The following is a 56510-nucleotide window of genomic DNA, read 5'->3' as shown; positions in this document are numbered from 1 at the left end:
ATGCCGAAGAAAACGCACAAGAGCACCGCCAATACACTGTCGCGACCTCGCTTACCGAAGAGCGCATTCGCGATAGCTTTGCCGAGCCGTCAGCGATTTCGATTTGGGACATGAATACCTACATCACCGAATTGGAAGATGCTGGATTTTCCGCGCGGCGGCACAAAGTTTGGCGGCAAATGGAATTTGCCCGCCCCTTGTTTTTGATGGCTATGGTGCTTGTCGGGGCCGGATTTACAATGCGGCACAGCCGATTTGGAAAAACCGGCGTTTCGGTCCTTGCGGCGGTAATGCTTGGCTTCGGCCTCTACTATGTGCGGAATTTCGCTCAAATTCTGGGGGAAAACGGGCAATTACCAACCGTGATCGCTGCGTGGACGCCGCCAGTGGCTTCGATTATGCTTGCACTCGGATTACTGCTGCATATGGAGGACGGATGATCCGTACTCTCAACATCTTGCGCTTTTTAAGCACCGCCGTCGCACTACTAACAGTGTGTACGCTGCCTTTGCGTGCGCAAGACGTTGATGCTGCATTGCTGGTAGCGGACAGCGTGTTGATCACCGATGATGAACGCCTCGTCGCGACGGGCAATGTTGAAGCCTACTACGATGGTACGCGCGTTTTCACCGATGAAATCATCTATGATCAAAGCCGCGACGAGCTCATCATTAAAGGCCCTGTGCGCATCTCGCAGGAGAACGGCGATATTTTGATTGCTGATAGCGCAGATCTGGACAGCAAACTCGAAAACGGCATTCTGCGCGGCGCGCGTTATGTGTTGAACCAAGAGTTGCAGATTCTATCGGCCCAAACCGATCGCGTTGAAGGGCGCTATACAGTCCTTCGCAAAGTGGTCGCGACCTCCTGCCAAGTTTGCGACAATGGCACCCCGATTTGGCAAGTCAGGGCGGATCGCGCGATCCATGATCGAGACGAAAAGCAGATTTACTTCCGCCGCGCGCATTTCAGAATGTTTGGCGTGCCCGTGTTATACCTACCGCGCATGCGCATCCCCGACCCTACGCTTGAGCGCTCCAACGGCTTTCTGGTCCCAAAATTTGTCTCCAGCACCCAGCTCGGCTTCGGGATCAAAGTCCCCTATTTCATTACACTTGGTGATCATGCTGACCTGACCATCACGCCTTTCGTGACCAATGTAACCAAAACCGTTGAACTTCGGTTTCGCAAAATGTTCAGACGCGGCTATGTCGAACTAAACGGTGCCTTATCAGAAGATACCCTGCTCGTAGGTCAAAACCGCCATTACTTGACAGGTTATGGCACGTTTAACCTGCGCAACGATTTTATTCTGACCTTTGATATCGAAACAGCTTCGGACAGCGGCTATCGCTCAAACTATGGGTATTCCGGTGTTGATCGCCTTGGTTCAGGAATTGCACTAACCCGCGTAAAACGTGACGTATTTTTTCAAGCCGAGCTGCTGAACTACGAAACATTGCGCGACAATGAAAAGAATGACACCCAGCCAACGCTAATCGGCAATGTCGTTTATGAACGGCGCTACCAGCCGAAAAAGATTGGCGGCGAGCTACGTGCGCGCCTTGAGCTACATGCCCACAAACGGGTCTCACTCACCGATATTATCGGACGGGATATGTCGCGGGTTAACGTTGATTTATCATGGCGCGATGAATGGACCTTGGCAGGCGGTCTGCGCTTTGGGCTAACGGGGCAACTTGGGTTAGACAGCTACGCGGTCAGCCATGATAGCACGACCCTAGGTCGCACAAGCTCTGCGACACCCGCGATTGCGGCGACGCTGCGATACCCCTTGCAACGCCAAGGCGCGAGCGGCGCACGTCACTTGATTGAGCCAATTGCACAAATCGGCTGGGCTGGCGGCACGCCGTCGACACTGCCAAATGACGAAAGCGTCAGCTCTGAGTTTGATCAAAGCAATCTACTGTCCCTGTCACGCTTTCCGGTCAAAGATCGCCGCGAAACAGGCGTTGTCGGCGCGCTTGGTCTACGCTGGGAGCGCCTTCACCCAGATAGCTGGTCCGCAGGCGTCACAATCGGACAAGTCTTTCGGGACAGGTCTGATCCGTCATTCTCCTCGCTCTCTGGTCTGTCTGGCCTTACGTCAGACACATTGCTCGCGCTCCACTATACGGCGGCTTGGGGTGGCACCATTCAAGCGCGCGGCATATTTGACAACGCGTTAGAGCCGATCAAAACCGAAGCCCGTTTGATCTATTCGCGAAACAAGCTCAGGCTGACGGGCAGCTATGTTCAGCTCAAGGCAAACGCGGCGGAAAACCGCACAAGTTCGGTCGCTGAGTGGTCCCTAAGCGGCAGCTATCGGATCAATAAGCACTGGACGGCAAGCGCCAATTCCCAATATGATTTGCTCACCGATCGCTTTTCGGAAAACGGGGCCAACCTTGTCTATGAAAACGAATGCATTTCGGTTGGCATAGGCGCTACTCGCAGTTTCGCGAAATCGACAACATTGATACCAGCGACCACCTACGAGTTGGCGGTATCCCTTCGAGGCTTTAGTACAGGCGGCAGCGGAAAAGCAGCTCGCCGCACATGCAGGAACTAAGTGATATGGATAATTCGCACTTCTCTCTTCGAACTTTCACACGCCAATGGATGCGGACGTGCACGGCGGCCTTGGCTTGCAGTGCGTTCCTGCTCTCAGCCACCCCTGAGCAAGCCCATGCGCAAAATCTGTTTGCGACGGCGATCAAGGTAGATGGCAGCTCGATAACCCATTTCGAAATCGAAGAACGTATCCGCTTTCTGCGGTTACTGCGCGCGCCGGGCAATCACAAAACCCTCGCCCGTGAGCAACTTATCGAAGACCGCCTGAAAACAAATGCCGCGCGGAATGTTGGCCTTGTTCCAAGCCTTGAAGAAGTTCAAAGCGGCATGGATGAATTTGCTGGACGCGCAAACCTGAAGCGCGAAGAGTTCGTAAAAGCGCTCAACGCGGGCGGCGTTTCTGAGCAAGCGTTTCGCGATTTTGTAACCGCAGGCATCGCATGGCGCCAATTGGTGCAAGCGAAATTTGCAGGCCGCGTGAGTGTGACAGACGACGAAGTCGATCGCGCGCTTGCATCAACCAAGGCAATCGGCGGTGTGCAAGTCCTTTTGTCTGAGATCATCATGCCAGCCCCGCCCCCCAAAGCGGCCGCAGTCCAAGAGCGTGCCGAGCGCCTCTCCAACATCACTTCAATCGCTGCGTTTTCCTCAGAAGCGCGCCGCTATTCGGCCTCCCCATCGCGCGGTCGCGGCGGCAAACTCGACTGGCTCCCGATTTCGCAATTGCCTGCGCAGCTGCGTCCAATTCTACTTGGCTTGGCACCGGGGGAAGTGACGGTGCCCATCCCACTGCCAAACGCAATCGCCGTTTTTCAATTGCGCGACATAAGGGAAACCAAGGCTCCGGCTGAAACATATTCGTCGATTGAGTATGCGGCGTATTACATCGCAGGCGGGCACACCGAAGCGGCACTTGCAGAAGCGCGCAAAGTCGCCAGCCGCGTTGATCGGTGCGACGACCTATATGGAATCGCCAAAGGCCAAGATCCAAGCGTTCTGGATCGCGGCTCTAAAAAGCCGAGCGAAATTCCTACTGACATCGCTCTTGAATTGTCCAAACTCGATCCGGGCGAGACATCAACAACGCTAACCCGCGCGAATGGGCAGACCTTGGTCTTGCTTATGCTTTGCGGGCGTACGCCAGAAGTTGCCAAAGATGTGGATCGCAACGAGCTTTCATTAGGCCTGCGCAATCAACGTCTTGAAGCGCGCTCTGAAAGCTATCTTGAGCAGCTGCGCGCAGATGCGCGGATCACTGAGAACTAGGATGCCTGCGCCCATAGCCCTGAGCTGCGGCGAACCTTCTGGGATCGGCGCAGAAATCGCGCTTAAAGCATGGGAAACACTGCGTCAAAGCCAACCTTTCTTTTGGATCGGCGATCCCGCGCATTTGCCCGATGATGCGATCTTCGAGGTCATTTCCGCCCCCGCAGATGCTCTCCGCGTCAGCGCAAAAGCCATGCCCGTTCTGCCAATCAGGTTTGACGCGCCTACGCGCTTTGGTGAACCTGATCCCGCGAACGCCCAAGGCGTGATTGACGCCATTGCCTATGGGGTTGAGTTGGTGAAATCTGGAGAAGCCGCTGCCATCTGCACCGCGCCAATTCACAAGCAAGCCCTGCAAGACGGCGCAGGATTCGCCCATCCCGGCCATACCGAATATCTCGCGGCCTTGGACGGGGGGCGCGATGTTGTGATGATGCTCGCCTCTGATCAACTGCGCGTCGTGCCCGCCACGATCCATATTCCCCTAAAAGATGTGCCAGACCGGCTCACTGCGGATAGCCTTGAAAGCACAATCCGCATCACCCATACGGCCCTCAAGACCCAATTTGGCATCGAGCATCCGCGCATAGCAGTCTCAGGGCTCAACCCGCATGCGGGCGAAGGCGGGAAAATGGGCCATGAAGACAGTGCGCTTATTGCGCCAGTGCTCGACAAGCTGCGCGCACAAGGCCTGTCTATTAGCGGCCCCTTGCCGGCTGATACGATGTTTCACACGGCGGCGCGAACACGCTACGACGCCGCCGTTTGCATGTACCATGATCAAGCGCTTATCCCGATCAAAACGCTTGATTTCGACAGGGGCGTGAACGTCACACTTGGCCTTAGCTTCATCCGCACCTCGCCAGATCATGGCACCGCATTTGATATTGCAGGTAAGGGCATTGCAAACCCTACGAGCCTGATAGAAGCGTTGAAGATGGCCGCAAGGATGAGTGCACAATGACCTCGATTGATAGCCTGCCTCCACTGCGCGACGTAATCGATCGCCACGATCTGCAAGCGCGCAAGTCTTTGGGCCAGAATTTTCTGCTCGATCTCAACCTCACGTCCAAAATCGCGCGCCAAGCGGGCGATCTGACAGAATGCGATGTGCTTGAAATTGGCCCCGGCCCTGGCGGTCTGACGCGTGGCTTGCTCGCGGAAGGGGCGCGCAAAGTGCTGGCAATTGAAAAAGACGCGCGCTGCCTGCCTGCCCTTGCTGAAATCGCGCAGGCCTATCCCAATCGCCTGGAAGTCATTGAGGGCGATGCCTTGGCAATTAATCCGCTAGAGCATCTCACAGCGCCGATCCGCGTCGCATCGAACCTGCCCTATAACGTGGGCACAGAACTTCTGATCCGCTGGCTCACCCCGAAACAATGGCCACCGTTCTGGCAAAGCCTCACGCTCATGTTTCAACGGGAAGTGGCGCAGCGCATCACAGCAGAGCCGGGCAGCAAAGCCTACGGACGCCTCGCAATCCTCGCGCAATGGCGCTGCGATGCACGTATTGTTATCAATTTGCCCCCAGAAGCCTTCAGCCCACCGCCAAAAGTCTCCAGCGCCGTTGTGCATTTAACCGCCCTGCCCGAACCGCGCTTTCCCGCCGATTTCAAAACGCTCGAACGCGTGGTCGCGACCGCCTTTAATCAGCGCCGCAAAATGCTGCGATCGTCCTTAAAATCCGTCGCCCCTGACATTGAAGATCGCCTTGTCGCGGCCGGTTTGAAACCAACAGAGCGCGCCGAACAAGTCTCGCTCGAAGGGTTCTGCGCGCTCGCACGAGAACTCCAAAAGCCCTAAACGGCTTCCTCTCTGCGAAAATATCCCGGGGAGTCCACCAAAGGTGGACGGGGCAGCGCCCCTCAAACAAAAAAAGCCGGACGCATAGCGTCCGACCTTTTAACAACGTAAAAAACGCGTATCTTATTCAGCCGCATCCGGTGCAGGTGCAGGTTGCTCGGCAGGCGCTGCGGCCTCACTTGCAACAGGCTCGGAGGCAGGTTTGCGCGGTGCACGGGGTTTGCGCGGCGCGCGCGGTTTGCGCGGTTTGCTTTCCGGCGTCTCCACAAGTCCTGAATCCGCTTCAGATGCTGGCTCGATCACGTCAGGTTGCTCACCAGATCCGTTTTGCGTATCTGCCACAACTGGCTGGTTTTGCGCCTGTTGCGCCTCTCGCTCGGCGCGCTGAGCATCGCGCTCTGCGCGCTCGCGATCACGCTCGGCCTGACGCTCACGATTTTCGCGTTCCTGAACTTCACGGCGTTCGTCAATTTCTTTTTGCGCAGCACTTAGCATCCGCAAATAATGCTCGGCGTGCTGCGAGAAGTTTTCTGTCGCAACGCGATCGCCGGACAACTGGGAATCTCGTGCCAACTGCTGGTATTTATCAATGATCTGTTGCGGCGTGCCGCGCACTTTGCCTTCTGGACCAGAGCTGTCGAAGACCCGATTGGGAATATTACCGCCACCTTGTTGTTGGCGATTGCGGTTATTTTTCCGCGAACGTGGTTTTGATGATCTCATCTTGCCTTCAATCCAGCATATCAATGTCACTGTGATCTTTCACTGCGCTTTGTGTACTGCGCCCATGTTCAAGATCACTATTTGTGGCTTGGTGCCAAGGGGAACAAAAGCAATGTGTTCGCCCCTTAAGCACCTGCCATAAAGCACTTCATTCCTCTTGCTGCAAGCAGATTCCCGTTAAACAACAAAAAACCTAAGAAAATATGCATCGGGGTTGCCAAACTATCGCGTTATTTGAGATGCGCGCCCGTTATCACGCGGTCCCGCCCGGCCAAATCTTGCAAACATGTGACCTCGGAAAATCCCGCCTGTTGAAAAAGCGCCTGAACAGCGTCGCCTTGCATCCATCCGATTTCAACCATCAAATGCCCCCCGACGTTCAGATGCGCACCAGCGCCTTGCGTGATCGCCTTGTAGGCGGTTAAGCCATCTGCCTCGTCGGTCAACGCCATGCGCGGATCAAAGTCGCGCACCTCTGGATCAAGGCCACGCCATTCTTCCAGCGAAATATAAGGCGGGTTTGAAACGATAAGGTCAAACTGCCCCGTTACGTTTTCAAACCAATCCGAACGGACAAGCGAAACCCGCTCCGTCAGCCCCAGTGCGGCGCAGTTTTGGCGCGCTGTTTTCAAAGCAGCGGTTGAATAGTCAGTGCAGGTTACTTGCGCACCTGGCCATTCCGCAGCCAGCGTCAAGCCGATCGCCCCGCTTCCCGTGCCCAGATCAAGCACATGATCCTGCGCGCCAAGCTCAAGACAGGCCGCAATCAAGGTCTCGGTATCTCCGCGCGGGTCAAGCACATCCGTATCAACCCCAAAGGCGCGCCCCCAAAACAATCTATGCCCGACGATCTTTGAGACGGGCATGCTCTGTGCGCGTTGCTCGATCATCGCATCAAAATGCGCGCGCTGATCCTCGTTTACCGCGTCATGCAGATGCAGCGTTAAACGGCTCGGCTCGACCTTTATTGCATGCGCCGCCAACACACGTAACTCGCGCATAGCATCATCTGTGGTCACATGCGCAATCCGCGTACGTGCGGCGCGCATCAGCTCTTGCAGCGTCACCCGTTCATCTCGGCCAATTTTGTCGCTTGATCATCCGCCGTAAGCGCATCGATGATTTCATCCAATTCGCCCTGCATGATCTGATCCAGTTTATAGAGCGTTAGGTTAATGCGATGATCACTCATCCGCCCTTGCGGAAAGTTATAGGTCCGAATGCGCTCTGAGCGATCGCCGGAGCCAACCTGACTTTTCCGATCTGCCGAGCGTTCATCGTCGATGCGTTGACGCTCTGCATCATAAAGCCGTGTGCGTAGAACCTGCATCGCAATCTCGCGGTTGCGGTGCTGCGATTTTTCGGCGCTGACCACAATAATGCCCGTGGGCAAATGGGTAATTCGCACGGCAGAATCGGTCGTATTGACGTGCTGGCCGCCTGCTCCAGAGGCCCGCATCGTATCAATGCGAATGTCGCTCGGGGCGATCACCAGATCCACCTCTTGCGCCTCTGGCAAAACCGCCACTGTCGCAGCAGAGGTGTGAATGCGCCCGCCGCTCTCGGTTGTTGGAACACGCTGAACGCGGTGCACACCGCTTTCGTATTTCAGCCGCGCAAAAACGTTTTCACCTTTGATATGGCCCGTGACTTCCTTAATGCCGCCAAGCTCGGTCAATTGCTCTTCAATGATCTCAAACTTCCAGCCGCGCGCCTCTGCATAGCGCTGGTACATGCGCAGCAGATCCGCCGCGAACAAAGCCGCTTCATCGCCGCCCGTGCCCGGGCGAATTTCGATCATCGCAGGGCGCGCATCGGCTTCATCTTTGGGCAAAAGCGCGAGCTGCAATGCCTTTTCAGCATCAGGAAGCGCTTCTTTCAGGCTTGGCAACTCTTCCTCTGCCAATTCCTTCATATCAGGATCATCCAGCATCAATGTCGCGTCTTCGATATCCGCAAGCAGCTGCTTATAGGCCTCGACCTGCTCGACGACAGGCTTCAGCTCGGAGTATTCTCGCGCAAGCTCTGCGATTTCGCCGCCATCGGCGCCACCAGCCATCTTTGCTTCGAGAAACTCGAAGCGTTGGGTTATCTGCATGAGGCGGTCCATTGGAACCATGGTGCTGTCTCCTGACGTCGGTGCGAACTTGGCGCAGAGCCTTGCTTATGGTACACTTATCCCCATGAGAAAAGTCCTGACAGCGATTGCGGTGACGCTTCCTTTCATCGCACATGCAGATGTAACCAGCCCGAGCGGCAAAACGGTCGATTGTTATTGCACCGACAAATCTGGCGCGCGTGTAGAACTGGGCGAAATGATTTGCCTGCAAGTGGACGGGCGCATGTTCATGGCGCAATGCCAGATGAGCCTGAACAACCCCATGTGGCGCGAAGTGGCCCCAGCCTGCCTGTCCTCAAAGCTGCGCCAGCCAGCCCTCTATTCGCCGCTTGTTGACCCCAAGGTCTGATCTGCCAAAGCGCAAACGCCCGTAGATCGCCAGCTTTCCATCCAGCTGTTGCACCGTTGTGTAATCGGGAAAACGGATGAAGCGTGTGCGTGTGATATAGGTGACGAGCCCCTCCTCCACGCTACCCGCGAGAACCTTGGTGCCGCTCGCGCGAATGATCTTATCGAGCGCTGTTAGCTCCGCGTCCACAACCCGCACGGCGCCAGCCTTGAAGTCAAAGTTCTCCGCGCGCTTGATCCGCGCATGCCACCGCGTCGCATCGCTGGGCGCAAGTTGAACATAGGCAACGCCTGCAATGACCAGCGCCAAAATGATCCAAAATAACATGTGGGGTTCCTTCTTCTTGCCCTTAAGCTCTATCCGCTCTCTCAATCAGCGATACGCAACATTTGGCAGCACACACAGCAGCTCATACACAAGGTTCGCCCCCGTGAGCGCGGTGTTGCCAGAGGTGTCATATGGTGGGCTCACCTCGACCAGATCGCAGCCCACGATATTAAGCCCGCGCAAGCCACGGATCAACTCCATCGCTTGCATGCTCGTCAACCCACCGATTTCCGGCGTGCCCGTACCAGGCGCATATGCAGGATCAAGGCTATCGATGTCATAGCTGACATAGACAGGCGTATCGCCAATTTTCTCTTTTATATCAGCAACCAATGGCGCAAGGCTCTTGTGCCATAAATCAGGAGCCAAGAACTGGTTAAAGCCCCAATCAGCCGCCTCCGTGAAGTCATCTGCACCATAACCCGTGCCGCGCAGGCCGATCTGGAACACCTTGTCCGCTTGCAAGCAGCCGTCCTCGTAAGCACGCCTAAACACCGTTCCATGGGTCTCGCGCTCGCCAAACATATGCTCGTTCACATCCGCATGGGCATCCACATGGATGAGCGCAACGGGGCCATGTTTCTTGGCCATACTACGCAAGATCGGCAGTGTCAGAGAATGATCACCGCCAAGCGCTACGGGAATCGCATTCGACTTTAACAACTCGTCGTAATACTCTGTAATAATAAGCAAACTATCACTGAGCGAGAAGGTGTTTATCGGCACATCACCGATATCACCGACGTTCAAACTGTCAAAAGGCGCAGCGCCTGTTTGCAGATTATATGGACGGATCATCGCGCTTTGTTCGCGGATTTGTTTAGGTCCAAACCGCGTGCCTGACCGCCAACTGGTGCCAATATCCATCGGAATGCCAAGGATCGCAACGTCCAGCCCTTCGGGCCCATCTTGCGCAGGCAAGCGCATAAAGGTTTGCGGACCAGAAAACCGCGCGAGTTCATTGCCGCCGAGGGGTTGGTTTGTCATTTGCCTTTTCCCAAATGATTCCAGCCCCATAGGGATAGAAGCTCAACCGCGACATGTGCACCTGCAATGGCTGTCGCGCCTGTTGTGTCAAAGGGTGGTGAGACTTCTACGATGTCGCCGCCAACCATGTTGATCCCCGCCAGATCGCGCAGAATTGCCGCCGCCTGCCAAGACGCCAGACCACCCCAAACAGGTGTGCCTGTGCCGGGGGCAAAAGCTGGATCAAGGCAGTCGATGTCAAAGGTCACATAGGTTTTGTGATCGCCTACGATCTCTTTTACGCGCGCCGCAACGGCGGCTGCGCCATTCTCATGCACCCAGCGTGCATCTAGGATATTTACACCCATCGTATCAGGATTATCTGTGCGAATTCCGATAGATACAGATCGTTCTGGATCGATTAACCCAAGCTTAATCGCCTTATAGAACATGGTTCCATGATCGATCCGATCCATATTATCGTCTTCCCACGTATCCGTGTGAGCATCGAACTGGATCAGGCTCAAGGGTCCATATTTCTCCGCATAGGCTTTGAGGATTGGAAAGCTGATATAGTGATCGCCACCAAGGCAAATGCTTGCCGCGTCTGCGTCCAGAATGCCCTTGATATGCTGGGTCAAAGCATCTGGAAAATCACTGACCATCGCGTAATCAAAGGCCAAGTCGCCATAATCAACGATGCTCAACTCCGAAAGCGGATCATAGCCCCATCCGTAAGGCGCATCAGGCGATTGCAAGCTAGAGGCCTCGCGGATTGCGCGCGGGCCAAGGCGCGTGCCTGTGCGGTTTGTCACCGCCTGATCAAAGGGAACCCCCGTGATCGCGATATCAACGCCGCTTAGGTCTTTCGAGTAACGCCGACGCAGAAAAGACGTGGCACCGCCAAAGGTATTTTCATTGCTCAATCCACGCAAACTATCGCGTGTAAAGGCATGATCTACCTGCGTTTTTGCATCTTCCAACCCCATAAATCAAACCCCTTCCATTGGTTGCAGGCGTTCAACCAAACGCGCAAAAAAGCTCGCGCCGACAGGCGAGATCGCATCGTTGAAATTATACTCGGGGTGATGAAGGCCAGCACTTTCCCCCTGACCTAGAAATAGGTAGGCACCCGGCCGCTTCTGCAACATATAGGCAAAGTCTTCTGCACCCATTTCGCGGCCAGAATCCGCGACAACCTTGTCGTCACCCGAAATTTCGCGCGCAACTTCGGTCGCACGCGCGGCTTCTTTTGCGTTATTCACGGTCGCGGGATACCCACGCTCATAGCGCAGCTCTGCACTGACGCCATAGGACGCCGCTTGCCCTGCGACGATCTCATTCAAGCGCCGCTCAACCATGTCCTGAACAACAGGATCAAAGGTGCGCACTGTTCCGTTCATATAGGCCGTATCAGGGATCACATTATCCACTGTGCCTGTATGAATTTGAGTGACGGAGACCACCAGATCATCCAGCGCATAGTGATTGCGCGAAACAATCGTTTGGATGGCCTGCGCAATACCGCAGGCTGCAATGACTGGATCGCAGGTTTCATGCGGCATCGCGCCGTGACCACCGACGCCTTTGATATCAATGTGGAACGTGTCCACCGCCGCCATAATCGGACCGGGCGTCGTGTAAAACCCGCCTTCGACAAAGCCGGGCGCGTTGTGAATGCCGTAAACCTGAGAGATGTCGAACGTATCCATGATCCCTTCGTTCACCATGACCTCTGCGCCGCCACCATTCTCTTCGGCAGGCTGAAAAATCAACGCAACGCGGCCAGAGAAATTGCGTGTCTCAGCCAAATAGCGCGCCGCGCCGAGCAGCATCACTGTATGTCCGTCATGCCCGCAGGCATGCATCTTGCCGTCGTGGGTTGAGGCATACTCAAGCCCTGTCGCTTCGATAATCGGCAAGCCGTCAAAGTCTGCGCGCAGACCAATTGTTGGTCCCTCGCTCTTGCCGTTAATAATCGCAACGATACCTGTCTGCGCAATCCCTTCATGCATTTCATCAACGCCGATCTCTTTCAGACGCTCTGCAATAAAGGCCGCTGTTTTAGGGCAATCAAAAGACAGCTCTGGAATTGTATGAAGGTGGCGGCGCCATTCTGTCATATCAGCGGCAAATTCCGCGATGCGGTTCACTATCGGCATAGGATGGACTCCAGATGGGCTATCGTTAGAAATGCATCTGACAGAAAACACGGTGAGAGAGCAATGGTTGACGACACGTTGATACAGGATCCCAAAGGCGGAATGCCACGATTGTTGGCCATTATGCGCGCCCTACGTGATCCTGTGAGTGGTTGCCCTTGGGACGTCGAGCAGGATTTCGCGAGTATTGCCCCTTATACGATTGAAGAAGCTTACGAAGTCGCGGACGCAATTGGGCGCCAAGACTGGGATGAGCTGCGCGGTGAACTCGGTGATTTGCTGTTTCAATCGGTGTTTCATGCGCAGATGGCCTCTGAGCGCGGCTTGTTCGATTTTAACGATGTGGCCGATACGATGTCCGATAAGATGGTCGCACGTCACCCCCATGTGTTTGGTGATCAAAGCAACGCCAAATCGGCTGAGCAGCAAACCGTCGATTGGGAAGTGATCAAAGCCAGCGAGCGCGCGGGCAAAGCACAAAAAGGCGCGCTTGACGGGGTGGCGGTCGGTCTTCCAGCGCTATTGCGCGCGAAAAAGCTGCAAAAACGCGCGGCGCGAGTCGGGTTTGACTGGCCCTCAACAGACGAGGTTCTGGACAAAATCGTCGAAGAAGCGGGCGAATTGGTCGAGGCGCGCGAGGAGCTCAGCCAAGCAGAAATCGAAGAAGAATTTGGCGATCTGCTCTTTGTGATGGTCAATCTGGGGCGTCACCTTGGCATTGAATCCGAGACGGCTCTGCGCGCTGCAAATGCCAAATTTACAAGGCGTTTTGAACAGGTTGAGGCTGCTTTGGCCGCGCAAGGGAAAACACCAGAGCAATCTGATCTTCAAGAAATGGATGCCCTCTGGGATGCTGCCAAACAGGATGAAAAACAGCGCAAAAAATAATCCTGATTATTTTATTCAAGTATTGACCTGACTATTTTAGTCGGATTAAAAGACCCTCAATGAAACCAACCATTGAGGATCGCAAAATGCGTCTCGCACTGACTAGCCTGCTTGCAGCTACTGCCCTAACAGCCCCCGCCTTTGCGGATGAGGTGAACATCTATTCTTACCGCCAGCCTGAGTTGATCAAGCCGCTTACAGACGCTTTCACGGCAGAAACAGGTATTGCAGTGAACGTCGCTTATCTCGCCAAGGGCATGATCGAGCGCCTCAAGGCCGAGGGCGATCGCTCTCCTGCAGATATGGTTCTGACAGTAGATATTTCGCGCCTTGCTGGCATCGTCGATGCAGGCTTCACGGAAGGGGTTCAGTCCGACGTGATGGAAGGCAATGTACCTGCCGATTACCGCGACCCGAACGATCACTGGTTCGGTGTCACCACCCGTGCGCGCATCGTTTATGCATCCAAAGAGCGTGTCGCAGAGGGTGAGATCACGACCTACGAAGATCTTGCTGATCCTAAATGGGCTGGGCGCATTTGCACGCGCTCTGGCACCCATGCTTATAACATTGCGCTGACATCTGCGGTTATTCATCACCACGGCGAAGCTGGCGCAAAAACCTGGCTTGAAGGTATCAAATCCAACCTAGCCCGCAAACCACAGGGTAACGATCGCGCGCAGGTCAAAGCAATTTGGGCAGGCGAATGTGACGTTGCCATTGGCAACACCTATTACATGGGCAAAATGCTGGCCGACGAAGAGCAAAAGGCATGGGCCGATAGCGTGAACGTCGTTTTCCCGACATTTGAAAACGCTGGAACGCACGTGAATATCTCAGGTGTGGCTTTGGTGAAATCCGCACCAAATCGCGACAACGCGATTAAGATGATGGAGTTTCTGACATCGCCAAAAGCACAGGAAATCTATGCCAAAGCGAATTACGAATATCCCATCGCAGAGGGCACTTCAGCAGATCCGTTGGTCGAAAGCTGGGGCACCTTCGCGCCTGATGACGTGAATTTGATGACGCTTGCAGGAAACCGTCCTGCCGCGCTGAAAATCACCGAAGAAGTTGATTTCGACGGTTAATCCTTAGAAATACGAGTTTGCAAAGGGGGCCTGCATTATGTGGGCCCTTTTTCGTGTCTGGTGCTGTATTCCGCCGAGCCTTGAAACGCCCATGGACATACGCGCGGCGCTCGCCCATTTTACCGCAAAAAGGAGCGCGCTGTGCCTGCTAGAGACATCATCATTGATACAGACCCCGGGCAAGATGACGCCGCTGCGATCTTGCTTGCGCTTGCCAGTCCTGACGAAATTAACGTGCTTGGGATAACGGCAGTGGCAGGCAACGTTCCCCTGCCCCTAACGCAGAAAAATGCGCGTATTGTTTGTGAGTTAGCGGGCAAACCTGACGTAAAGGTTTTTGCCGGATGTGCCAGCCCAATGGTGCGCAAGTTGGTCACGGCAGAACATGTGCATGGCAAAACAGGTTTGGACGGCCCCACTTTGCCCGACCCGACAATGCCGCTACAGAGCCAACACGGCGTCGATTTCATTATCGAAACCTTGCGTGAACGCCCCAGTGGCAGCGTCACCCTTTGTCCGCTTGGCCCGCTCACGAATATTGCCAGCGCCCTGACTGCTGCGCCTGACATCGTCGAACGTGTTCAGGAAATTGTCTTGATGGGCGGTGCATATTTCGAAGTTGGAAATATTACTCCAGCCGCTGAGTTTAACATCTACGTCGACCCAGAAGCCGCTGATATTGTTTTTAAATCTGGCATTAAGATCACGGTCATGCCGCTGGATGTCACCCACAAAGCACTTGTCACTCCAGAGCGGGTAAACGCGCTGCGCGCGGCCAATACCAACGTGTGCAGCGCTATGGCGGACATGGTTGATTTTTTTGAGCGGTTTGACACAGACAAATATGGCTCGAACGGTGCGCCGCTACATGATCCTTGTGTCACGGCCTATTTGATCAAGCCCGAATTGTTCACGGGTCGTTTTATCAACGTCGAAATAGAAACCGCCTCCGAGCTTACGCTTGGCATGACTGTTGCCGATTGGTGGCGCGTAACAACGCGCGACCCCAATGCGATGTTCATCGGGGATATTGACGCGGATGGGTTCTTTGATCTTCTAATCACGAGGCTCGCACGACTATGAGCGCCGCATTACATCTCGCCAAACCTGCCGATCTGGATCGGTTGATGCTTTTAGTTCAGGCCTTTCACCTTGAAGAAGGCATTCAAAGCACCGAATTCCATATCAAAAAAGCGCTGGAACCTTTGTTGGAGGGATCGCCCCATGGCGCCGTTTATCTGATCGGCCCTTCCAGAAGTCCGATCGGTTATATCGTTGTCACTTTTGGTTGGTCCATCGAACTTGGTGGGCTTGATGGCTTTATTGATGAAATCTATATCCGCTCGGGTGTGCGTGGTCGCGGTGTCGGAACGGAAGTCATTTCCGCTCTTGTTGCGATGCTCAAATCCGTGGGGATGATGGCGCTTCATTTAGAGGTGGAGCCGCAAAATGAACGCGCGCTACGGCTGTATAAGCGCTGTCACTTCAAGCTGCGTGACGGATATCATTTGATGTCACGCATGTTATAAACGCCGCCCTTCAGGAGTGCGCCTCAATGACCACGACAATTCCGTTCGACAATTCGCTGACAGCGCTCGGGCCCGACTTTTTTAGCTATCAAGCGCCCGAACCTGCGCCCGCGCCAAAGCTCATTGCTTATAACGATGCCCTTGGTACAGAGCTGGGAATTGAGAAAGGCAGCGACGACGATTTAGCCGCAGTCTTTGGCGGCGCGAGCGCCCCAAACGGTGCAGAGCCTCTGGCCCAGCTTTATGCCGGGCATCAATTTGGCAACTACAATCCACAGCTCGGAGACGGGCGTGCAGTGTTGGTTGGTGAGGTGATCGACAGCAAAGGCATGCGCCGTGATATTCAGTTAAAAGGATCAGGCCGCACGCCCTATTCACGCGGCGGCGATGGCAAAGCCTGGCTTGGACCCGTTTTGCGCGAATATGTCGTGTCCGAAGCGATGCACGCGCTTGGTATCCCAACGACCCGCGCGCTCGCCGCTGTCAGCACGGGAGAGCAGGTGTTTCGAGAAACGCCACTGCCCGGCGCAATCATCACACGCACAGCAGCGTCGCATATCCGCGTTGGGACCTTCCAAGTCTTTTCAGCGCGCGGTCAATACGAGCAGCTGCAAAAACTGACGGATTACACCATTGCCCGCCACTATCCGAACGCAGATGGGCCAGAAGCGCTGCTCCAAAGCGCAATGGATGCGCAGAGCAAACTTATTCCAGCGTGGATGGGTGTCGGCTTTATTCATGGCGTAATGAACACGGACAACTGTCAGATTGCGGGAGAAACCATTGATTATGGACCCTGCGCGTTCATGGACGCTTACGCCTCTGATCGCGTGTTTAGCTCGATCGATCGCAACGGTCGCTATGCGTTCAGCAATCAACCCGACATAGCAGTTTGGAACATGGCGCAACTGGCGACATCGCTCGTGCCCCTGATGCCACAGACCGACGCTGCCATCGCGCGCTTCACCGAAATGTTACACGACATGAAAGACAACTTGCGCCGCGAATGGTTGGCGGTCTTTGCTGCGAAACTTGGCATTGCCGCCGCGGGCGAAGACGACGGCGTCTTGGCGGCGGATCTCTTGGCGATGATGGAAGACGACGACGCCGATTTCACCAATGCGTTTCGCGCCCTGTCTCAAGGCGCTGGCAAAGATCACTTTAAAGACCAAGCGCGGTACAAAAAGTGGCACGATCAATGGCAAGAGCGCATCTCAGACGCGCCCGATGCATCATCGCTCATGCTGGCAAGAAACCCCGCATTAATTCCGCGCAATCATCGGATCGAGGAAATGATTACAGCCGCTGTAGCTGGCGACTTTGCCCCGTTCCACCGTCTGAATGACGCACTCGGGGCTCCATTTGACGATGCCGAGGACTACGCCGATCTGAAAAAGGCACCCGCGCGCGATGAAATCGTCCCTGCTACGTTTTGCGGAACCTAATCTGCTTCATTTTCCTCAATAAACTCTCGGCGTAGCCGAAACTCAGGGCTGTCTCGCTTTGGGGCGTCGAGCTATAAGAACCAGCCCCACGCAAACCAGCAGCAATGCACCAATAATGCCAAGTCCGATCTCTTCATCCAGCAGCCACCACCCCAAAAGCACGCTCAGGACGGGTGACAAAAACGAAAAGGATGCGATGTCGGACGCAGGATAGATTTTCATCAATGCAAACCACATCATGAAGCCGAATAACACAAGGATGATGGATTGATACAACAGCCCTGCTAGATGGATCGCAGTAAATTCGCGCACAAATGGTCCGAAAAAGGGTGCAAGCGCCATAAAGACCAAGGCCGAAATTACGAGCTGGCACATCAACTGCATCTCTGCACTGGCTTCGCTCACCGCTGTTAGGCGCACCGTCAACGCGATCCCCGCCCAACAAAACGCGCCGGTCAGGGCCAAGATATCGCCCCACAGATTAGCGGTACCCGATGAGCGATCAAATAACGCCCAAGCAACGCCACAAATCGAAAGCGCAAACCCAAGCAAGCGCGTGCCGCTCAAGCGCTCGCCCGGCAGTACAAAATGCGCGATCAAGCCCAGCCAGATCGGCATGGAGTAGAACAGAACACTCGCGCGGCTCACTGACGTGATATCAAGCGCCAGAAAAATGCACAGAAATTCCAGTGAAAACAGAACGCCTGCCAAAGCGCCGCCCCAAAGCTGGGCGCGCGTCATGGTAATCGGCACGCGGCGCAGCTTCATCCAAACAAGGAGCGCCGCAAACCCGATGAGCGAGCGCAGCCCGGCCAAAAAGACCGGTTGCAGCCCTTCGATCGTGACTTTGATGACGACTTGGTTAAATGCAAACATCGTTGCAAAGCCAAGCAATGCGGCAATACCAAGCGCATCAAGATTTTCTTTTCTATCCATGCGATTGGCAGACCTGATCCATCGACCTGCGTCAAGATCAGCACGTTGTTTTGTTGCGTCACACCTGATATTCGACGCGATAATCTAGAAAATACGATCAACAGGGTTACTCTTAATGAATTTCTTGCAAATCACGTCGCTTCTTATTGTGTTAGCGGGCGCGTTTGGCGCGCTCAATTATCTGTTCCTAAAACTACCAAGTGCGATTGGCATTCTGGTCGTTTCTCTTTTTGCTTCATTGGGGATTTTGCTTGTTGATCTTGCGGCCCCCGCCCTTGGCATTGCCGATGTTGTTCGCACGACAGTCACAGGCATTGATTTCTCCGAAGCGCTTTTGGAAGGCATGCTTGGTCTTTTGCTCTTTGCGGGTGCGTTGCACGTCAAGCTAAGCGATCTAAAAGAGCAATGGCGCTTGGTTTTCCTGATGGCCACGATCGGCATCGCACTTTCGACCGCAGTTGTTGGATTTGGTTTTTCATGGCTGACGGGCATGCCATTGATGATCGCACTGGTGTTCGGCGCGTTGATTTCACCGACCGATCCAGTTGCCGTTTTGGGCGTTTTGCGCGAAGCCGATCTGCCCAAGTCGCTTGAAACCAAGATCGCAGGAGAATCCTTGTTCAACGATGGTGTTGGCTATGTGGTCTTTCTGGTCCTCGTCGGCATCGCGTTTCCGCATGGCGATGATCATCACGGCAGCGGCGTTTCAGATGCGGCGATGCTGTTTGTGCAAGAAGCCATTGGCGGCGCGCTGCTCGGGATCGTGCTGGGCTGGCTGGTGTTCCGCGTGATGCGCCGCATTGATGACTACTCGCTTGAGGTGTTGCTGACGCTTGGCCTTGCCTTTGGTGGCTATGAGCTCGCGGTCTATTTGCATGTTTCTGCGCCCATCATGGCGGTTTGCGCGGGCCTGCTCATTGGTGACATTGGCACCAAACACGGCATGACCAAACAAACCCGCGAATACGTCGATGCCTTCTGGAAGTTGATTGACGAAATCCTGAACGCGGTTCTTTTCCTGATGATCGGCTTTGAGGTCTTTGCGATTGCCTTTGACGCAAGCTTCCTTGTGACGGGCGTTATGACCATCGCGCTTGCCTTGGTTGCCCGCCTCTCCGCAGTTGCAATCCCCGTGCTGATGCTGCGCCCGTTCCGTCAATTCAGCGAAGGTGTCATCCCGATCATGACGTGGGGTGGCCTCAAGGGCGGCATTTCGGTTGCGCTGGCGCTCTCGCTCCCTGAGGGGGAATGGAAGCCGCTAATTCTCACGGCGACCTATGTTGTGGTGATCTTCTCGATCATCGTACAAGGACTTACCGTCGCACGTCTGGCCAATCGCTTTGGCCGCGCGCCGGATTTGGTGTAACCTCATTTCAACAAGGCATGTCGCCTTGATTACGGGAGAAATAACATGAGCCTTATGGGAACGCTTGCAAAAGTCGCAATCGGATACGCAACCGCGCGCGGCGTGGATAAAATGGCCGGCGGCGGTGGATTGGGCGCGCTTTTGGGCGGCGCTCAGCAAGCAGATGGCGCAGAGGCGAGCAACCCAATGGCCGATATGATGGGCAAAATGATGGGTGGCGGCGCAGATAGCGCGAGCAATCCTATGGCCGACATGATGACGAAGATGACGGGCGGCGCTGAGGGCAGCAACCCAATGGCCGCGATGATGGAACAAATGACTGGCGGCGGCGCAGCTGGCGGCATGGATATCCAAGGCATGCTCGGCTCGCTCATGGGCGGCGGCGCAGCGGATGGCGCGGACAAAGGCGGATTGCTGTCCTCTTTGGGCGATGCTGGCCAAGGCGCTGGTCTTGCGGGCATGTTCGCAGCGCTTGGCGGCGCGGCGGCGATGGGCGGCAAAGGCGTGGGCGATATGCTCGACGGATTTGGCAAGGCGGCTCCTGCAGCGCCAGAAGCCGAAGCGTCAGCTGGCCTGATGCTGCGCGCGATGATCCAAGCGGCGAAATGCGATGGTGACATCGACGACGCCGAGCGTGCGAAAATTCTGGAAACCGTTGGCGAAGATGCTGACGCCGAAGACATCGCGTTCATTCAAGAGCAACTCGCAGCCCCAGTGGACGTTGAAGCGCTGGCCGCAGACACGCCAGATGCGCAAAAGTTCCAGCTTTATGCAATGTCGATGATGTCCATTCGCGTCGATACCCCTGCGGAGAAAGCCTATATGTCCGCTCTCGCAGATGCGCTCGGCATTGATGCGCAAACCGCGCAGATGCTCAACATGCAGATGGGCGTCACGGGCTAAACCAGCCCTACTCCTTTTGAAATCAAGAACGCCGCGCGGGCAACTGCGCGGCGTTTTTTTGTTCGCGGCTTGAAGCGCAGATAAATTGGCGTCACAGGAATTCGACGCAAGCTAGGTAGCCGCGTGATAAAGCATCAGCTTTTGCCAAAAATTTACGGAGCCAACCGAGCAGTCGTTAAGCGCGGCTTAGCAACGTTCACTTTTGTTTTTGTTTTTGTTCTTTGATGAGCTTTTTAAACGAAGCGGGCCAGTAAGGATCAACAATCCCATCATAGCTGCCAAACCCGAGAACGCTAAAGAGCGGGATGGCGAGAATGCTGGAAATAATGAGAAAAACCGGATTAGGTGAGACTGCGAAATACGCATACTCTAGGGCTGAGCAAATTAGCGGTAGAAACATATAAATGATCACCAAGGCCCCAGGGGTTAGCCTGAGTTTTTGGACGGCTTTGTGTAGCTTAAAGGACGCGACCATCAGCTCAGTACGGCCGAAGATCACGGCAACGATAAAGCTAAATGCGATGAGTGTTTGCCAATTTGGACCAGCCATTGCCTCAATAGAGCTTCCCATGCTGCCAATCAAACGACGCAAAACACAAACAAGCCCGATCATGTAAATTGGAAATCTGATGATCAGCGCAATTCGAGCGCGCTGTTTCTCTTTTGCGGTTGGGGTTGGGTATCTCATCGGGTTTCCAAGTCAAGTTAAACTGCACTGAATACGAATAAGGGCCGCTTACAAAATCGGTGGCGTTCTACCCCATTAGATTTCCCGCATCACGCCCGCAACCGAAAATGGCTTGTTTGCTGGTGACTTGATCGAAGGTAACATATCAGCGCTTATCGGTTAAACGTCCATCGAGAGAATAAAGAGAAACAGATCTTTCGAAATCATAAGTGAGTACCTTTGAACGCACGGTTGGAAATAAACCCAAGAGGGTGGTTGTAAGGAAGGTCAAGATTAGTCGGAACGCAGATGACTTTTTGCTCAATGCAATTGAGAGCTTGCCCTACGATGCCATCTGTCACGTTCTCGCGGGTGACAAAAATCGTAACCTTCTCAATTGAGTACCCATCTCCGAAACTTGCCGCTAAATCAAACGGATCGATGAGTTGGACCGTTTCCGGACGCTCGATATCTTCAAATGTAATAAATCGAGGATAGTAGCGATCAGGTATTTCTAGTGGCTCTTTTTGGTGCTTCAGATACTTGGCGGCTTGGTCATAAGTGAATCGTTTTTTTGCTGAGAACGCCATGCATAGAATAATAAGTCTTGGGCCTTATCGGTAAGCATAAATAGGTATTGATCACCCAGCTTTGCGACCACCGCTTCTCCTGTAAATTTTGTAGATGATGCTACGATGATAGGATAAAAAAAGCGGTGCCCTCCCTTAAACTCTACACGACCTATACTTGAGGCAACTACAGGTCCATCTGGGGTTTGTATATGAATCGTGAGCTTTTGGTTCCACGTCACCTGCCTTGGATACACGGCATAGATCGCCAAAGCGATGAGCAACACTGTCAAAACAAGTATTAACGGAAAAAGGCGAAAGCTTTTCGACACTATGAGCCTCCAATAGAATGATCGATTAAGAGCCTATGCCTTGGTCTTATTCGTGTGCGCAGCTGCTTTAGCACCCAGCTTCTCCAAAACTTCCTTATCAACAAGCCGCCCGATAATTGGATGCATCCGAATATCTCCCTTTTTCACAACTTGTTTAAAGTTTGCGATCACAGACTTACTTGGGGATGCGACCTCATTAGATTAGGCATCTAACATACGAAATGACTAGCTATACGATTTTCACAACACAACTCATTTTTAGGCCTGCTCTAAGTTCATTGGCTACACCTCCGCATTCCCGTCAAGATTGCATCGCGTAACGCCCTTTAAGCGCTTCTTGCCTTTTGCCTCAAACCCCAAATCAACCAAAAGCGGTGCAGACTTCAACGCCAACGCTTGCTGACACACCTAAAACAAAAACCCTTCGCGATCTCTCGCGAAGGGTTTTGCTCATTCGAAATTAGGATGCGTTCGGTTTACCGCCACCGCCGCCGCCACCTTTACGGCGGCGTCGACCACCACCGCTGGGTTTACCACCTTCACCGCCGCCAGCGCCTTGTGGGCGACCGCCACCGGGCTTGCCACCGCGACGACCGCCACCTGGTTTGCCACCGCCGCCGCCGGGGCGACCGCGTCCACCGCCGCCTTTGCCGCGCCCGCCCATGCCAGAGCGGCTCTTGGCGGAAGGACCATCGAAATCAACCCAAGGCGTGCCAGAGGCGACAGGGATCGAGATTTTCATCGTCTTTTCGATGTCCTTCAGCAGATCCATCTCGTCCGGCGCACAGAATGCAATCGCAGCGCCATCTTTGCCAGCGCGCGCGGTGCGGCCAATGCGGTGCACATAGGCGTCAGGCACATTCGGCAGCTCATAGTTATAAACGTGGCGCACATCAGGGATGTCGAGGCCGCGCGCGGCAACATCTGTTGCAACGAGCACTTTCATCTCGCCCGCTTTGAACGCGGCCAACGCGCGCTCGCGCTGTCCTTGGCTTTTGTTTCCGTGAATAGAGGTCGCCGCAAAGCCGCGCGCCACCAGTTGCTTCATCAGCTTTTCACAGCCGTGTTTGGTGCGGCCAAAAACCAATGCGCGCTCGTCTTTATGCGCGCCGAGCAGTTCAATCAACAAGGACTGCTTTTCCGTCTTCGCGATGAAATGCACGACCTGTGTGACCTTATCCGCCGCCTTACCCGGAGGCGAGACTTGGATGCGGCGTGGGCTTTTGAGATATGTATTCGCGATCTCGTTCATCAGCTTGGGCATGGTTGCCGAGAACAGCATGGTCTGGCGCTGCTCAGGCAGGTGCGTTGCGATCTGGCGCAGCGCATGGATAAAGCCCATGTCGAGCATTTGATCCGCTTCATCGAGCACGAGGAAGTGCGAGTCTTTCAGCGTCAGCGCGCGGCGCTCCATCAAGTCGATCAAACGGCCCGGCGTCGCCACAAGAATATCGACGCCCTTTTCAAGGCGTTTGGCCTGTACATTAATCGAGGCCCCCCCAACGACCAAAGCGACTTTGATCGGTGTGCCCTTGGTGTAATCTTTGAGGTTCTCAACGATTTGCCCCGCCAATTCGCGTGTCGGGGCAAGGATCAGTCCGCGCACGGTTTTGGGTGCCGGGCGACCCGGATTTTCAGAGAGCAGGGTAATCAAAGGCAGACCAAAAGCCGCCGTTTTACCTGTACCTGTTTGCGCAAGGCCCAGAACATCATGGCCGTTCAAAACCTCGGGAATAGCACGGGCTTGGATCGGCGTCGGTTTTGTCAGGCCCAGCTCACCCAAACGCTTCACCAAGCGTTCGGGCAGACCCATTGTTTCAAATTCACTCAACGGATAATCGTCCTTTAGGGGTTATCAATGCAGCGCAGCCCTCATTCAGGCGCGTTTTGCAGCGTTTGAGTGGCACATGGCCCCTTTGAGCGCTCAAGTCAACTGCGCTACAGTGTTCTACCCCTTTTCCCTTGCCCATCCTTGCGCTAGACCGTCAGTCCAAGACGACGTCGGAGCCGCGAATGCCTGAAAAAACCATTATAGAACGTTGCGAGGCAAAAGGTCTTCGCATGACAGGCCAACGCCGCACGATTGCAAGCGTGCTTCAATCGAGTGATGACCACCCCGATGTCGAAGAGTTATATGCCCGCGCGTCAGCAGAAGACGCAGGCATTTCCATTGCGACGGTTTACAGAACGGTAAAGCTCTTTGAAGAAGCTGGCATTTTGGACAAGCTTGAATTTGGCGACGGGCGCGCGCGCTACGAGGATGCAGAGCGCGACCACCATGACCATCTCATAGACATGCAATCGGGCGAAGTGATCGAATTTGTCGATCCTGAAATCGAAGAGCTACAAGAACGGATTGCAAAACGTTTGGGCTACACTCTAAAGGGTCATAAGCTGGAACTTTACGGCGTTCCTATAAAAGCGAAATCGAGCTAACGTTTGGACAATTCCCGCGCCGTCGCGCTTATGACACTCGCCATGGCGACATTCGCAATTGGCGATGCGATGGTCAAAATTTCCGCGGGCAATATGTCAATCGCGCAGGTTTTGATTTTCATGTCCCTGCCCGGCGTCATCGTGTTTGCCATCTTGGCGCATCGCGCTGGACAGCCGCCCATATCGCGCGATTTTCTTGCAAAGCCAGTTATCCTTCGCAATATCGTCGAAGGGTTTTCAGCAACCTGTATGATCACAGCGCTTGCGACAGCCCCGCTCGCCTTGGTTATTTCGATCCTGCAAGCCGTCCCGTTGTTCGTAACGCTCGGCGCGGCTTTGCTGCTAAAAGAAAAAGTCGGCCCCCGTCGCTGGGCGGCCGTCATTATCGGTTTTGGCGGCGTTTTGCTGATGCTGCGGCCTGATACCAGCGGTATTTCGTTCGGCGCGATCATTGCGGTCTTTGCCTCTATTGGTCTAGCTGCTCGCGATTTGATAACGCGGATAACGCCAAGCAAAATCGGCACGCTTCAAATGGCGACTTGGGGCAATGTCGCGCTTATTCCAGCGGGACTTTTGCTGCTGCCGTTCACGGGCCCACATGATCTTCCCAATAGCTATGCTTGGATGATTATCGCCTTCGCTGCCCTTTCGAATGGGATCGGGTATTACTGCATCACAGCGGCAATGCGCCTTGGCGAAGTCTCGTTCGTGACACCCTTTCGCTATTCGCGGCTCATCTTTGCCCTGATCATCGCAACATTGTTCTTCCATGAGCAGCCCGACCTTTTAACGTTAATCGGCGCAGCGATTGTCATCGGTTCTGGCCTATTTGTGATGTGGCGGGAAAGAAAAGCGACTGTTAGCGGTAACAATTGAGGCGCTAACAGGGTTTCCCCTCGCATCAGCACAGTGTAGGAACAGCGCAAATTCATCAATTTGCAAGGACGCAAGAGCCCCATGAGTGCTATCATCGACATCCACGCCCGCGAAATTCTCGACAGCCGAGGCAATCCAACCGTTGAGGTCGATGTTGTCCTTGAAGACGGCACAATGGGCCGCGCGGCGGTTCCTTCTGGTGCCTCAACAGGCGCACATGAAGCGGTTGAAAAGCGCGATGGCGACAAGGCGCGTTACATGGGCAAAGGCGTGCTCGAAGCCGTTGCAGCCGTGAACGGCGAAATCGCTGAAGAACTGGTTGGCATGGACGCGACCGAGCAAGAACTCATCGACGCGATGATGATCGAGCTTGACGGCTCACCGAACAAAGCCCGCCTTGGCGCGAACGCGATCCTTGGTGTGTCTTTGGCGGTTGCCAAAGCGGCGGCTGATTTCTCTATGCAGCCCTTGTTCCGCTATGTGGGCGGCACCTCCGCGCGCACCCTGCCCGTTCCGATGATGAACATCATCAATGGCGGTGAGCACGCGGATAACCCAATCGACATCCAAGAATTCATGATTATGCCAGTGTCTGCGAGCAACATTCGCGAAGCGCTCCGCATGGGCGCTGAAGTCTTCCACACGCTGAAAAAAGAGCTGACAGCAGCAGGCCTCTCCACAGGTATCGGCGATGAGGGTGGCTTTGCGCCAAACATCGGCTCCACACGTGAAGCGTTGGATTTCATCATGAATTCCATCAAAAAAGCTGGCTACACACCGGGTGAAGATATTTACCTCGCGCTCGATTGCGCGGCGACAGAGTACTACAAAGACGGCAAATACGTCTTCGCTGGTGAGGGTAAATCCCTAACTTCTGAAGAGAACGCTAAGTACCTTGAAGCGCTGGTCAACGACTACCCAATCATATCTATCGAAGACGGTATGGACGAGGATGACTGGGACGGCTGGAAAGCCCTCACAGACCTGATCGGCGATCGTGTTCAACTGGTTGGCGATGATCTTTTCGTGACCAACCCAGATCGTTTGGCGATGGGTATTGAGCGCGGCAGCGCAAATTCAATGTTGGTAAAAGTCAATCAAATCGGTAGCTTGTCCGAGACTCTTAAAGCAGTCGACATGGCGCACCGCGCGCGTTTCACCAATGTTATGTCGCACCGCTCCGGCGAAACAGAAGATGCGACGATTGCAGACCTCGCGGTTGCGACAAACTGCGGCCAGATCAAAACCGGCTCACTGGCGCGCTCTGACAGATTGGCGAAATATAACCAGCTTATCCGTATCGAAGAAATGCTCGGTGAAACCGCGCAATACGCAGGACGTAGCATCCTCAAATCATGAACGCAGATGCGATCATAAAGCACCTAGATCTCCAGCCGCACCCAGAGGGCGGCTGGTATCGCCAAACCCATATTGACGATGCAAAGCCGCGCGCCCATGGGACCTGCATCTATTTCTTGCTTAAAGCTTGCGAAGCGAGCCATTGGCATAAGGTCGATGCGACGGAAATCTGGCACTACTACGCAGGCGCGCCGCTGATCCTGAGCCTGTCAGAAACCGATCAAGGCCCGGCCACGGACCACCTGCTCACCCCTGACCTGACTAAAGGCGCGCCGCAGCTCATCGTGCCGATCCATCATTGGCAAAAGGCGCGCAGCACGGGCGGTTTCACCCTTGTCGGCTGCACGGTGTCACCTGGCTTTAGCTTTGACGGCTTCACGCTCGCCGCGCCAGACTTCGACATCCCCACAACCTAATCTTCATTTTCCAAGACAAACTCCGGGGGAATCGATCTTTGATCGATGGGGGCTGGCCCCCTAGGAATGTTTGCGAATGTAGCCGACAAGCGCTTGGGTCGAACCGTCCTTGCCGCTCGCGCTTACGTGCCCCTCAACAATCGGCTGCAAGGCTGTCGCCAGCTCTTTACCCAGTTCAACGCCCCATTGATCGTAAGAATTGATGCCCAGAATGACACCTTCGACAAACACACGGTGCTCATAAAGCGCGATGATCTGGCCGAGCACTTCGGGTGTCAGCTTGGGATAGAGAAGCGTTGTAGACGGGCGATTGCCCGGGAACACACGGTGGCGCGCTTGGCGCTCAAGCTCGTCGCCTGTCAGCCCTTTCGCTTTCATGATCGCACGCGCTTCGTCCAACGTGCGCCCTTTCATCAGGGCTTCGGATTGCGCAAGGCAATTGGCGGCGAGCAAATGATGCTGATGCGCAAGGTCAGGTTCATGTCCTTCTGCGGCCAGCAGGAATTCGCACGGAACAACGCGCGTTCCTTGGTGGATCAGTTGATAGAAGGCATGTTGACCGTTCGTGCCGGGCTCGCCCCAAACAATAGGGCCTGTGTTCACAGGACTATCCGAGCCGTCCATACGCACGGATTTGCCGTTACTTTCCATCTCTAACTGCTGCAAATAGGCAGGCAGACGCGAAAGGCGTTGATCATATGGCAGCACAGCACGGGTCGCGTGGCCGCAAATTTGGTTGTGCCAAATCCCAACAAGGGCAAGCATCACGGGGATATTGTCGGCCATGTCAGCATGTTGAAAGTGGCGGTCCATGCTTTGCGCACCGCGCAAGAAGGCCCGAAACGCAGCGCTGCCAACCGCGATCATAATGCCAAGCCCAATCGGCCCCCAAAGCGAATAGCGCCCGCCGACCCAATCTTCAAAACCGAATACACGGTCGGCAGGAATGCCCATCGCGGCGGTTTTTTCTTCTGACGTGCTGAGCGCTGCAAATTGCGAAGACGGGTCCGTCACCGTTTCAGACATCCACGCCATCGCGGTGCGCGCATTGGTCATGGTTTCGATCGTCGTGAATGTTTTTGAAGCGACCACCACCAGTGTTGTACCGGCATCCAGCCCGCGCAGCGTGTCAGCGATATGCGCGCCATCTACGTTGGACACATAGTGCACACGCGGTCCATCATGATAGGGCGCAAGGGCGAGCGTTGCCATCGCAGGCCCAAGATCAGAGCCGCCGATGCCAATATTCACAACATCAGTGATCGCGCCGCCCTGCCCTTTGAACGCTCCCGAGCGCACATCTTTTGCAAACTGCTCCATGCGATCCAGCGTTGCGAAAATATCGGGCATGACATCAGCGCCATCAACAAAAACCGCGTCGCCATCCAGATTGCGCAGCGCCGTGTGCAAAACCGCGCGCCCTTCGGTTTCGTTGATCACCTCACCTGCGAACATCGCATCGCGCTTTGTGTCGACGTCTGCTGCCTTAGCTAGTTCAAGCAGGACATCGCGCGCGCCCGAATCCAAACCTGTTTTGGAATAGTCAAACAACATATCAAGCGCGCTGACCGAGAAAGCATTTGCACGATCTGGATCGGCATCAAACAGGTCGTTAATTTTTGCACCCGTCTCCAGAGCTTTGGCTTTTTCCCACATGACAAATCACCCCTTATGGTGCCCAGTGCACATCCGCGCCGGTTAAAACTGCTTTGATCGGCGCGTCTTTAGCGTTGAGATGTTGCGCTTTTTCAAATGCTTCGCGTTTTTCTGCGCCAACAATAATAATGTGTTTACGCAATGCCCCATCCAGAACACGCGCGCTGATGGTAATTCGGGGTTCTTGCGCGCCCGGTGCCCGCATTGGCACGAGAATGGGCGCATGCGGATCTAGCGCGGCTGTCAAATTATCAGCGCCAGGGAAGATTGAGGCGGTGTGCATATCCGTTCCCATCCCCAACAACAAAACCGCGATTGGAAGCTCGGGCGCAATCATTGCTTCTAGCTCTGGCAGAACCTCTTCTGGCGTGTCAGCTGGTGCAAAAAGCGGCAGATGACGTGCTGCGGCTGCGCGATTGACCAGCAAGCGTTCGCGAATAAGTTTGGTATTTGAGCGCGCACTCTGCGTTGGTACCCAGCGTTCGTCAGTGAGCATCACATCGACGCGATCCCAAGGCAGATCAGCCGCGCATAGGTCATCAAACAAAGGTCCGGGCGTTGTTCCACCGGGCACGGCCAAACAGACACGTTCCTCATGATGAAGGGCAGCGTTCAGATCTCCAGCAATCCGATTTGCCAAGTCGATCATCATCATATCTGCATCAGGGTATTCGATAAAGTTCATCTTTTAATCTCCCTCCAGATACGGCCATCGCGCGCGATCATTGCGATGGCATCCGTCGGCCCTTCGCTTCCGCTGTCATAAGGTTTAGGCACTTCCCCGCGCGCATGCCAGCCTTCAATAATAGGATCGGTCCATGCCCACGCAGCTTCCACTTCGTCCCCGCGCATAAACAGGGTTTGGTTGCCACGAATAACATCCATGATCAGACGCTCATAGGCATCCGGAACATCCTCGGATTCTGGGCCAAGCGCTTCTGCAAAGCTCATATCCAGCGGAACATCCACAAGGCGCATGCCGCCCGGGCCTGGTTCTTTGATCGTGACATCTAACGTCATGCCTTCATTGGGCTGCAATCGAATGCGTAGCTCGTTACGATGGCGCCCCGCGTCCGCGCCAAAAATCGAATGGGGTGCATCCTTGAAGACAACCGTAATCTCCGAGGTGCGCGCTTTGAGCCGCTTGCCAGTGCGCAAGTAGAACGGGGTGCCAGCCCAACGCCAATTGCTGATCTCGACCCGCATTGCGACGAAACTTTCAGTTTTGCTGCTTTGGTCCTCGACATGGGTGCGATAATCAGGCTGGTCTGGTCCTGCCCCATACTGACCGCGCACAATGTGATGTGGCATAACGGGCTCTAACGCACGGATAACTTTCAGTTTTTCATCTCGCACTGCGTCGGGGTCAAACTTGGCGGGTGGCTCCATCGCAATCAGGCACAACAGCTGCATAAGATGGTTTTGAACCATATCGCGCATTGCGCCCGACTTGTCGTAATACTCGCCGCGCCCACCAACACCGACCGTCTCGGCAACGGTGATTTGAATGTGATCGACGTACTGGCTGTTCCACAAAGGCTCAAACAGCATATTGCCAAAGCGCACCGCCATTAAGTTTTGAACCGTCTCTTTTCCAAGATAGTGATCAATGCGGTAGATTTGCGTTTCGTCAAAATGCTTGGCCAGTGTTTTGTTCAAAGCTTTGGCAGTGCCCAAATCGCGGCCAAACGGTTTTTCAACCACAATGCGGCTCTCGTCATCTGCCATGTCATAGCTGTGCAGACGTTCCGCGAGATCACCAAACAGCGATGGTCCGACGGAAAAATAGAAAGCGTTCACCAAATCCTTGCGCACTTTGCTCGCAAGCTCTGACCAGCCTTTGTCCCCGCGCGCGTCTACCGCCACATAGTCAACGCGCTGCAAGAATTCTTCCAACGTGCCGTCTTCACACGCGCGATCACCGCCAAATTCATGTACGGCCTGCGCAACAATCTCGCGAAACTCGTCTGCGTCATGATCGCCGCGCGCGGCGCCAATGATCTGACTATCGCGCGGAATTTGCCCTGAACAGAAGCGACGAAATAGACCCGGCAGAATTTTACGACGTGCAAGATCGCCCGTTGCGCCAAAGATTACCAAGTCAAAAGGGTCTACTGGGATAACGCGAGAGACCATGAGAGCGCTCCAATTTTCTTTCTGCGCTATGTTAGCGCTAACGTGATTTTTCAGACACCGTTTAGCGTGGCTTTTTTTGAATGTCTAACACTGCTTTCATACATCACAATGGTGTCAGCCGAACTTTGTATACTTTTCTAGCCGACTATCGCAGGTTACACGAAAAAGAAGCAATTTTGAGGACGCCGCATGAAAGACCTTAAACTTCCAGAGCAAAGCCAGGAAAAATTCGTCGATCCTTTCCTGACGGCTAAGGGGGAAGCGCGCGCCAGTGTTGCGCTGAGCAATCCGCAGACGCTTTGGTTCAATACGGGCACTCTTTGTAACATCGAGTGCGAGAATTGCTATATTCTGAGCTCCCCCACCAATGATGCGCTGGTTTATATTACGGCGGATGAAGTACGCGATTATCTCGACCAGTTAGAGCAGCGCAAATGGGGGGTCCGTGAAATCGCCTTTACTGGCGGCGAGCCCTTCATGAACCGAGACATGATCGAGATTACGCGCGCCTCACTCGAGCGTGGGTATGATGTTTTGATCCTCACCAATGCAATGCGCCCGATGATGCGCAAATCCATGCGCGAAGGGTTGTTGGAGTTGAATGCGGCCTATCCCGGCAAGCTTACGCTGCGCATCTCGGTCGATCATTGGGACAAGGAAAATCACGACGCCGAGCGCGGCGAAGGCACGTTTGAAAAGACCCTGGAGGGCATGACATGGCTGCAACAGAACGGCTTTGCCATGGCTGTCGCAGGCCGCACGGTCTGGGGCGAAAGCGATGCGCAAGCGCGCGCAGGGTATCAGGCGCTTTATGAGCAGTATGGATATGACATTGATGCGCAAAACCCTGCTCAGACTGTTCTTTTCCCCGAAATGGATGAAACCATAGACGTGCCAGAAATCACCACAGCGTGCTGGGGCATTTTGGACAAGTCTCCTGATGCCATGATGTGCGCCTCATCGCGCATGGTGGTAAAACGCAAAGGCGCAGAAAAACCTGCGGTTCTGGCCTGCACGTTACTCGCCTATTCGGAAGAATTCGAATTGGGTTCGAGCTTGGAAGACGCAGAGGGATCGGTGCAGTTGAACCACCCACATTGCGCCAAGTTTTGTGTTTTGGGCGGCGCGAGCTGTTCGGCATAAACCGCTTTTCTTTGGCGTCGTAGCGAGGGGCCAGGCCCTCGCGCCCCTAAATTTTAGTAGACCAAAGACGCAACGCCGCTTGCGCTCGCCAGTTGCGAGCAGCAAGGTGACGTGATGAGCACGCATTTAGACGTTTTGCGCGAAATCGCGCCAGAGCAACGCGCCACATTGCATGAGCGCTCCGATCGCGCGGGATTGCAGCATTTGGCAAGTTATGCCGCCGTTTTGCTTTTGTGTTCTTTATGGATCGCGAATGGTTGGATCGCGTGGCAATTTATCTTGCTCCCGCAAGGGCTTTTGTTGGTGTTCTTGTTCACGCTTCAACATGAATGCACCCATGAAACCCCGTTCAGATCACCCGTCCTAAGCCGCATCATCGGCCATTTAATCGCGCTTATTCTAGCCCAGCCGTTCATTTGGTTTCGGTATTTTCACCTCGCTCATCATCGCTATACCAATGATCCTGAAAACGACCCCGAACTATTGGGCGGGGCCAAGCCTGAAGGGTGGTGGCAGATGATCCTCTACACCAGCGGATTGCCCACATGGCGAAGCAACTTAACAGTGGTATTGCGTTATGCGTTTGCGCCTGAACCTGCCCCTTATTTGCCAGCGCGCGCCCTGCCCCGCATCACGTTAGAAGCGCGTTTCATGCTACTCGTTTACGCGCTGGCTGGTGTTAGTTTGCTATGGAGTTCGCTTGTTCTATGGCTGTGGATCATACCCGCGCTCATCGCAATGCCGTTTCTACGTATCTATTTGCTCGCAGAGCATGGGCGCTGTCCCTATGTGGCGAATATGCTTGAGAACACCCGCACGACTTACACGACGCGCTTGGTGCGTTGGCTCGCGTGGAATATGCCCTATCACATCGAGCATCACTCCGCACCAAATGTGCCGTTTCACAAATTGCCAGCGCTGCACGCACACATGCACAGCGCATTGCTAAGCACATCGAATGGGTATCGCGAATTCGCCCGTGAATACGTTCAACCGTTCAAGTCGGCGCGCTAACGATCCCTCCGCCGACCAAAGCGCTTACGCCTGTAGTGCTCGGACTACTTGTTGGTAAGCCCCGCGCTACTCGAACAGCGAGATAAGCAAAGGCCTGCGCTTCGAGCATATCACCGTCTAAACCCACAGTTTCAACTGCCTCGACGGGGCAATCCAACGCCTCGCGGAGCATATGCATCAGAACAGGGTTCTTGCGCCCGCCCCCACAGACCAGAACGCGCGCTGGTGGTTTCGGGCAATGCTGCATACCTTGCATAACAGCCGCAGCGCTCATTGCGGTCATCGTCGCCGCGGCATCCGCATTTTCCAGCTCGCGCACGAGATCAAGCATGAGGGAAAAGTCGTCTCGATCCAATGACTTGGGCGGAACCCGTGCAAAGTACGTCTCGGAGAGGAACAGCTCTAGCGCGCCTGTTTCCACACGGCCTTGGCGCGCAAGTTCCCCGTCTTTATCAAAAGAACGTCCAAGACGTTCGCGCATCAGATCATTTATCGGTGCATTGGCGGGCCCCGTATCGAAGGCAAGCAAAGCCGCCTCGTCTTCTGCCCTGTCTTTGCTCGGATCGATCCATGTTATGTTTCCGACGCCGCCAAGGTTCAAGAATACCAAAGGGTCGCGCGCCTTTATCCACTTGGCGCAGGCAAAATGGAAGAACGGCGCGAGAGGCGCACCTTCGCCGCCAAGCTGAACGTCATTGCTGCGAAAGTCCCAGACAACAGGCGCGCCAACCGCTTCTGCCAAAGCCGCACCATCGCCAAGTTGATGGGTGCCACGAGCGCGCGGGTCATGGGCGAGCGTTTGGCCATGAAACCCGATCAACTCGGGTTCAAACCCGTCAAGCGCTTCTGTATGCGCGCGCTGCACGATCTCTAACGCCTCGCCCAGATCGTCCCCTTGCCAGCGCCCCAAAGCCTTGTGCAAGACCGCACGTTCATGGTCCGAATAGCTGCGATAGCCACTATCACCGAACCCCTCGATCCGCTCGCCGTCCGTGTGCAACTCGGCCACATCCACCCCGTCCAAAGACGTGCCGGACATTAAACCAACCGCTTTCATGAGCCCGAGCTCTTTCATAGGCTTTTCCTTTGCTGCTCTGCCCTGTAAGAGCTTTGCCCATAGCTATACGTGGACGCAAGATATGACCTACCATCCCAAATCCGATTTCATTGCCGTGATGATGGAGCGTGGCTTTTTGGCCGATTGCACCGATTATCAAGGCCTTGATGATGCTGCGCTCAAGGGCGGCATGCCGGCCTATATCGGATTTGATGCGACGGCGGAATCCTTGCATGTGGGCTCGCTCATCCAGATCATGATGCTGCGCTGGTTACAAAAAACTGGCGGCAAGCCGATCACCCTAATGGGCGGCGGCACAACGAAGGTCGGCGATCCGTCTTTCCGCGCTGATGAGCGTCCGCTTTTGACGCCCGAAAAGATTGATCAGAATATCGCGGGCATCAAGAAAGTGTTCAGCGCTTACCTTGATTACGGTGATGGACCGAGCGATGCGTTGATGATCAACAACGCTGAATGGCTCGATGATCTGAACTACCTCGAATTCCTGCGCGACATCGGCAAGCATTTCTCGGTGAACCGTATGCTCGCATTCGAGAGCGTGAAGTCGCGTCTGGACCGTGAACAATCTTTGAGCTTCCTTGAGTTCAACTACATGATTTTGCAGGCCTATGACTTCCTAGAGCTGAACCGCCGCTATGGCTGTGTGCTTCAAATGGGTGGCTCGGATCAGTGGGGCAATATCGTCAACGGTATCGATCTGACGCGCCGCGTTTTGGACAATCAGATTTTCGGTCTGACCTCTCCGCTGCTGACCACATCTGACGGCAAAAAGATGGGCAAAAGCGCCGATGGCGCGGTCTGGCTCAACGCGGAAATGCGCTCGCCTTACGAGTTCTGGCAGTTCTGGCGCAATACGACCGATGCGGATGTAGGACGCTTCCTCAAGCTCTACACAGAGATGCCCGTCGATGAGTGCGAACGCCTCGGCGCTCTTGCGGGCTCCGAAATCAACGAAGCCAAGGTGATCCTCGCCAATGAGATCACCAAGCTTTGCCATGGCAGCGATGCAGCCAGCGCCGCAGAAGCCACCGCGCGCGAAGTCTTCGAGAAGGGCGGTGTTGGCGATGATCTCCCAACGCTGGAGTTAACCCGCGAAGAACTCGGTGACGGGCTATCCATCGTGCAAGCAATCGTGCGCTCTGGCCTCGCGAAATCCGGTAAGGACGCAAAGCGCCTCATCTCGGAGAATGGCGCGAAAATTGACGACTCACCCCTAAGTGATGCAGGTCTTATGTTAGATGCTGCGGCCCTGTCTTCGCCGATCAAGCTCAGCGCTGGCAAAAAGCGCCACGCCCTTATTGTTTTGAAAGGTTAATTTATGTTCCGCATTGCAACTGCCCTACTTTTGACAGCCAGCCCCCTCGCCGCTGAGGGCTATTATGGCAGCGCCACGCTGACCTTTGGACAAAGCGAAACCGTTGGCGCGCCTGTTGCACTGCAAGGCGCAGATGGCAGCCTGATGACATCGCGCGCGGATCTCAGTTTTGGCCATCTCGCGGCAAACGGGCTATATTTGCAAGCGGACATCGGTTTTAGCACGACAGACAACGGCAATTCAGCTCCAAACACCGCAAACAGGAGCAATAGCTTGATCCTGCGCGCAGGCCGCGACACCGCGCGCTTTAGCTATGGCGGATTTGTGGGCGCTGTAACATCCGATCACGACAATGATGCAACCGACGATGCGATGCGCATGCTCGGCGGTATCGAAGGCGCTTGGTCGCTTAACGAACGCTGGGTCGTTAACGGGCACTTTGGGTACATGACGGGCGATCGTGGTAGCGATAGCGCTGCTACCGTAACTGACGGCGTGTTTACGGGTCTTGGCGCTACGTTCGCTGTTAACGATCGCCTCAGCCTTGGCACCTCTTTGGGGTATCTCAATGCAAAAATGGACGCGCCAAGCACCCCTGTTGAGCTTTGGACGTTAGAGCTGCGCGCGGACTACGACATCGCCGCCTTGCCCGGCGTATCGCTCTTTGCCGCTGTGCAATATGGTGAAAGCCACCAAAAAGAGAGCATCGGGCCAGACGATATCACCGACAACACATCCATTGTGCTTGGCATTACATCCCGCTTCGGTGGCAAACGAGCCAAAACCACAAGCCTCACCTACCTAGAGCCCTACCTCGGCAATACGGGCGGCATCCTGGAATAACTTCATTTTCCTAGATAAACTCTCGCCGAAGGCGAAACGAAACCCTTCGCAGAAGGGTTTCACTCCCCCAACATCCAATTTCCGTTCGGCCAAAATGCGTGAAACGCAAAGGCGAACATAACGTCATGAGGCAAATCCTTGCCCTCAGCGTCGCGCACACGCACGGTTCCAACGTTGCGCCCCTTGGAAATCTGCGGCGCATCCAAGGCAGACGCCTGACCAGAGGTCCAGCTAAGGTTAACCCCCTTTTCGCTTACCTCCCCCAGTTCGGCCAATCGCGTCAAAGGCCAAGCACTATCCCCGACACGCACCACCCGCACCAGCGCGGGAATGCCATGTGGCGGCATCTCTCCATTATACAGGAAAGGTTTGTGCGAGCTATCATAGCTCACATAGGGATTGCGCCCGTATTGACGCCCGTAATCGGGCTGCTCCATCACCAGCCCATCTGGGCGGCGCGCGCGAAATTCATCCCAACTTTCCATCCACGTCGGCAACTGAGTGAGCTTAACCCCTTGCAAATCCCCGACAATCGCCTCGCCAATCGCTTGCTGCCACCAGCTTTCGGTTTCGCGATCATACATCACCATATCGGAATTACGCAGCTTGCCCGAGACACCAAACGTTAGCGTGCCCTGCGGTATGCGCCGATCAAAGGTGATGCCAGAATTACAAAGCGGACAAAACGTCACCGCAACAGGAACCCCGCCAACCGTGTCATTGGCGATCTCGTGCCATGTCAAATAGCGCACGGGATAGGCGCGCACATCGCCGTTGATTTCCACGGTGATCACAGGCTCTGCGCCGTTTATCCGCGTCTCGGAAGATGCTTTGCGGAATTTCGGATCAGAGAGCGCGGGAATGCCATCTTTGGGCGGACCACCTGAAAGAATTTCGACCCAGTTGCTGACCGAGGTCTTTTCAAAATTCGTTTTCGGCCATTCATGTTGCCAAAAATCAGGACTTGCCAGCGTAGAACTTGCGGCAAATGACAGGCCCAAGGCCAAAATGATCCGTTTCAACATAAAGACACCCTCCCGACGTTTGCCGGAAGGGTGCTTGAAAAAATCACGCCTGCATAGCCCTGCACACGCATTCGTTAGAAACCGTCACTCGGTGACAGTGACCGTTTTCATCATATCAGGCTGGCCAATGACTGCGCCATTGCCACCAGCGCCGCGTTTGATCGCGTCAACCACGTCCATTCCTTCGGTCACACGGCCAACGACCGTGTATTGACCGTTGAGGAAATATCCAGGCTCAAACATGATAAAGAACTGGCTGTTTGCACTGTCAGGGTTCTGGCTGCGCGCCATTCCAATCACGCCGCGTTCAAATGGGGTATCGGTAAATTCGGCCTTCAGGTCAGGTTTGGACGACCCGCCCATCCCCGCGCGGCGCATGTCACCGCCCATTTTGCCAAATTCCACATCGCCCGTTTGCGCCATGAAGCCTTCGATCACGCGGTGGAACACCACGCCATCATAAGACCCCGCTTCCGCCAATTCAGCGATGCGAGCAACGTGCTTCGGGGCCAGATCCTCTAGAAGATCAACGGTGATAACACCATTGGCACCCTCGCCCGCCACTTCAATTTGCAAGCCTGTGGCCAGCGCGGGGCTGGCCATCAGAGCAAAAACTGCTGCAAGCTTACGCATCTGCGGCCACCTTCACTGAGATCATGCGATCCGGTGCGGGCGCAGGCTCGCCGCGCGTGATGCCGTCAACCAATTCCATGCCAGATGTGACGCGGCCATAAACCGTGTATTGGCGGTTAAGGAAGTGGTTATCCGCGAAGTTGATAAAGAACTGGCTGTTCGCACTATCAGGGTTTTGTGAACGCGCCGCGCCCAATGTACCGCGATCATGTGGAACACCAGAGAACTCCGCAGGAAGGTCTGGAAGGCTGGAGCCACCTGTACCAGCCGCGCGGATGTTGAAATCTTTTTCCATGTTGCCGTTCGCAACATCGCCCGTTTGCGCCATGAAACCGTCAATCACACGGTGGAAGGCTACATTGTCATACGCACCAGAGCGCGCCAGTTCTTTCATGCGCTCGCAGTGCTTGGGCGCAACATCAGGCAGCAACTCGATGGTAACTGTACCGTCTTTGAGTTCCACTAGGATTGTGTTTTCGAGGTCTTTGGTATCGGCCATGGGGCGCTCCTTTGAAATCAGTTGCGCATTATCTAAGGCGATGCGCCCCGATTGCCAAGCCAAGCATTGACGATAGAGCGCGCGCACGGCAAAGACATGCGCAAATGACATTGAAAATTGAGGAATTATAAGATGAGCTGGGCCACACTTGATCAAATGGACCTCAAAGGCAAACGCGTTCTGACGCGCGTTGATATCAACGTTCCGATGGAAAATGGCACCGTCACCGACGCCACGCGCATTGAACGCATCACGCCGACTGTGAAAGACATTCTTGCAGCGGGCGGGTTCCCAATTCTGCTCGCTCACTATGGTCGCCCCAAGGGGCAGCGCGTCCCGGAGATGAGCCTTCAGCAACTTGTGCCTGCTTTGGAAGCTGCCTTTGGGTGCAACGTCGTGTTCGCCGCAGATTGTATCGGCGCTGGCGCGGAGGCTGCGGCTGCTGCCTTGCAAGACGGGCAGGTTTTGCTGTTGGAAAACACACGGTACCATGCCGAAGAGACCGCAAACGATCCTGCTTTTGCCGCCAGCATCGCAAAAATCGGGGACATCTATTGCAACGATGCCTTTTCAGCGGCCCACCGCGCCCATGCCAGCACTGAAGGGCTGGCGCGTTTGCTGCCCTCTTGTGCAGGCCGTTTGATGCAACAGGAACTCAGCGCGCTTGAAACCGCGCTTGGCACGCCCAAGCGCCCTGTTGTGGCTGTTGTAGGCGGCGCAAAAGTTTCGACCAAGCTGGAATTGCTCGGAAACCTTGTCGAAAAGGTAGATCATCTGGTGATTGGCGGCGGTATGGCAAACACCTTCCTCGCGGCTCAAGGCATTGATGTGGGCAAATCACTGGCCGAGCACGACATGACAGATACCGCTCTGGAAATTCTAGGCAAAGCCACGACAGCGGGATGCGAAATCATTCTGCCAAGCGACATTGTGGTTGCACGCGAATTCAAGGCGGGCGCGGAAAATGAAACCCTTGCCAGCGATGCTTGCCCCTCTGATGCCATGATTTTGGACGCCGGCCCTGCAACCGTTGCCAAGATCACTGCAACTTTGGATGCAGCCAAAACGCTGATTTGGAATGGCCCGCTCGGAGCCTTCGAGATTGAACCCTTTGATGCGGCGACCAATGCTGCCGCCGCCCATGCTGCAAAGCTATCCCAAGCAGGCACGCTGATTTCGGTTGCAGGTGGCGGCGACACTGTGGCCGCGTTGAACCAAGCAGGCGCTGCGGAAAAATTCACCTACATTTCCACTGCAGGCGGCGCGTTCCTTGAGTGGATGGAAGGCAAGACCTTGCCGGGCGTTGCCGCGTTAAGCAGCTAAGTCCGATGGACCTGCCCTTGCCTAAGGGCCGAATCATTGTACCCTGAGACTGATTTTTTCAGTCTTGGGATTTTTTGATATGTCTGTATTGCGAACACTTGCCCACACCACCGCGCTAAGTTGCGCGCTCGCGTTGCCAGTTCAAGCGCAGGACGCCGCGCCTGAAACGCCCGTAACACTCTGGGATGCTTTCACGCTTGAGAATGTTCTCACAATGGTGGTCCAAAGCTTTATGCCCACGCTGCGGGTCTTTGCAGATATTCGCTATGATCAGATCGACATTGATCCCGTGCGCAACCGCGTGGCGCTTGTCGGTGTCGATATTCGCCCCTATCTGCCCCATGTTGAAGGGGATAGCTGCGCGATTACGGCAGATGCGCTGGTGCTCAGCGGACAACCGATTGATCGCCAACAAGGCTATGCTCTTGGCCTCGCGCTGGATGGCGCAGAGCTTGATTTTGACTGCCTTCCTGACGAAGCCCGCCCCGTTGTCGGCATGTTGGGCGTTGAAAACATCGAGCTTGATCGCGCGACGGTGAATGTGAACTACGATTTCGCATCTGGCGGAGCGATGGTTCATTTCGGCGCTGATCTGAATGATCTCGCATCGCTCAGCGGCTCCGCCGATCTTGATTACATCAGCTACCGCATGGACCTCGATAGCGAAGACGTCATGCCAGCGGCGCATGTGAACCATGTGCAAGTGACGCTGGAAGATCGCGGTCTTTATGCTGCTGCGTCGCGCATGGCGCCTCCGGGTATGTTGGACCCTGCGGCCTTGGAACAGATCATTCCCGGAGCCTTGAGCGATATGTTCCGAGAAATGAACGGCTTTGCGTCGCAAGATTTAAGCCCTGAGCAGCAAGCCTTTATTGCGCAAGCTGTTAAGGTGGCTCAAGAATTTGTCACAGAGCCGACCCAGATCGTGCTGGAAACTAATGCACCGGCCACACCTGTGCGCCTTGATCAAGACGACTTTATTGACCTCAAGACGGCATTTACCAAACTCGCGCCAACGATCGGGACTTCGCCGCGCGCCGTCAGCTCTGGAATTTCTGCAACCGAGCTAAAACAAGCCATTGATGGACTACTCGCGAGCGAGCGCAACTTTGATGTTGGCCGCGCCTTGCTTTCAGGTATCGGTGCGCCGCGCAACACCACGCTTGGCCTGCGCTTGCTCGATCCCTTGGCCAAAGAGGGCAATGCAGATGCAACCGCCCTGATGGCTGAAGCGATGCAGGGGATGAACCCGAGCACGGCGTATAGGCTTGCGCTGCACGCCGCATCCAAAGGCAAGGCCAATAGCTTGAGCCTGTTGAATGATCTCGAGGACGGGCTGACACTGGCGCAATTGCTTGAAATCCAAGACGACATGCTAGGTGGCGGTGGCCCTGTGGCATCTGACTTTGCCTCGCTTGGTGATGTGCGCCGCGCCGCACGCGCGCATTTCCTAGGCACGACGCGCATTCGCTCTTACCGCGCGGCCTATTACTGGGCTTCTGTTGGCGCTGCCGCTGGGGATACCGCCAGTGTCGCAATTCGGGACGAAATCGACACCATCATGCGTCTGCGCGGCGCGAATGAAGCATGGTCCGAGGTGCGAACCAGCCTAGAGAACGGGGTACTGCGCGACTGGGTCGGGCGCGATTTACCGACAGCGTTGCAAGAATAACGCCGCGACACTTTAGGCTCCCGCCTGTTAGCGCGATCATGATTGCGCACTGGCGGGGGCTGCCCTAAACCCTTGGCAATTAATTCATTGTGCAAAAAGGGTGATCCCATGACAAATCAGCAAATGGCTGACAAGGTTCGGACTGGCAACGGTTTTATCGCAGCGCTGGACCAATCAGGTGGCTCAACCCCGAAAGCGCTCGGGCTTTATGGTGTTGAGGCGAGCGCCTATTCCTCTGATGCGGAAATGTTCGACATGATCCACGCAATGCGTGCGCGCATTGTTTCTTCGCCATCTTTCACCGGCGAGCGTGTTGTTGGCGCGATCTTGTTCGAAATGACAATGGAGCGCGAAATTGGCGGCAAGCCATCGGCAAAGGCGCTTTGGGAAGACAATGGCGTTGTGCCGTTTCTAAAGATCGACAAGGGCCTTGAAGAGATCGAGCATAGCGTTCAAATGCTTAAGCCAATTCCAGGTCTGGACGCCCTTCTCGCCCGCGCTGTGCAAAACGGTATCTTCGGCACCAAAGAGCGTTCGGTTATTCAAGCGGCGAACCCGCGCGGCATTCGCGCATTGGTGCAACAGCAGTTCCAGCTTGGTAATCAAGTGCTTGCAGCAGGTCTTGTTCCAATCATCGAGCCAGAGGTCACGATCTCGATCAGCGACAAAGCTGAAGCCGAGCAGATGCTACTAGAAGAAATCACAGCAGCGCTGGACACGGTTCCAAGCGGCCAGCAGGTCATGCTAAAGCTAACGTTGCCTGAAACGGCCAACCTTTATAAATCCCTTTGTGACGATCCTCGCGTGATGAAAGTTGTCGCGCTTTCTGGCGGGTATTCCCGCGCAGAAGCGAATGAACGCCTGTCCAAAAACACCGGCATGATCGCATCGTTCAGCCGCGCTCTGACAGAGGGTCTCTCTCACGGTCAGTCAGAGGCTGATTTTGATGCAACGCTCGATGCAACGATTGGTGAAATCCACGCGGCCTCCATCGCGGGTTAACGCCCTTTTCGCAATAAGAACAAGCGCCGCTCAAATCCACTCGAGCGGCGCTTTACGTTTTGAAGAGGAAGTGACTTCGAAACGAAAGCAACTGCAGCCCACCACAGTTGCATCTTTGAAACTAGAGCATGAAGAAAGCGCGCGTTGTGAACAGGTTCACAGGTTTTCGCAAAAATCCATCCTAGTGAAGCTGAGCGCCAGCGCTTAACCCATCAAGAACCGCTTTTGCGGCCCGTAAACCCGGCGCTTCACCGCCCTGCCCTAAGCGTTGCATGGTCAGCTTCATCGCCTCGCTCTGACCGCTTGGATGAGCGAGTAGTTCGAGTAATCCCTCTGCAATGCGATCTGGCACACAGTTTTCGGCAATGTATTCAGGGACAGCGCGGGTTTCCGAGACCAGATTCACCAGCGTCACAGTATCCACCTTAAGCATCCGCCCGATGATTTGGCGCGAAAGCCAGTTCATATCATATGCGATAATCATCGGCGTGCCTGCGGCCGCCAGTTCGAGCGAAACGGTACCAGAGGCAGCAAGGGCGACATCTGCTGCTTTGAAGGCCGCGCGCTTTTGTGCCTTGTCTTCCGATGGGATCACAAGAGGCGCGACCGGCCAATCTTTCACGGCTTCGCGCACCAAGTCTTCGACAGGTGCCGCAGCGGGAATGACGATTTTCAGCTCGGGGCGCTGAGCCAGCACAGGCGCAAGCGCCTCACCAAAGATCGGCGTAAGACGGCCAACTTCGCCCCTGCGCGATCCGGGCAAGACCAACGCAAGTGGCGCATCATTGATGCCGGTCTTTAAGCGAAACTCTTGCGCCTCGGCACCGCTTGCTTGCACGTCGGTGACCACCGGATGCCCGACAAAATCGCAGCGCATACCGGCGGCTTCCATATACGGTGGCTCAAACGGGAAAAGCGCCAGCACGTGATCAATGTGCCGCGCCATTTTCGCCGCGCGGCCCGAGCGCCATGCCCAAACCGTCGGGGCAACATAGTGAACGCAGGGGATCTGGCTTTTGGCTTTGACCAGCTTTGCCACACGAAGCGAGAACTCTGGCAGATCAATCGTAATCAGAACATCAGGCGCCGTCTCTACGATCGTATCGGCCGTTTCAGAAATACGTCGTTTCAAGTGGCGGTATTGTGACAGGATTTCAGAAATCCCCATGATGGAAATTTCTTCCATCGGAAACCGGCTGGACAGACCCGCCTCGATCATCCGCGCGCCGCCGATGCCGTCAAATTCTACATCTGGCATGATCTCGCGTAGCCCGTCCATCAAGGCCGCGCCGAGTTTATCTCCGGAAGGCTCACCCGCGATAACAAACACACGCATCGCTTAAATGTCCTGCGCAATCAAAGTGATACCAGCCTGCTTCGCCGCTCGAATTGTGTCATCTAGCGCCAGAATATTGACCGCCCCAGCTGCAATAACAATGACCGACAATTGCGCGTCACTGACCGCCTTTACGGTTTCAGGACCAATCGTCGGCATATCGACGCGCAAGTCCTGACCGCGTTTGGGCGCTTTGACAAAAACGCCGCCCGTCTTTCGCAAACCTTTTGGTGTTTGCGCAACAAACCCAAGCAAAGCATCGGTGCCTTGCAGGGTTTCAATGCCTAGGCAAAGACCATTCTCAACCACAGCCCCTTGGCCAACATCCAACGGCGAGAGCGCGCTCAAAATATCGACAGCGCGATCGACATCGCCTTGGCGCTCAGCGCTTAAGGCCTCGCCTGTCAACAGGCCTGCCTTCGCGGTCAAGCTGGGATCAATCTCATGCGCGCCGCGCACGCTAAAGCCTTGCTCCTCAAAGATGGTGATCACCAAACGCAAGAGCGCATCATCGCCGCCCTGCATGGCCGCAATCAATCGCGGCGCAAGCGTCAGCATCACCTCGTCAAATTCGCTCGGGTCAAGCGGTGGGCGCGACATTGCGCCGGCCATCACAACCTCGCTGACGCCCTGCTCTTTCAAAGCGGCAAACAACGCGCCCATCTTTTCAAAGGAATGGGTTTGCGCTGTGCTGCCCAGCTCATGCGGCACGCCAGCAAAGCAAATCTGAACAGCCTCTTTGCGCACGGCAGCAAGTCTGCTCGGCAAACCGCCAGAGCCTGCAAGAATTGCGAGGCGCGACATCTCTCAGCCGCCCGGCGTCAGGAACGAGCGATCACTCGAGCCGCTGACAAAATCAACGATCCGATGCACATATTCGCTGTCGGTATCTTCGCCCATGCGCGTCACGCGATCTTGGAACGTGCCCTCGCCTTGCGCCATCATTTGAAACGCGGCGCGAAGTGCCATGATGTCCGAGCGCTCTACGCCGCGACGCTTGAGACCGACAAGATTCAACCCGTCCAGCTGCCCGCGCGGTGCTTGCACAAGACCGTAGGGGATCACATCGTTCGTCACCATCGTCACGGCGCCAATAATTGCCCCTTTGCCGATACGGACAAACTGGTGAATGCCTGCCAGGCCACCAATGATCACATCATCCTCAATGATACAGTGCCCTGCAACCGCTGCGCTATTCACCACGATAACGTTGTTCGCGATGATCACGTCATGGGCGACATGACAGCCAGCCATAAGCAGGCAATCATCGCCAATTTTGGTCAAACCGCCGCCACCGCCCGTGCCTGTGTTGATTGTCACATGCTCGCGAATACGATTGCGCGCGCCGATTTCCAGCCGCGTAATTTCGCCGTCGAATTTCTTATCCTGCGGGATTTCACCAACAACGGCAAAAGAAAACACGGTGTTTTCAACGCCCATGACGGTTTGCCCTTTGACAATCGCGTGGCTCATAAGCACGCAGCCCGCGCCAAGCGTCACATCCGCGCCAACGTAGCAAAACGGGCCAATAACGCAGTCCTCACCAATGTTGGCGCCGTCTTCAATCACCGCACTGGCGTGAACATCTGCGCTTGGATGAATGCTCATGCAGGCAAGTCCATCATCGCTGTAAATTCGGCCTCTGCCGCCATTTCGCCCTCGACAGTCGCAACGCCTGAAAATTTCCAGACTTTGCCACCCGGCTTGCCGCGTACGGTGGTCAAGTTCATTTTGAGCACATCACCGGGGCCAACTTTGCGGCGGAATTTGCATTTGTCGATGGCCATGAAATAGACCTTCATTTCCTTGTCAGCCATATCAAGCGCGGTTCCGACCATAACAGCCGCAGTTTGCGCCATTGCCTCGACAATCGTCACACCCGGCATGATCGGAAGACCCGGGAAATGCCCTTGAAAATGTGGCTCGTTCATCGTGACGTTCTTGATACCAACAGCGGTTTGCGTGCCGTCAATGTCTTCGACTTTATCGACAAGCAAAAACGGGTAACGGTGCGGAAGGATACGTTGGATCAACTGAATATCAGCGCTAAGGAGCTCGGTCATGGGTATCCCTTTGGGCAGTGTTTAAGTGGTTGCAATGTCCTAGCAAGCGTCGCAGTTCGGGGCAAGCCATCCCCCTCGTTGACGACGTTTTATTGCTCAGGCAGTGCCAGCGGAGTTTCTGGCTGCGAAACAGCGGATTGATCGGGTTCAGTTGCCAATAGCTCGGTCAACGACGGCCCTTGCGCAAATCGCTTATCAATGCGCGCGATTGCGTTTGAGGAGACATCAGAAGCATCGGTGCTGAGGAAAACCGCGCGCCTATCCAGAATAACACTTGCCCCGTTTTCGTTCATCAACTCTTCCAGAACAGGCGCGATAGCTTGTAAAAAGCGACGCTGCGCTTGATTGGACAAAACCCCCAGCGCGCGCGCCTTTTCGTCCTGCTCGCTTCGCACAGAAGTAACGCGTGCATCAAATTCGTCGGCAAGCAGGCGAAATTCTTCCGCGCTCAGCTCTTCGCGACGCCCTGTCAGCGTGCCTTCAGCTTCAGCAAGTTCTGCTTCAATGCTGCGGTTTTCGGCGGCCAGTTGCGTTCCACGCTTTTCAATTTCTTTGGTCAACTTCTGACCAAATTGCGTTTCGGCCAATAATCTAGAAGGTTCGATCGTCAGAACGGGAATGTCAGGCAGCGTGAAACTACCGCTTTGGCCAAGGCTTTGCGCCCCAAGCGCGACAGGCTGGAAACCGATAGAAACAAGGGCGAAAAGTACCGCGCGAAGACCGCGCGGTAGAATGAACTTAGAATTCGGTCGAGATCGACAGATCGAAGGTTTGCTCTTCATCGCCTGTCTCCTTTGAAAGCGCTCTTGTGAAGTTAAAGCGCAGCGGGCCAACGGGCGTCTTCCAGAAGATCGTCGCGCCGATAACCTGACGGGCTTTATAGTTCTCGTTGATCACATTGGCATTTGTCTGATCTAGCGACCAAAGCGAGCCGATATCATAGAACACACCGCCAGAAATCCCGTATTCCTCTGGCAAACCAAGGGGAAACTCTGCTTCGAAGCGCGCGACCGCGAAGATATTACCGCCTAGGGAATCATTCGTTGCGCCGCTGACTTCGCGTGGGCCAATGCCGCCCGGCTCAAAGCCGCGCATAACGGTTGATCCCATAAAGAAACGATCTGTCGCACGGCCAGAGCCTTTCACGTAGTTCAGAACGCCCCCTTCTAGGGTCGCGCGCAACGTCACTTCTTCGTTCAGGATCTTCGTTTGCGCGATGGCTTTTGACGTCGTCTTGATGAACTTGTCGGTGCTGCCGATCCCGCCGAAATCTTGGCCAAACTCAAGCAAAACACCCGAATTCGGATCCAATCCTGTACGGCGTGTATCGTAGCTGTAGGTGTAGCCTATCGAGCTAGAGAAAACCTTGCCGCGCGCGGCTTCCGCTGTGATCAACGCACCCGCAGTCGTACCGAGGTCCGTCATCTCCGACATATCTAGCGTATAGCGAAGCTGGACGCGGCCATTTTCGGAAACCGGGAACTCAAAGGACGGCATAAAGCGACCTAATGTCGTATCATAGACCGAGTTCTGGTTGTCTGTTTCGATGAACGACAAATCCAACCCGAAGCGCAAATCCCGACCCAAGAACGCAGGTTCCGCGAAGTTGAGAGAGTATTGACGATTGTCCGTACCCGATGTCACGGACAGGTTAAGTTTTTGCCCGCGCCCAAGGAAGTTTTGCTCGCCATACTTAATGATCGCGCCCGGTCCTGTAGAGGTCGAATAGGTACCACCAAAGGTCAAAGAGCCTGTTGTCGTTTCTTCAACATCAACATCCACAATCACTTGATCCGGTGAAGAGCCTTCACGCGCATCGACAGCTGCATCGCCGAAATATCCCAGCGCGCGAATGCGCTCGGCGCTCTCACGGATTTCACGTGGGTTAAACGGGTCACCTTCGACAATTTTAAACTGACGGCGCACAACGCGATCAAGCGTTGAGGTGTTGCCTTCTATGTCGATCCGCTCAACAAAAATACGCGGACCACGCACAAGCGCGAACTCCACATCAAGCGTCAAATCGCGATCATTGCGGGTGATGCGGGGTTCAACACGAACGAAATTCAGGCCCTTCTTGATCGCCAAACGTTCAAGGCGCGCAATCGAATTTTCTACAAGAGACGGCGAGTACACAACGCCAGGGCGCACTTTCAGAACCTCTTGAAACTCTGCTGCATCCGCGCCTGAAATTTCAGAAACGGTCGTGATCGCACCGAATTTGAATTGCTGGCCTTCTTCGATGTTAAACGTCACGAAGTGGCCGTCACGCTCGCGCGCAATCTCGGCATTTACGCCTGTTGTGCGAAAATCAACGTAGCCGCGGCTTAGGTAAAAATCGCGCAAGACCTGTTTGTCAAACTCAATACGCTCAGGAATGAACGTATCTTTCTTCACGAAGGCGCGCAGCAAGCCAGCCTGCTTGGTTTCAAGAACGCGGCGCAAGCGCGTGTCCGAATAAACTTGGTTTCCGACAAACCCAAGGCGCTCAATCTCGGTCAATCCGCCTTCAAAAACCTCAAAGACAAGATCGACGCGGTTGTCAGAGCGCCGAATGATGCGAGGGCTGACTGTTGCGGTGACGCGCCCTTGAGCAGCGTAGGCCTCGGCGATCACGTTTGCGTCACGTTCCGCAGTTGCCGGATTAAAGACGCGGCGGGATTTACTTTGCACAATCTCGCTCAGCGTATCGTCTTTTATGCGGCGGTTGCCTTCAAAGTTGATGCGATTGACCGTTGGATATTCCGTAACCTTGATGACCAGTCGGTTGCCGCTTGGCACGATTTCAACATCTTCGAACAGACCACTGCCCAAAATCCGCTGATACGCGTCGTTTAATTCGGCACCAGAGACCGTTTTACCGCGAGCGATTCCTGCGTAAGACAGGATCGTTGACGGTTCAATCCGCTGGTTCCCCTCAATCTTAACAGCGTTAAAGCGATATGATTGTGCGTGGGCGGCGCTTGGCAGAGCGACGTAACCCACTGAAATAGCAAGCGCAAATGACGCTATGCCAGATTTCAAAGCTCCTGCTCGCAGAGCTCGTGCCGCGCGACGTGATCCGTCGCTCGTATTTTTATTGGTCATTGCAGCAATCCAACAGACATCCAAGGTAGGCTCTGACTAGCCCGATTGTGTCATGTTGTCAAAAGCGCATAGGCTGAAAATCGCAAATCTGGCAGCACCCAGATGCCTAGAAGGCCCTACAAGATGAAGGGGTTGGCGAATGTAACCGACGCGACATAAGCCGAAAGCGCGAGGCAAATCCCTAGCATCACAAAGTAAACAAGACGGTCTAGGTTCAGCTCGATCAGGAAGCCAAGGCTGCGGGTGCTGGACTGGATCATTTGCATGTTATTCGCTCGTCTCATTGCGCAAAAGCTGCGCGGGTTTCATCTGTTAAGACAAAAGTAACAGATGAATGAGGCGAAAAATTGACGAGAGCGCGTATTTCGCTCTGCCCTTATGGGCAGAACAAATCATTTCCAAGCGCAAAGACCATCAAGGACAGAATAAGGATCAATCCAAGGCTCATAAAGGCTTTGAGGATACGTTCACTCGGTGGCTTTCCTGTAACGGCCTCATAGGCATAAAACACCAAATGGCCCCCATCAAGGACAGGCACGGGAAACAGGTTCAACAGGCCCACAGCCGTGGAAAGAACCGCAACAAACCAGATAAAGCTGGTCGCGCCCTGACTTGCCATCGCGCCAGAGGTCTGCGCAATCCCGATGGGACCGGACAGATTGCAAGAACTGATCGCCCCCGTCACCATGTGATACATGCCTGACAGAGATCCTTCGATGATACGTTTGGTTTGGCTAATGCCGTTGCTAAACGCTGCGCCCAAGGTCGTGGATTGCGTTGCAGGTTCAAAAAACAACCCGCCGGCAACACCAATGCGCCACTGCGTGACAAAGGTGTTATCCGCCTGTGGCTCGTCTACGCGTTTCGGTGCCAGAGTCACCTGACGTGTTTCGCCTGCGTTCCACAGATCCAGCAGCATTGGCGCACCATTGCCGCCCTCAACAATCTCTTTAAGTTGGGCAAAGGCAAAGACAGGCGCGCCGTCGATTGCTGTAATAACGTCACCGACGCGCAAACCCGCTGAAAGTGCAGCAGATTGCGGCGCAACCTGGGTGATCAACGCAGGATATGGGAACGGGCCGGTTACAAGCAGTTCATTGCCCCCGCGCCCGACTGTATATTCGACCTGAGCTGCTTTTTCGATTTGCTCTTCCAGTGCGCTGAACCCTGCCCCGTCTTCAAAGCTTGGCACTTTTACACCGCTGATTGCGAGCAGCTCGTCACCAACCTGCAATTCTTGGGTAGCCGGCATGTCGCGCAGAGCACCTACTGTGAGCGGGTCTGCGACTTCGCCGCGCCACATCAAAACGCCCGCAAAAATCAGAATGGACAAGACGAAGTTGAACACAGGACCAGCAGCGACAGTTGCAGCGCGCGCCCAAAGCGGTGCGCCCGGCATTGTGCGGCGGCGCTCGCTCGCGTCCATTTCGCGCACAGCTTCACCGTCTGGCGCGCTTGCAGCATTGGCATCGCCTAAGAACTTTACGTAGCCGCCGAATGGCAGCGCTGCGAATTGCCAAACCGTGCCGCGTTTATCGACGCGGCTAAACAGAACCGGGCCAAAGCCCAGCGAGAATACTTCAGCGTGGATACCAGACCAACGCCCGACAATGTAATGGCCATATTCATGAATTGCGACAATGATCGAGAGCGCTAAGACAAAAGCCAAAAGCGTCCAGATCACGCTTCCAAATTGCGGCAAAAGCCCGAGAATATCCATGTCGACGCGTCCTTTGTTCTGCTCGTGCGCCGCATTGAGGCGGCTTATAGTTCTGCGATGACCGCATCGGCGGTGTTACGTGCCAAATGGTCCATCGCCAACACGCTATCAAGGGTCATTTCGGCATTTGTGAGGCAGGATTGATCAGAAAGTCGTGAAAGCACCTCTTCCACCACCTCGGCCATCTGCATAAATCCGATGTGCTGCGCGATAAAATGATCGAGCGCACGTTCTTTCGCTGCATTGAAAACGGCACCTGTGTGACCGCCCCCCGCCATCACTTCACGTGCAAGGCGCAACGCAGGCCAGCGGGTTTCATCAGGCGCGCGAAACGTCAGTTGCGAGAGCGCCGCAAGATCGAGCCGCTCAACAGGCAACTTGCGCCGCTCTGGCCAATGAAGCGCAAAACCAATCGCGTGCCGCATATCGGGCGGGCCAACATGCGCCATAAGCGCGCCGTCGTTGAACCCTACCAGCGCATGGATCATAGATTGCGGATGCACCAACACTTCGATGACATCGGGGTTAACATCAAAAAACTCTCGTGTTTCAATGACTTCCAACGCCTTGTTGAACATAGATGCACTATCAATTGTGATGCGTTGCCCCATGTCCCAATTGGGATGCGTCGCCGCCTGCGCAGGTGTCGCACTGGCAAGCTTTTCCATCGGCCAGTCGCGAAACGCGCCGCCAGAGGCGGTGATGATGATCCGCTCAACCGCGGCCATGTCTTCGCCGATAAGCCCTTGGAAAACGGCGGAATGTTCGCTGTCTACGGGCAGAACCCTGCCGCCATGTTGGCTTGCTGACGCTTTCACCAACGCACCAGCACAGACCATCGATTCCTTATTTGCCAATGCAAGCGATGCGCCCTGCTCTAGCGCTTTCAATCCGGGGGCCAATCCCGCAGCACCTATGATTGCAGACATAACCCAATCTGCTGGGCGCGCTGCGGCCTCGACCAAAGCTTCAGGCCCCGCTGCGGCCTCAACATCGCACCCTGCCAGCGCATCACGTAACTCAGGCAAAAGCGTCGCATCCGCTGTAATCGCCACCTCTGCGCGCAAATCCCGCGCATCCTTTGCCAGTTGCGCAATATTGCGCGCCCCGCTCAAAGCAACAACATCATAGTCATCTGGAGCGCGCTTGATCAGATCAATCGTATTTTGCCCGATTGACCCTGTCGCGCCAAATATTGAGACCCGCCGCATCGCTTTGACTTATCCAATTACGCTTGGCGGAAAGGCAACAAATGCGCCGATCACAATCAGTAAAAGCGCCGCTCCCAAGACCCCGTCAAAGCGATCAAGCAATCCGCCATGCCCCGGGATCAGATTGGAGCTATCTTTGATACCAACATGACGCTTAATCGCGCTCTCGGCAATGTCGCCCATTTGAGAGGCCAAGGCGAGCGCGACTGAGATCGCAACAACCAACCCACCGCTGTTCATATAAAACATAAAGAACACGCCAATAATTGCAGCGGCAAACCAACCTGCGACAGTGCCTGACCACGTTTTCTTTGGACTCACGCGGGGCCAGAATTTTGGCCCACCAAAGGTGCGGCCCGCAAAGTAGCCTGCAACATCCGTCGCGATGACGACCAAGATCAGCCAAACAAACCAGCTCGCTCCGAAGAGATCGCGCAACGAGATCAAGCTATAGCCAGCGACAAGTATCCCAATAGAATACGCGACAAAAATCGCCTTGCCATTGCGCGGCAATTCTTCCCCTTTGAGCATCGATTGCCCGACAAGGCTGGGCGCGATCAAAAAGGGCAAAATCAAAGTTGCATAGGGTGCAAAACTGGCCGCAAAGAGAGCGCCACCGCCCACAAGCCCTATCCAGATGGGAGTCTGCGTCTCAGATGGGTTTAGCATCCTCGCCAATTCCCAAACCATCAAACCGCAGGCCAGCGAGACGAGCAGATGCATCCAAAACCCGCCAAGCCAAACAGCTGCAATACCAATAACGGCCATCGCCACGCCGCTTAACACGCGCGGGCCTAGATCGCCCCACTTACCTGACGACACGCTCATGCAGACACAGCGCCAAAGCGACGATCACGGGTGCCGTATTTTGAGGTCAACTTGCTGAACTCTTTTGCAGTAAAGTCAGGCCAAAGCGTGTCGATGAATTCATACTCGGCATAGGCTGACTGCCAGAGTAGAAAGTTCGAGATGCGTGCTTCGCCGCTGGTGCGGATCACAAGGTCTGGATCAGGTAAAACGTAAGTATCCAAATACTTTGGAAGCGTTTCTTCATCTACCGTTTCAGGATCAAGCTTGCCCGTCGCGACATCCTGCGCAAGGCGTTTGGTCGCGCGCGCCACTTCGTCCCGACCACCATAATTGAGTGCAATCGTTAGGTGAACGCGATCATTGTCCGACGTCATGACTTCGAGGTTGTCCATCATTTCAACAAGCTTCGCGTTCAATCGCACACGATCCCCAATAAAGCGCACTCGCACACCATCATCAGACAGGGCTTTGGCCTCTTTAGTGATATAGCGCTGGAAAAGTTTCATCAGGCCAGACACTTCGACCTGCGTACGTTTCCAATTTTCCGTTGAAAAGGCAAAGATGGTTAAATATTTTACGCCATTGTCAGGGCAAGCTTCGACGATTTCACGCACCCGCTTGGCCCCAGCATGGTGCCCAAACAATCTAGGCCGCCCACGCATCTGCGCCCACCGCCCATTGCCATCCATGATGATTGCAACGTGACGTGGCCCTGTCGGCAATTCAGCCTGTTCAGAAGATTGCGTGGCGTTTGAGGCACTCGTCACGTCATCAAACCTGCATGATCTCTTCTTGCTTGGTTTCTAACGCGGCATCGAGCGCTTTAATCGCGGCATCGGTCAATTCTTGCACTTCGGCCTCCCAGAACTTTTGATCGTCCTCGGAAAGACCGTCAGCTTTGGCCTTTTTGATTTGATCCATACCGTCACGGCGCAGGTTGCGTACAGAAACCCGCGCGCTTTCTGCATAGCGCGCAGCGACTTTGGTAAGCTCTTTGCGGCGTTCTTCGTTCAGCTCGGGAATCGGCAGCATAATGATCGTGCCGTTTAGCTGAGGGTTGATCCCTAAACCGCTCTCACGGATCGCTTTTTCGACCTTACCGACCAAACCTTTGTCCCACACGTTGATTGTCACCATGCGTGGCTCGGGAACATTGACAGTCCCAACCTGATTGATTGGCGTCATCGAGCCATACGCATCAACCATCACTGGCTCGAGCATCGAACCGGAAGCGCGCCCTGTGCGCAAAGATGCAAATTCGGTCTTGAGGTTGGCCATTGCGCCATCCATCCGGCGCTGAAGGTCATCCGTATCAAGTATGAAATCGTCCGACATGCTCTGCTCACCTTTTCTTGGATCAGTATCTTTTGACGTCTTATAGCCCAGCCCTTGATAGGTTCGCAATGGGCTTGCCTGAACTGCAAACCCTTTGGGTTCTTTGCGGATTTCCTCAAATTGTCGGCATTTTTTCACGCGGCGTTAGCTCAATCTAAAGTGCGCGCTGCGAAAACAGCACCGCTTTCGAACGCCAAGGCAGAATTAGGAATTGCTCGCTCATGCCAACAACAACAATCGTCAATATGTTCTATCTCGGGAATTTCGCCGACATTGATACGGATGAACGCGATAGTGATGTGGAAAACGGTGCCTCTCTGTTTGGTGATTATGGCAAGCCGCAAATCATTTCCGTTACAGAAAACGATCAAAACGACGATAGGGCGATTTCGGACGATGAATACAACTCAGGCGGCGACACGATCAGTTATAATGCGGGTTCGGGCACTCATACGGGCGAGCTCGATAGTACAAGTTGGTATATAGCTGATGTCACCCTTGGCGATGGCAGCGTGCAGCAAGTCAATGTTGCGGTTCTACAGATGGCGAACGGCGATGTGTTAATCCGCGATGTTGGCAACAGCCTTGATAATTTGAATATCCAGAACTTCAGCTTAACCAGCCTGCGCAATAGCAACTATTCTGGTGAACGAACTGGCAATTCGATTGAAAACACGCAAATGGTCTGCTTCTTGCGCGGCACTTTGATCGAAACCGACAACGGCGCTGTTGCCATCGAAACGCTAAAAATCGGCAGCCGCGTTTTGACAGCTGACAAAGGGTTTCAGCCGCTCTTATGGATTGGATGCGGACGGTTGGAAGAGGCAGGAAAACATGCGCCGATCATCATTCGCCCCGGGGCTTTGGGGGATGGGGCTCCAAGCACAACGCTGAAAGTATCGCCGCAGCATCGCATTTTGCTGGCGTCGAAAATCGCCGAGCGCATGTTTGGAACGCGTGAGGTTCTAGTGCCCGCAATACGTTTGCTACCGCTTGAAGGGGTCGAGCAATCTGAACCACACGCATCCGTGCAATATTGGCATGTCTTAACCAAGTCACATCAACTGGTCTGCGCCAATGGTGCGTGGGCGGAAACCTTTTACCCCGGCCCGCATGGCATCACGGCACTCAGCCACGCAGCGCAGCGCGAGATTTGCGCAATCATGCCGCTTGCGTTTGGTGCAGAAACAAAACCAAAAGTACGTTTTGAACCCAGCCGACTGAAACAGAAAAAGCTGGTTTCGCGCCATTTAGCAAACGCGAAACCCGTTTTAGATCAATCACATAGACAACGAGCGATGCCTGCGCAGTAGCAAATGCTTTACCCTTGAACGCGCGTGTAAGTCCCCTCGCCCGCAAGGATACCCTTGAAGCCGCCTGGCTCGTCCAGGGAGAACACGATGATCGGCAAATTGTTGTCACGCGCCAAAGCAATCGCAGAGGCGTCCATCACGCCAAGGTGCTGCTGAAGAACATCATCAAAACTTACCGTGTCATAGCGTTTCGCATCCGCATGTTTGACGGGATCTTTGTCATACACACCATCAACTTTGGTGCCTTTAAAGATCGCTTCGCAGGCCATTTCGTTAGCGCGCAATGTCGCCGCAGTGTCGGTGGTGAAATATGGATTGCCTGTACCGGCTGCAAAAATACAAACGCGCTTTTTCTCAAGGTGGCGAACTGCGCGTCGGCGAATATAAGGCTCAGCCACTTCGTTCATTGTAATCGCTGAGATCACGCGCGTGTGAATCTTGAGCCCTTCGAGCGCAGATTGCATCGCAAGCGCATTCATTACCGTCGCCAACATCCCCATATAGTCAGCCGTCGTGCGCTCCATCCCTTGGGCGGAGCCTTGCAGGCCGCGAAAGATGTTTCCTCCGCCAATGACCATGCAGATTTCGACGCCCATGTCGTGAACGGTTTTTACTTCGCGCGCGATGCGCTCAACTGTGGGCGGGTGCAATCCAAAGCCTTGATCTCCCATCAACGCCTCCCCGGAAATCTTGAGCATGACGCGCTTAAACGTCGTTCCGTCGGGAAGTGTGGCTTCGGTCATGTTGAACTCCGCAAAAGGATAGGTAGGATCGCGCGCAAAATGCCCAAAACTTGCGCATTGTTCAATAACTCAAACGCTCTATTTGCAAGGAATGCAAATCAGCACGGCATCGTTCAAGGCAAGCCCATGAAAAACCTAGATATTTCATCGATAGACCCGCAAACGCCCGTGTTGATCGCGGGGCCAACGGCATCCGGAAAATCCGCGCTTGCGCTGAAAATCGCTGAGGCGCAGGGCGGCGTGATCATTAATGCGGATGCCAGCCAAGTGTTTGACGGCTGGCGCGTGTTAACCGCAAGGCCAAGCGCCGAGGACGAAGCGCAAGCGCCACATGCGCTTTATGGTCATGTGCCTTTCACGGCGCATTACTCCGCTGGCCAATGGATCCGCGATGTTACGCCCCTCCTGTCCGAGCAAAGCGAAAGAGCTATCATCGTTGGCGGCACCGGGC

General features: G+C 54.8%; 57 protein-coding genes (1 of these 57 running past the window's edge). 26 read left to right on the top strand and 31 right to left on the bottom strand.

The annotated features are described in order from the left end of the window. The 5 genes in view from lptG to rsmA are tightly spaced (at most 1 nt apart) and all read left to right on the top strand, a layout consistent with a single transcriptional unit that may run on beyond the window. Positions 1–440: the end of an LPS export ABC transporter permease LptG gene (lptG, locus tag ACRBCU_RS07570; RefSeq protein ID WP_431364770.1), read on the top strand. The gene continues 658 nt to the left of window position 1, outside the view; 440 of the gene's 1098 nt are visible here — the last part of the coding sequence; the start codon falls outside the window, past its left edge; the stop codon is at positions 438–440. Continuing rightward, entirely contained in the window at positions 437–2572 is a 2136-nt protein-coding gene (locus ACRBCU_RS07565) for an LPS-assembly protein LptD (RefSeq protein WP_431364769.1), read from the top strand. The genes lptG and ACRBCU_RS07565 overlap by 4 nt, the downstream gene beginning before the upstream one ends. Then, positions 2560–3840, top strand: a complete 1281-nt coding sequence (locus ACRBCU_RS07560) for a peptidylprolyl isomerase (protein WP_431364768.1) — start codon at positions 2560–2562, stop codon at positions 3838–3840. Before ACRBCU_RS07565 ends, ACRBCU_RS07560 begins: the two co-directional genes overlap by 13 nt. 1 nt (position 3841) lies before the next feature. Further along, complete coding sequence (pdxA, locus tag ACRBCU_RS07555) at positions 3842–4804, top strand: 4-hydroxythreonine-4-phosphate dehydrogenase PdxA (protein WP_431364767.1); 963 nt, start codon at positions 3842–3844, stop codon at positions 4802–4804. Further along, the gene (rsmA, locus tag ACRBCU_RS07550; protein WP_431364766.1) at positions 4801–5643 is read left to right on the top strand and encodes a 16S rRNA (adenine(1518)-N(6)/adenine(1519)-N(6))-dimethyltransferase RsmA; all 843 of its coding nucleotides are present in this window, start codon (positions 4801–4803) and stop codon (positions 5641–5643) included. Before pdxA ends, rsmA begins: the two co-directional genes overlap by 4 nt. Positions 5644–5766: 123 nt before the next feature. Here the strand turns inward: rsmA and ACRBCU_RS07545 are convergent, their stop codons facing one another. From ACRBCU_RS07545 to prfA, 3 genes are all read right to left on the bottom strand, one after another. After that, positions 5767–6366 (bottom strand): DUF4167 domain-containing protein, encoded by a 600-nt coding sequence (locus ACRBCU_RS07545; protein ID WP_431364765.1) that lies wholly within the window; start codon positions 6364–6366, stop codon positions 5767–5769. 230 nt (positions 6367–6596) lie between these two features. Next, positions 6597–7433, bottom strand: coding sequence for a peptide chain release factor N(5)-glutamine methyltransferase (gene prmC, locus ACRBCU_RS07540; RefSeq protein WP_431364764.1), 837 nt, complete (start codon positions 7431–7433; stop codon positions 6597–6599). Then, on the bottom strand, positions 7430–8485 hold the full coding sequence (gene prfA, locus ACRBCU_RS07535) for a peptide chain release factor 1 (RefSeq protein ID WP_431364763.1): 1056 nt from the start codon (positions 8483–8485) through the stop codon (positions 7430–7432). Before prfA ends, prmC begins: the two co-directional genes overlap by 4 nt. 64 nt (positions 8486–8549) lie before the next feature. Between prfA and ACRBCU_RS07530 the strand changes: the two genes are divergently transcribed. Further along, a complete protein-coding gene (locus ACRBCU_RS07530) occupies positions 8550–8834 on the top strand; it encodes a hypothetical protein (protein ID WP_431364940.1) in 285 nt (94 codons plus the stop codon). Here ACRBCU_RS07530 and ACRBCU_RS07525 read toward each other — a convergent pair. From ACRBCU_RS07525 to ACRBCU_RS07510, 4 genes are read right to left on the bottom strand one after another with little or no spacing between them, the layout of a single operon-like run. Further along, positions 8781–9161: a DUF1499 domain-containing protein gene (locus ACRBCU_RS07525; protein ID WP_431364762.1), complete on the bottom strand. Its 381-nt coding sequence runs from the start codon at positions 9159–9161 to the stop codon at positions 8781–8783. The two genes, ACRBCU_RS07530 and ACRBCU_RS07525, sit on opposite strands and share 54 nt — an antisense overlap. 45 nt (positions 9162–9206) lie before the next feature. Then, positions 9207–10148 (bottom strand): agmatinase, encoded by a 942-nt coding sequence (gene speB / locus ACRBCU_RS07520; RefSeq protein WP_431364761.1) that lies wholly within the window; start codon positions 10146–10148, stop codon positions 9207–9209. After that, the gene (gene speB, locus ACRBCU_RS07515) at positions 10145–11116 is read right to left on the bottom strand and encodes an agmatinase (protein WP_431364760.1); all 972 of its coding nucleotides are present in this window, start codon (positions 11114–11116) and stop codon (positions 10145–10147) included. The genes speB (ACRBCU_RS07520) and speB (ACRBCU_RS07515) overlap by 4 nt, the downstream gene beginning before the upstream one ends. 3 nt (positions 11117–11119) lie before the next feature. Continuing rightward, on the bottom strand, positions 11120–12289 hold the full coding sequence (locus tag ACRBCU_RS07510; protein ID WP_431364759.1) for a M20 aminoacylase family protein: 1170 nt from the start codon (positions 12287–12289) through the stop codon (positions 11120–11122). A gap of 63 nt (positions 12290–12352) precedes the next feature. Between ACRBCU_RS07510 and mazG the strand changes: the two genes are divergently transcribed. From mazG to ACRBCU_RS07485, 5 genes are all read left to right on the top strand, one after another. Beyond that, complete coding sequence (gene mazG / locus ACRBCU_RS07505; protein WP_431364758.1) at positions 12353–13177, top strand: nucleoside triphosphate pyrophosphohydrolase; 825 nt, start codon at positions 12353–12355, stop codon at positions 13175–13177. 86 nt (positions 13178–13263) lie between these two features. Further along, positions 13264–14268: a Fe(3+) ABC transporter substrate-binding protein gene (locus tag ACRBCU_RS07500; RefSeq protein ID WP_431364939.1), complete on the top strand. Its 1005-nt coding sequence runs from the start codon at positions 13264–13266 to the stop codon at positions 14266–14268. A gap of 141 nt (positions 14269–14409) precedes the next feature. Continuing rightward, positions 14410–15351, top strand: a complete 942-nt coding sequence (locus tag ACRBCU_RS07495) for a nucleoside hydrolase (protein WP_431364757.1) — start codon at positions 14410–14412, stop codon at positions 15349–15351. Beyond that, positions 15348–15797 (top strand): GNAT family N-acetyltransferase, encoded by a 450-nt coding sequence (locus ACRBCU_RS07490; RefSeq protein ID WP_431364756.1) that lies wholly within the window; start codon positions 15348–15350, stop codon positions 15795–15797. The genes ACRBCU_RS07495 and ACRBCU_RS07490 overlap by 4 nt, the downstream gene beginning before the upstream one ends. 26 nt (positions 15798–15823) lie before the next feature. Beyond that, entirely contained in the window at positions 15824–17242 is a 1419-nt protein-coding gene (locus ACRBCU_RS07485) for a protein adenylyltransferase SelO (RefSeq protein ID WP_431364755.1), read from the top strand. Positions 17243–17284: 42 nt separating this feature from the next. Here ACRBCU_RS07485 and ACRBCU_RS07480 read toward each other — a convergent pair whose 3' ends face one another. Beyond that, positions 17285–18178, bottom strand: a complete 894-nt coding sequence (locus ACRBCU_RS07480) for a DMT family transporter (protein WP_431364754.1) — start codon at positions 18176–18178, stop codon at positions 17285–17287. A 115-nt stretch (positions 18179–18293) separates the two neighbouring features. Here ACRBCU_RS07480 and ACRBCU_RS07475 point away from each other — a divergent pair, with 115 nt between their 5' ends. Both ACRBCU_RS07475 and ACRBCU_RS07470 read left to right on the top strand, forming a co-directional pair. Then, a complete protein-coding gene (locus tag ACRBCU_RS07475) occupies positions 18294–19544 on the top strand; it encodes a cation:proton antiporter (protein WP_431364753.1) in 1251 nt (416 codons plus the stop codon). A gap of 45 nt (positions 19545–19589) precedes the next feature. Next, entirely contained in the window at positions 19590–20447 is an 858-nt protein-coding gene (locus tag ACRBCU_RS07470; RefSeq protein WP_431364752.1) for a tellurite resistance TerB family protein, read from the top strand. A 196-nt stretch (positions 20448–20643) separates the two neighbouring features. On the opposite strand, the gene ACRBCU_RS07465 is transcribed toward ACRBCU_RS07470, so the two are convergent. The 3 genes from ACRBCU_RS07465 to ACRBCU_RS07455 form a co-directional block, all read right to left on the bottom strand. Beyond that, complete coding sequence (locus tag ACRBCU_RS07465; protein WP_431364751.1) at positions 20644–21135, bottom strand: hypothetical protein; 492 nt, start codon at positions 21133–21135, stop codon at positions 20644–20646. A 203-nt stretch (positions 21136–21338) separates the two neighbouring features. Next, positions 21339–21704 (bottom strand): hypothetical protein, encoded by a 366-nt coding sequence (locus tag ACRBCU_RS07460; protein WP_431364750.1) that lies wholly within the window; start codon positions 21702–21704, stop codon positions 21339–21341. Between the two features lie 771 nt (positions 21705–22475). Then, positions 22476–23846 (bottom strand): DEAD/DEAH box helicase, encoded by a 1371-nt coding sequence (locus tag ACRBCU_RS07455; protein WP_431364749.1) that lies wholly within the window; start codon positions 23844–23846, stop codon positions 22476–22478. A 182-nt stretch (positions 23847–24028) separates the two neighbouring features. On the opposite strand from ACRBCU_RS07455, the gene ACRBCU_RS07450 reads away from it, so the two are divergent. From ACRBCU_RS07450 to ACRBCU_RS07435, 4 genes are all read left to right on the top strand, one after another. Further along, positions 24029–24451, top strand: coding sequence for a Fur family transcriptional regulator (locus ACRBCU_RS07450; protein ID WP_431364748.1), 423 nt, complete (start codon positions 24029–24031; stop codon positions 24449–24451). A gap of 30 nt (positions 24452–24481) precedes the next feature. Continuing rightward, positions 24482–25327, top strand: coding sequence for a DMT family transporter (locus ACRBCU_RS07445; RefSeq protein ID WP_431364938.1), 846 nt, complete (start codon positions 24482–24484; stop codon positions 25325–25327). Positions 25328–25408: 81 nt separating this feature from the next. Next, on the top strand, positions 25409–26686 hold the full coding sequence (gene eno / locus ACRBCU_RS07440; RefSeq protein ID WP_431364747.1) for a phosphopyruvate hydratase: 1278 nt from the start codon (positions 25409–25411) through the stop codon (positions 26684–26686). Further along, entirely contained in the window at positions 26683–27102 is a 420-nt protein-coding gene (locus tag ACRBCU_RS07435) for a cupin domain-containing protein (RefSeq protein WP_431364746.1), read from the top strand. The genes eno and ACRBCU_RS07435 overlap by 4 nt, the downstream gene beginning before the upstream one ends. Positions 27103–27162: 60 nt before the next feature. Here ACRBCU_RS07435 and pgi read toward each other — a convergent pair whose 3' ends face one another. Genes pgi through zwf form a run of 3 tightly spaced genes read right to left on the bottom strand, consistent with a single transcriptional unit; the run spans position 27163 to position 30894 of the window. Beyond that, positions 27163–28758: a glucose-6-phosphate isomerase gene (gene pgi, locus ACRBCU_RS07430; protein WP_431364745.1), complete on the bottom strand. Its 1596-nt coding sequence runs from the start codon at positions 28756–28758 to the stop codon at positions 27163–27165. A gap of 13 nt (positions 28759–28771) precedes the next feature. Continuing rightward, the gene (pgl, locus tag ACRBCU_RS07425; protein WP_431364744.1) at positions 28772–29443 is read right to left on the bottom strand and encodes a 6-phosphogluconolactonase; all 672 of its coding nucleotides are present in this window, start codon (positions 29441–29443) and stop codon (positions 28772–28774) included. Then, entirely contained in the window at positions 29440–30894 is a 1455-nt protein-coding gene (gene zwf, locus ACRBCU_RS07420; RefSeq protein WP_431364743.1) for a glucose-6-phosphate dehydrogenase, read from the bottom strand. Before zwf ends, pgl begins: the two co-directional genes overlap by 4 nt. 189 nt (positions 30895–31083) lie before the next feature. Between zwf and ACRBCU_RS07415 the strand changes: the two genes are divergently transcribed. Both ACRBCU_RS07415 and ACRBCU_RS07410 read left to right on the top strand, forming a co-directional pair. Further along, positions 31084–32037: a radical SAM protein gene (locus tag ACRBCU_RS07415; RefSeq protein WP_431364742.1), complete on the top strand. Its 954-nt coding sequence runs from the start codon at positions 31084–31086 to the stop codon at positions 32035–32037. A gap of 114 nt (positions 32038–32151) precedes the next feature. Further along, entirely contained in the window at positions 32152–33051 is a 900-nt protein-coding gene (locus ACRBCU_RS07410) for a fatty acid desaturase (protein WP_431364741.1), read from the top strand. Here the strand turns inward: ACRBCU_RS07410 and ACRBCU_RS07405 are convergent. Further along, positions 33035–34126 (bottom strand): anhydro-N-acetylmuramic acid kinase, encoded by a 1092-nt coding sequence (locus ACRBCU_RS07405; protein WP_431364740.1) that lies wholly within the window; start codon positions 34124–34126, stop codon positions 33035–33037. The two genes, ACRBCU_RS07410 and ACRBCU_RS07405, sit on opposite strands and share 17 nt — an antisense overlap. A gap of 64 nt (positions 34127–34190) precedes the next feature. Here ACRBCU_RS07405 and tyrS point away from each other — a divergent pair, with 64 nt between their 5' ends. Then, positions 34191–35444 carry a tyrosine--tRNA ligase gene (gene tyrS / locus ACRBCU_RS07400; protein WP_431364739.1) on the top strand — a complete coding sequence of 418 codons (1254 nt, stop codon included), beginning with the start codon at positions 34191–34193 and terminating at the stop codon, positions 35442–35444. A gap of 3 nt (positions 35445–35447) precedes the next feature. Next, positions 35448–36287 (top strand): hypothetical protein, encoded by an 840-nt coding sequence (locus tag ACRBCU_RS07395; protein WP_431364738.1) that lies wholly within the window; start codon positions 35448–35450, stop codon positions 36285–36287. A 59-nt stretch (positions 36288–36346) separates the two neighbouring features. Here the strand turns inward: ACRBCU_RS07395 and ACRBCU_RS07390 are convergent, their stop codons facing one another. The 3 genes from ACRBCU_RS07390 to ACRBCU_RS07380 all read right to left on the bottom strand — a co-directional run bounded on the left by ACRBCU_RS07390 (position 36347) and on the right by ACRBCU_RS07380 (position 38444). After that, complete coding sequence (locus tag ACRBCU_RS07390) at positions 36347–37312, bottom strand: DUF3179 domain-containing protein (RefSeq protein ID WP_431364737.1); 966 nt, start codon at positions 37310–37312, stop codon at positions 36347–36349. 84 nt (positions 37313–37396) lie between these two features. Further along, positions 37397–37945, bottom strand: a complete 549-nt coding sequence (locus ACRBCU_RS07385) for a peptidylprolyl isomerase (RefSeq protein WP_431364736.1) — start codon at positions 37943–37945, stop codon at positions 37397–37399. Then, positions 37938–38444: a peptidylprolyl isomerase gene (locus tag ACRBCU_RS07380; RefSeq protein WP_431364735.1), complete on the bottom strand. Its 507-nt coding sequence runs from the start codon at positions 38442–38444 to the stop codon at positions 37938–37940. Before ACRBCU_RS07380 ends, ACRBCU_RS07385 begins: the two co-directional genes overlap by 8 nt. A gap of 132 nt (positions 38445–38576) precedes the next feature. Here ACRBCU_RS07380 and ACRBCU_RS07375 point away from each other — a divergent pair, with 132 nt between their 5' ends. The 3 genes from ACRBCU_RS07375 (at position 38577) to ACRBCU_RS07365 (ending at position 42441) form a co-directional block, all read left to right on the top strand. Continuing rightward, the gene (locus tag ACRBCU_RS07375; protein WP_431364734.1) at positions 38577–39767 is read left to right on the top strand and encodes a phosphoglycerate kinase; all 1191 of its coding nucleotides are present in this window, start codon (positions 38577–38579) and stop codon (positions 39765–39767) included. A 79-nt stretch (positions 39768–39846) separates the two neighbouring features. Further along, entirely contained in the window at positions 39847–41439 is a 1593-nt protein-coding gene (locus tag ACRBCU_RS07370; protein WP_431364733.1) for a hypothetical protein, read from the top strand. A gap of 108 nt (positions 41440–41547) precedes the next feature. Then, a complete protein-coding gene (locus tag ACRBCU_RS07365; RefSeq protein ID WP_431364732.1) occupies positions 41548–42441 on the top strand; it encodes a fructose bisphosphate aldolase in 894 nt (297 codons plus the stop codon). 181 nt (positions 42442–42622) lie between these two features. Here ACRBCU_RS07365 and lpxB read toward each other — a convergent pair whose 3' ends face one another. The 12 genes from lpxB to frr form a co-directional block, all read right to left on the bottom strand. After that, entirely contained in the window at positions 42623–43777 is a 1155-nt protein-coding gene (lpxB, locus tag ACRBCU_RS07360) for a lipid-A-disaccharide synthase (protein WP_431364731.1), read from the bottom strand. 3 nt (positions 43778–43780) lie between these two features. Further along, positions 43781–44581 carry an LpxI family protein gene (locus tag ACRBCU_RS07355; RefSeq protein WP_431364730.1) on the bottom strand — a complete coding sequence of 267 codons (801 nt, stop codon included), beginning with the start codon at positions 44579–44581 and terminating at the stop codon, positions 43781–43783. A gap of 3 nt (positions 44582–44584) precedes the next feature. Continuing rightward, positions 44585–45385, bottom strand: coding sequence for an acyl-ACP--UDP-N-acetylglucosamine O-acyltransferase (gene lpxA / locus ACRBCU_RS07350; protein WP_431364729.1), 801 nt, complete (start codon positions 45383–45385; stop codon positions 44585–44587). Next, positions 45382–45840 carry a 3-hydroxyacyl-ACP dehydratase FabZ gene (fabZ, locus tag ACRBCU_RS07345; RefSeq protein WP_348497730.1) on the bottom strand — a complete coding sequence of 153 codons (459 nt, stop codon included), beginning with the start codon at positions 45838–45840 and terminating at the stop codon, positions 45382–45384. Before fabZ ends, lpxA begins: the two co-directional genes overlap by 4 nt. Positions 45841–45929: 89 nt before the next feature. After that, positions 45930–46622 carry an OmpH family outer membrane protein gene (locus ACRBCU_RS07340; RefSeq protein WP_431364728.1) on the bottom strand — a complete coding sequence of 231 codons (693 nt, stop codon included), beginning with the start codon at positions 46620–46622 and terminating at the stop codon, positions 45930–45932. Beyond that, entirely contained in the window at positions 46579–48927 is a 2349-nt protein-coding gene (gene bamA, locus ACRBCU_RS07335) for an outer membrane protein assembly factor BamA (protein ID WP_431364727.1), read from the bottom strand. Before bamA ends, ACRBCU_RS07340 begins: the two co-directional genes overlap by 44 nt. A gap of 116 nt (positions 48928–49043) precedes the next feature. After that, on the bottom strand, positions 49044–49193 hold the full coding sequence (locus ACRBCU_RS07330; protein ID WP_431364726.1) for a hypothetical protein: 150 nt from the start codon (positions 49191–49193) through the stop codon (positions 49044–49046). A gap of 110 nt (positions 49194–49303) precedes the next feature. Beyond that, positions 49304–50647 carry an RIP metalloprotease RseP gene (gene rseP, locus ACRBCU_RS07325; protein WP_431364725.1) on the bottom strand — a complete coding sequence of 448 codons (1344 nt, stop codon included), beginning with the start codon at positions 50645–50647 and terminating at the stop codon, positions 49304–49306. A 44-nt stretch (positions 50648–50691) separates the two neighbouring features. Then, the gene (gene dxr / locus ACRBCU_RS07320; protein ID WP_431364724.1) at positions 50692–51858 is read right to left on the bottom strand and encodes a 1-deoxy-D-xylulose-5-phosphate reductoisomerase; all 1167 of its coding nucleotides are present in this window, start codon (positions 51856–51858) and stop codon (positions 50692–50694) included. 9 nt (positions 51859–51867) lie between these two features. Next, positions 51868–52686 (bottom strand): phosphatidate cytidylyltransferase, encoded by an 819-nt coding sequence (locus ACRBCU_RS07315; protein WP_431364723.1) that lies wholly within the window; start codon positions 52684–52686, stop codon positions 51868–51870. Then, positions 52683–53435 carry an isoprenyl transferase gene (locus ACRBCU_RS07310; protein WP_431364722.1) on the bottom strand — a complete coding sequence of 251 codons (753 nt, stop codon included), beginning with the start codon at positions 53433–53435 and terminating at the stop codon, positions 52683–52685. Before ACRBCU_RS07310 ends, ACRBCU_RS07315 begins: the two co-directional genes overlap by 4 nt. A 4-nt stretch (positions 53436–53439) precedes the next feature. Continuing rightward, a complete protein-coding gene (gene frr, locus ACRBCU_RS07305) occupies positions 53440–54003 on the bottom strand; it encodes a ribosome recycling factor (RefSeq protein ID WP_431364721.1) in 564 nt (187 codons plus the stop codon). A 221-nt stretch (positions 54004–54224) separates the two neighbouring features. Here frr and ACRBCU_RS07300 point away from each other — a divergent pair, with 221 nt between their 5' ends. Further along, entirely contained in the window at positions 54225–55316 is a 1092-nt protein-coding gene (locus ACRBCU_RS07300) for a Hint domain-containing protein (RefSeq protein ID WP_431364720.1), read from the top strand. A gap of 8 nt (positions 55317–55324) precedes the next feature. Here ACRBCU_RS07300 and pyrH read toward each other — a convergent pair whose 3' ends face one another. Then, the gene (gene pyrH, locus ACRBCU_RS07295; RefSeq protein WP_431364719.1) at positions 55325–56059 is read right to left on the bottom strand and encodes a UMP kinase; all 735 of its coding nucleotides are present in this window, start codon (positions 56057–56059) and stop codon (positions 55325–55327) included. Between the two features lie 126 nt (positions 56060–56185). Between pyrH and ACRBCU_RS07290 the strand changes: the two genes are divergently transcribed. Further along, the coding region (locus ACRBCU_RS07290; protein ID WP_431364718.1) for an isopentenyl transferase family protein at positions 56186–56510 on the top strand (325 nt) is incomplete at its 3' end.

It is taken from the genome of Planktotalea sp. (assembly GCF_050633725.1).
Taxonomy (GTDB): domain Bacteria; phylum Pseudomonadota; class Alphaproteobacteria; order Rhodobacterales; family Rhodobacteraceae; genus Planktotalea.
Note: the sequence above shows the minus strand (reverse complement) of the source record. Positions and strands in the feature narration are given on the sequence as shown.

Bases quoted from the DNA above. Each gene is read 5' to 3' on its own strand.
- ACRBCU_RS07565 (WP_431364769.1), top strand. From the start codon at position 437: ATGATCCGTACTCTCAACATCTTGCGCTTTTTAAGCACCGCCGTCGCA.
- ACRBCU_RS07560 (WP_431364768.1), top strand. From the start codon at position 2,560: ATGCAGGAACTAAGTGATATGGATAATTCGCACTTCTCTCTTCGAACT.
- pdxA (WP_431364767.1), top strand. From the start codon at position 3,842: ATGCCTGCGCCCATAGCCCTGAGCTGCGGCGAACCTTCTGGGATCGGC.
- rsmA (WP_431364766.1), top strand. From the start codon at position 4,801: ATGACCTCGATTGATAGCCTGCCTCCACTGCGCGACGTAATCGATCGC.
- ACRBCU_RS07545 (WP_431364765.1), bottom strand. From the start codon at position 6,366: ATGAGATCATCAAAACCACGTTCGCGGAAAAATAACCGCAATCGCCAA.
- prfA (WP_431364763.1), bottom strand. From the start codon at position 8,485: ATGGTTCCAATGGACCGCCTCATGCAGATAACCCAACGCTTCGAGTTT.
- ACRBCU_RS07530 (WP_431364940.1), top strand. From the start codon at position 8,550: ATGAGAAAAGTCCTGACAGCGATTGCGGTGACGCTTCCTTTCATCGCA.
- ACRBCU_RS07525 (WP_431364762.1), bottom strand. From the start codon at position 9,161: ATGTTATTTTGGATCATTTTGGCGCTGGTCATTGCAGGCGTTGCCTAT.
- speB (WP_431364761.1), bottom strand. From the start codon at position 10,148: ATGACAAACCAACCCCTCGGCGGCAATGAACTCGCGCGGTTTTCTGGT.
- speB (WP_431364760.1), bottom strand. From the start codon at position 11,116: ATGGGGTTGGAAGATGCAAAAACGCAGGTAGATCATGCCTTTACACGC.
- ACRBCU_RS07510 (WP_431364759.1), bottom strand. From the start codon at position 12,289: ATGCCGATAGTGAACCGCATCGCGGAATTTGCCGCTGATATGACAGAA.
- mazG (WP_431364758.1), top strand. From the start codon at position 12,353: ATGGTTGACGACACGTTGATACAGGATCCCAAAGGCGGAATGCCACGA.
- ACRBCU_RS07500 (WP_431364939.1), top strand. From the start codon at position 13,264: ATGCGTCTCGCACTGACTAGCCTGCTTGCAGCTACTGCCCTAACAGCC.
- ACRBCU_RS07490 (WP_431364756.1), top strand. From the start codon at position 15,348: ATGAGCGCCGCATTACATCTCGCCAAACCTGCCGATCTGGATCGGTTG.
- ACRBCU_RS07485 (WP_431364755.1), top strand. From the start codon at position 15,824: ATGACCACGACAATTCCGTTCGACAATTCGCTGACAGCGCTCGGGCCC.
- ACRBCU_RS07480 (WP_431364754.1), bottom strand. From the start codon at position 18,178: ATGGATAGAAAAGAAAATCTTGATGCGCTTGGTATTGCCGCATTGCTT.
- ACRBCU_RS07475 (WP_431364753.1), top strand. From the start codon at position 18,294: ATGAATTTCTTGCAAATCACGTCGCTTCTTATTGTGTTAGCGGGCGCG.
- ACRBCU_RS07470 (WP_431364752.1), top strand. From the start codon at position 19,590: ATGAGCCTTATGGGAACGCTTGCAAAAGTCGCAATCGGATACGCAACC.
- ACRBCU_RS07465 (WP_431364751.1), bottom strand. From the start codon at position 21,135: ATGAGATACCCAACCCCAACCGCAAAAGAGAAACAGCGCGCTCGAATT.
- ACRBCU_RS07460 (WP_431364750.1), bottom strand. From the start codon at position 21,704: ATGGCGTTCTCAGCAAAAAAACGATTCACTTATGACCAAGCCGCCAAG.
- ACRBCU_RS07450 (WP_431364748.1), top strand. From the start codon at position 24,029: ATGCCTGAAAAAACCATTATAGAACGTTGCGAGGCAAAAGGTCTTCGC.
- ACRBCU_RS07445 (WP_431364938.1), top strand. From the start codon at position 24,482: ATGACACTCGCCATGGCGACATTCGCAATTGGCGATGCGATGGTCAAA.
- eno (WP_431364747.1), top strand. From the start codon at position 25,409: ATGAGTGCTATCATCGACATCCACGCCCGCGAAATTCTCGACAGCCGA.
- ACRBCU_RS07435 (WP_431364746.1), top strand. From the start codon at position 26,683: ATGAACGCAGATGCGATCATAAAGCACCTAGATCTCCAGCCGCACCCA.
- pgi (WP_431364745.1), bottom strand. From the start codon at position 28,758: ATGTGGGAAAAAGCCAAAGCTCTGGAGACGGGTGCAAAAATTAACGAC.
- pgl (WP_431364744.1), bottom strand. From the start codon at position 29,443: ATGAACTTTATCGAATACCCTGATGCAGATATGATGATGATCGACTTG.
- zwf (WP_431364743.1), bottom strand. From the start codon at position 30,894: ATGGTCTCTCGCGTTATCCCAGTAGACCCTTTTGACTTGGTAATCTTT.
- ACRBCU_RS07415 (WP_431364742.1), top strand. From the start codon at position 31,084: ATGAAAGACCTTAAACTTCCAGAGCAAAGCCAGGAAAAATTCGTCGAT.
- ACRBCU_RS07410 (WP_431364741.1), top strand. From the start codon at position 32,152: ATGAGCACGCATTTAGACGTTTTGCGCGAAATCGCGCCAGAGCAACGC.
- ACRBCU_RS07405 (WP_431364740.1), bottom strand. From the start codon at position 34,126: ATGAAAGAGCTCGGGCTCATGAAAGCGGTTGGTTTAATGTCCGGCACG.
- tyrS (WP_431364739.1), top strand. From the start codon at position 34,191: ATGACCTACCATCCCAAATCCGATTTCATTGCCGTGATGATGGAGCGT.
- ACRBCU_RS07395 (WP_431364738.1), top strand. From the start codon at position 35,448: ATGTTCCGCATTGCAACTGCCCTACTTTTGACAGCCAGCCCCCTCGCC.
- ACRBCU_RS07390 (WP_431364737.1), bottom strand. From the start codon at position 37,312: ATGTTGAAACGGATCATTTTGGCCTTGGGCCTGTCATTTGCCGCAAGT.
- ACRBCU_RS07385 (WP_431364736.1), bottom strand. From the start codon at position 37,945: ATGCGTAAGCTTGCAGCAGTTTTTGCTCTGATGGCCAGCCCCGCGCTG.
- ACRBCU_RS07380 (WP_431364735.1), bottom strand. From the start codon at position 38,444: ATGGCCGATACCAAAGACCTCGAAAACACAATCCTAGTGGAACTCAAA.
- ACRBCU_RS07375 (WP_431364734.1), top strand. From the start codon at position 38,577: ATGAGCTGGGCCACACTTGATCAAATGGACCTCAAAGGCAAACGCGTT.
- ACRBCU_RS07370 (WP_431364733.1), top strand. From the start codon at position 39,847: ATGTCTGTATTGCGAACACTTGCCCACACCACCGCGCTAAGTTGCGCG.
- ACRBCU_RS07365 (WP_431364732.1), top strand. From the start codon at position 41,548: ATGACAAATCAGCAAATGGCTGACAAGGTTCGGACTGGCAACGGTTTT.
- lpxB (WP_431364731.1), bottom strand. From the start codon at position 43,777: ATGCGTGTGTTTGTTATCGCGGGTGAGCCTTCCGGAGATAAACTCGGC.
- ACRBCU_RS07355 (WP_431364730.1), bottom strand. From the start codon at position 44,581: ATGTCGCGCCTCGCAATTCTTGCAGGCTCTGGCGGTTTGCCGAGCAGA.
- lpxA (WP_431364729.1), bottom strand. From the start codon at position 45,385: ATGAGCATTCATCCAAGCGCAGATGTTCACGCCAGTGCGGTGATTGAA.
- fabZ (WP_348497730.1), bottom strand. From the start codon at position 45,840: ATGACCGAGCTCCTTAGCGCTGATATTCAGTTGATCCAACGTATCCTT.
- ACRBCU_RS07340 (WP_431364728.1), bottom strand. From the start codon at position 46,622: ATGAAGAGCAAACCTTCGATCTGTCGATCTCGACCGAATTCTAAGTTC.
- bamA (WP_431364727.1), bottom strand. From the start codon at position 48,927: ATGACCAATAAAAATACGAGCGACGGATCACGTCGCGCGGCACGAGCT.
- ACRBCU_RS07330 (WP_431364726.1), bottom strand. From the start codon at position 49,193: ATGCAAATGATCCAGTCCAGCACCCGCAGCCTTGGCTTCCTGATCGAG.
- rseP (WP_431364725.1), bottom strand. From the start codon at position 50,647: ATGGATATTCTCGGGCTTTTGCCGCAATTTGGAAGCGTGATCTGGACG.
- dxr (WP_431364724.1), bottom strand. From the start codon at position 51,858: ATGCGGCGGGTCTCAATATTTGGCGCGACAGGGTCAATCGGGCAAAAT.
- ACRBCU_RS07315 (WP_431364723.1), bottom strand. From the start codon at position 52,686: ATGAGCGTGTCGTCAGGTAAGTGGGGCGATCTAGGCCCGCGCGTGTTA.
- frr (WP_431364721.1), bottom strand. From the start codon at position 54,003: ATGTCGGACGATTTCATACTTGATACGGATGACCTTCAGCGCCGGATG.
- ACRBCU_RS07300 (WP_431364720.1), top strand. From the start codon at position 54,225: ATGCCAACAACAACAATCGTCAATATGTTCTATCTCGGGAATTTCGCC.
- pyrH (WP_431364719.1), bottom strand. From the start codon at position 56,059: ATGACCGAAGCCACACTTCCCGACGGAACGACGTTTAAGCGCGTCATG.